Raw genomic sequence first — 56,106 nt, 5'->3', positions numbered from 1 at the left:
CCCTGCGGGGTCTGCACCCGCCGCAGGGACTCGCGATCGACCCCACCCTGTAATTCATCGCCCACACTGGTGCGCAGCGTGTCGACCACGGGCAGAACCGGCACCACCGCGGTGGCACCCGCGGCCAGGGCGGCGGCGACCCGGCCGAAGACCTCGGGACCGGCCGCCGGGCGCGCGGCGTCGTGAACGAACACGCAGGGCGCATCGCCGCAGTACTCCAAAGCCGCGCGCACCGAGGCCCAGCGCTCCCGACCGCCGGCGATCACCGTGGTCTGCGGAACGGGTCCCGTCATGGTGCGGCTTTCCACCACGGCATCGACCTGGGACCGCGCCGCGTCCAGCCAGCCGACGGGGGCTGCGACGATGACATGGGAGAACAGGCCACTGCGCAGGGCCCCTCCCACCGCGTGCGCCAGCAGGGACTGCCCGGCCGATTCGACGAAGGCCTTGGGCCGGCTCGCGCCCAAACGCGAACCAGAGCCGGCGGCGGGGATGATGAGGGCGAAGCCCATGAACCGACCTCCTGGGACGGGGCGCGGCGCACAGCGCCGGCGGGTCAGACGAATCCGCCCCGGTCACCACGTGAAACGTGGAACCGGGGCGGATCGATGTCAAACGGGCCACGGGCCCAGCGGCTCAGCCGGCGAGGACCTCGTCGAGGATCTTCTCCGCTTCGTCCTCTTCCTTCTTCTCCGCCAGGGCGAGTTCGGAGACCAGCACCTGCCGGGCCTTGGCCAGCATCCGCTTCTCACCGGTGGACAGTCCGCGGTCGTGCTCACGGCGCCACAGATCGCGGACCACTTCCGCGACCTTGATGACATCGCCGGACTGGAACTTCTCCAGGTTCGCCTTGTAGCGACGCGACCAGTTGGAGGGCTCCTCCGTGATGTCCGCACGCAATACTTCGAAGACCTGCTCCAGGCCCTCTTCGCCGACGACGTCGCGGACGCCGACCAGATCGCAGTTCTCGGCGGGGACCTCGATGGTCAGGTCGCCGTGGGACACCTCCAACTTCAAATAAAGCTTCTCTTCGCCCTTGATGACGCGCTTCTTGACTTCTTGAACGGTAGCCGCACCATGGTGCGGATACACGACGGTGTCGCCGACCTGAAAACTCATACTGGTTATGTCCCCTTTCGTACCACCAGTTTAGCATGCACAATCGTTCAGAATAAGGGCGGGGAAGGATTATGAAGGTCACCCTTCGTTCTACAAAGCGTCAAAAAGTGGGTAGAATTTCGGGAGAATATCTGTGTTGTCTCTGCAAGGAGCTTGAGAACGTGAACCGGCTTACCCGCTTCGGCATCGCCGCCGCCGCAATCGCCCTGGTCGTCCCCGCTAGCGGGTGCGCCGCCCTGATTTCACCGCAGCAGACCCACACGTACCAGTACGCCGCGGGCGACGGTGCGCAGCAGACGAAGATCGACGACGTCGCGGTCCGCAATATCCTGCTCATCGCCAATGACGATGCCCAGGCGCAGCTGGTGTATGCGGTCGTCAACGGTTCCGACAAGGACGCCCGGGTCACCCTGACCGTTGCGGGCAAGACCGTCGAGGAGTCCGTCCCCGCGGGCAAGGCCGTCTACCACAACCCGGCCAACACCCAGAACGCGCCCAGCGAGAACGGCTCGATCAACCGCAAGGCCGTCATCATCAAGAACCTCGAGGACAAGCCCGGCACCCTGACCGACGTCCAGATGACCATCAACGGGAAGTCGACCAAGGCCACCGCCCAGGTGCTCACCGGCGGTGACCTCAAGGACGGCGGCCTGTGGTACTACCAGGACCTGGTGCCGACCCAGGGCGCCACGGCCTCGGCCACGGAGGACGCGACCCCTTCGGCCACCGCAGACGCCGAGGAGACCGCGGCCGAGCACTGAGCCCGGCCCGCCGACTCACCCGGCAGGGGCCCTGTCCGATGATCGTTCATCGGACAGGGCCCCTGCCGTTTTCGCGTGCCGTTTTCGCGCCCCGCACCGACCGGGCGTGCGCCGGGCCGGTCGGTGCGGGCGCTCGCCGGACCGACCGGGCAGCCGGGGAGATCAGACGAATTTATAGCCCAGTCCGCGCACCGTCACCAGCAGGCCGGGGTCTGTCGGATCGGGCTCGACCTTGTTGCGCAGCCGCTTGATGTGGACGTCCAGGGTCTTCGTGTCCCCCACGTAGTCCTGGCCCCACACCCGGTCGATCAGCTGTCCGCGCGTCATCACCCGGCCGGCGTTGCGGACCAGGATCTCCAACAGTTCGAATTCCTTGAGCGGCAGACCCATCTCCTGTCCCCGGATGGTCACCACGTGTCGGTCGACATCGATGCGCACCCCGTTGGCCTCGAGCACCGATTCCTCGACCGGCTGGTCCGGCTCGCTGCGCCGGCGCAGCACCGCACGGATCCGGGCCAGCAGCTCCCTGGACGAATAGGGTTTGGTCACATAGTCGTCGGCGCCCAGCTCCAGGCCCACCACCTTGTCGATCTCATCGTCCTTGGCGGTGAGCATGATGATGGGGACGTTCGACTTCGCCCGCAGTGCCCGACACACCTCGGTGCCCGAGGCCCCAGGCAGCATCAGATCGAGCAGGACCAGGTCGGCGCCGGTGGCCTCGAAGCTGGCGATTGCCTCCAGACCGTCATCGGCGATCGTCACCTCATAGCCTTCCTTGCCCAACAGGAACGACAGCGGGTCGGAGAAGGATTCCTCATCTTCGACGAGCAGAATGTGTGTCACTGTGTATTCTTCCTACTTTCCTGATTCCGCCCCCGCCACGCCGGTGGGCGGGGCCTCGGGATGAACGTCTAAAACCGTGCCCGCGTGCCGCGCGCGCTGCAACTCCCGCTGCGAACCCGATGTCGACCTGTGGCCCGCCAGGGGCAACACGATCGTGAAGGTCGATCCACCGCCCAGGCGGCTCCACACCCTGACCTCGCCGGAATGGGTGGCCACGATGTGCTTGACCAGGCTCAGGCCCAGCCCGGTCCCCCCGGTATTGCGCGAGCGCGCCGGATCCACCCGGTAGAAGCGCTCGAACACCCGGTCCAGATCCGCCTCGGACAGCCCGATGCCCTGATCCGTCACGGCCACGAGGACCTGGCCGGATCTGGCCTCGTAGCCGATGCCCACCCGGGTACCACCGTTGGAGTAGTTCACCGCGTTGTCCAGCAGATTGCGCAGCGCGTTGACCAGTAGATCGAAGTCGCCCTCGACCTCGATGTCCTCGCCGGCCAGTTCGGAACCCGCCGCGACCTCGACCACGATGTCGATGTCCTTGCTGCTCGCGGCGGTCTGTGCCCGATCCACCGCGTCCGCGATGATATCGGCCACCCGGATCCGGTCCTGGCTGACTGGCCCGCTGTGGTCCTGCACGCGGGAGAGGTCGATGATCTCCTTGACCAACTGGGACAGGCGCGCGGACTCCTGCTGGATCTTGCTGCCGAAGCGCTGGACCGCGTCGGGGTCGTCGCTGTAGTCCGTCACCGCCTCCGCCAACAGACTCATCGCGCCGATCGGTGTCTTGAGCTCGTGCGAGACATTGGCGACGAAGTCCCGCCGGACCTCGTCGACCCGCCTGGCCTCCGTCAGGTCCTCGGCCAGCACCAGGACATAGGCCTCCCCCAGGGGCGCGACGCGCGCGTGCAGCAGGCGGGGACTGCCGATGCCGCCGGGCCGGCGGCTCTCGAAGTCGAGCTCCTCGATCAGGCCACGGGCGCGGACCCGGGCCACGGCCTCGAGCAGGTCCGAGTTCTCCAGGCCCCTGCCCTTGACCAGGCCCAGGGTGTAGGCGGCCGGCGATGACTTGACGACGTCGTCGCCGGCGTCGATGACGATCGCGGCCTGTGAGAGCACCGCCAGGACCTCGGCGATACCGGACGGGAGCTCGTCGTCGGAGTGCATATCGGCAGTGGAACGGGACAGTTCGGAGGCTCGGAAGGCCAGAATGCCCCCGATGCCCAGGGCCAGGCCGACGGCCCCGCAGAGAAATCCGAACAGGAGAAGATCCACCCCTTTAGAATACGTGGCGGCGGGCCCCGAACCGACCACCGCGGGGGGCTCGAGTGAGACGTCATCGGGAATTCACCCCCGCGCAAGTTCTCATTCACCGCCCGGCCCGCCACACCTGCCAGGCTGAGGGCGATGTGCCCCGGACCGGGCACGAGCAGCAGGACGAGGAGGAGCCCGTACATGCGCGAAGTCTTCAATCAGGAGCTGGACACCATTGCCGATCGGCTGGTGGAGATGTCCCGCCTGGTAACCGAGCAGATCTCCCGGGCCACCCGCGCCCTGGAGACGAATGATCTGGAACTCGCCGAACAGGTGATCTCCGCCGATGCCAGGATCGACGCAGGGCAGGCCGACCTGGATCGGCTGTCCGTCCAGGTGCTGGCCCTGCAGGCCCCGGTGGCCCAGGACCTGCGCGTGGTCGTCTCGGCCCTGAAGATGAGCGTGGCGATCGAACGGATGGGCGATCTGGCCCGGCACATCGCCGCGCAGGTGCGCATCCGCTATCCACAGTCGGCGGTGCCGGAGCCCTTCCGGGAGGTCTTCAGCAGAATGGGCGAGGCGGCTGTGCGGATCGGTACCGCCCAGATCCAGCTGCTCGACAATCCGGGGCTGGCCGCGGTGCCCATGATCGCCACCATCGACGAACAGCTCGATGCCCTGCACCTGCAGGTATTCACGATCATCGGGGAGCTGTCCTCCGGCGACCTCACGCCCTCGCAGATCGCCGACGCCACCCTGGTCTCGCGCTACTTCGAGCGCTTCGGCGATCAGGCGGTCAATGTCTCCCACAAGGTCGAGTATCTGCTCACCGGCAGTTGGGAGCCCGACCTCTCCGCCCCCTGAACACCCCCTTCCCAACCCCGGCGGGTGGCTCCACAAATGCACATGTGGCTCGATAGAGCGTGAGTTTACGAGCCACGTATGCCAGTGTGGAGCCACCCGCCGGATATGTGGACCAGAGGTCACAAGTGACCTCGACTGTGGGTCACAGCGGCCGAGGCGCCAGGTGGGTTTTCCACACGAGGCCGGTGAGGGCTTCCCCTTCCCCGTTTCAGGCAGCAGCCTGGCGGCATGAGCACATACAACGTCTTCACCATCGCCGAGGTAATCGCGGCCGGCATCGATCCCCGCAGTGTCCAGAATGCAGTCGGGTGTTGCATCGAGCGCCTCTCCCAGGGCGTCTACGTCCTGCGCCGCCGCTGCAGTGTCGCGCGCCACTGCAGGCTCCGTGCGTTTATCACCGAACGTGTCCTTGTCCTTCCGCCGTTGCCGGCCGGCGGACCCAGCCCCGGCCTCCCGCCTGGTGCGGCTCAGGGGCAGCCCGATCCGCTCTCCGAGCTGCCCTGGTGGCAGCGTGAGAAAATGGAACACATCGGCAGGATCGCCGCGTATCCGTTTGTGGAAAATGACGTGTTGAGTCACCATTCCGCAGCGGTGGTGTGGGGGCTGCCCCTATTCCACAGCTCGCTTGACCGGGTTGAGATGAGCAATCCGCGTTTCAAACGAACAGGCAAGTCCTATCGACGTCGGCAGCGGCAGGTTCCCAACTCCCTCGTCCTCGACGGAGCCGGGTTCGACAGCCGCTTCGGCCCTCGGTGGCCGGGGGCGATCACCCCCGGGGACCTCGGCATCGCGATGACGGATGTGGAACGCACCGTCCTCGACATCACGCGGGACTGCACGCTGTCCGAGGCGGCTATGGTGCTCGAGGCATACCTCAGCGGCGTACTGGCGCCGATCACGAACGATCACGGGGCACCCGAAGCCGACCGGCGGACGCCGGTCCTGGGATTGGACGGGCGAATGTCCACATTTCCCCTGTCACAGTCAGAACGGGAAGCACGCCGGGCACGGCTACTGGCTACGGCGACGGCCACGGATCTGGGGCGTAGGGTTCCGCGGCTGACGCGTCTCCTGGCGATCAGCACAGGTCTGTCCGAGTCTCCTGCTGAAGCCCTTGCGAATCTGGGATTCCATACTCTGGGGCTGGGGGTCGAACAGCAGGCCCAGATCTGCGACTCCACCGGACGGATCATCGCCGTCGCCGACTTCCTGATCCGAGGCACCCGGTGCCTATTGGAAGTCGACGGGCGAAAGAAATACATAGATGCAACCGGTGCGGCGGACATGGCTCGTTTGGAACGGGAGAAACAACGTACCGACCGAATCTATGCCGAGGGGTACCACCTGCTGCGGTGCGGTTGGCACGAGGTGACGAACCCCGATATCTTCGGCCCACTCATCTGGCGGGGACTGCGGGCTGCGCGAGGCCTGGGCCGGGCCTGATGCGGCCGTGGCCGGAGGCACAGGTCGCCAACCAGCGCACCCCATCAGCGCGGTGGCTCCACACCTGCCCGCGTGGCTCGAAAACTCACGATTTATCGAGCCACGCGTGCATGTGTGGAGCCACCGCCAGTGAGTGGGGTGGGTCAGCGGCCCTGGTTGGCCACGGCTGCGACGGCCGAGGCCGCGGCCTCGGGATCGAGGTAGGTACCACCGGCCACCAGCGGGACCAGGTTCTCGTCGAGTTCGTAGTGCAGCGGAATGCCGGTGGGAATGTTCAGCCCGGAGATGTCCTCATCGGAGATCCCGTCGAGGTGCTTGACCAGTGCGCGCAGCGAATTGCCGTGCGCGGTGACCAGCACGGTCTTGCCCAGCTGGAGGTCCGGCACGATCTGGTCGTACCAGTACGGCAGCAGGCGCACGATGACATCGGCGAGGCATTCGGTGCGGGGGACGGCCGCGCCCAGATTCGCATAGCGGGGGTCGGCGGCCTGAGACCATTCGCTGGCGTCGTCGAGCTCCGGCGGCGGGGTGGAGAACGAACGGCGCCAGGTCATGAACTGCTCCTCGCCGTATTCGTCCCTGATCTCCTTCTTGTTCTTGCCCTGCAGGGCGCCGTAGTGGCGCTCGTTGAGGCGCCAGGAGCGCTTGACGTCGATCCAGTTGAGATCCGCGGCCTCCAGGGCCAGGTTCGCGGTGATGATGGCGCGCTTCAGCCGCGAGGTGTGGAGCACCTGCGGCACCAGACCCGCCTGGGTCAACAGTTCGCCGGCGCGGGCGGCTTCACTGCGGCCCTGCTGGGTGAGGGGGACGTCCACCCAACCGGTGAATAGGTTCTTCTGATTCCATTCGCTCTCGCCGTGGCGCAGCAGCACGAGGTTATAGGTCATGCCGTCATTCTCCCACACCCGCGCTTACCGCCTGGGAAACGTCTCAGAACGAACGTCTCAACACGAATTCCTCAGAACGTCCCGAGGAACTCGTTGTCCTCCCCGTCCAACAGGTGCGCGAAGGCCGCCAGGTTCCGGGTGGACTCGCCCCTGGCCACCCGCCATGCCCATTCGCGCTTCATCGAGGTCAGGAAGCCCAATACCAGCAGCTCGTCGAAGGACTCGTCGGCGGCGCTGAGCACCTGGCCCATGAGCGCGTCGATCCACTCCTGGCTCCAAGCGGCGGCCGGCACATGGGCGCGCAGATACACGTCGCCCAGGGAGTCGACGAAGAAGGAGCAGGCCTGCAGGCGGCCGTTGCGGTGCAGCAGCCAGCTGTGGAACTTCGCCTCGTTCTCATCCGGATGGCGGATCACGAATGCCTGGACGTCGGCACCGCGCTCGCTCAGCTTCACCGACACGGTGGTCTTGAGTTTGTGCGTGCCCGGCAGGGTGACGGCCCAGTGATAGGGCCCGGCGGCCTCGGCCTCGACGCCCACCCCCGCAGCCCAGTCCAACAGCACTTTCTGTGCTTCCTCCAGGTTCAACACATCCCGGCTCATCGCAGGCTCCTCTCGTTTCGCGCCGCATCCGAGGCCATGGCCTCCAACCGCACCACCGGACCGACCTCCGTGACAGTCCCGGCGGTTTCCGCGGCCTCGGCCAGTGCGTCGAGCACCATGTCGACACAGCAGTTCCAATCGAACAGCCCCGCCCGGTCGGCCGCGGCCCGACCCAGCCGCGTGCGCAGCTCGGGGTCGAGCAACAGGGCCTCGAGCGCGCCCGCCCAGTCCTCCGGCTCGTGTCCGCGCACCAGCACCCCCGTGCTCCCGTCTGCAACCACCCGGGCCAGCCCACCGACCGCGGCGCCGAGCACCGGCACCGCACAGGCCGCGGCCTCGGCCGCGACGAAGCCGAAGGACTCGCTGCGACTGGGCACGATGACGACGTCCGCGGCGCGATACCACTGGGCCAGCCGCTCGGCCGGCACCGGCGGATGCAGGTACAGGTTCTGCTCCACCCCCATGGCCGCGGCCAGCTCCGCGAAGGCCTCGACCGTCGGCCCGCCGGATCCTGCGCCGACCATCGCCAGAGTCGTGCGCGCGGCCAGCTCCGGGTTCGTCTCGCGCAGCCGGCCAAGGGCGTCGATCGCCACGTCGGTGCCCTTGATGTACTGCATCCGCCCGACGTAGAGGACCACCAGGTCCGCCGCCTGCAGGCCGACCGCACGGCGCGCGGCCACCCGGGTTCCGGGGGTGAAGGCAGCGTGGTCGATCCCGGGTGGGGCGACGACGGTCTGGGCGGCGGGGTGCAGCAGCTGGGCGATGTCATTGGCCTCGGCCGAGGTGTTGGCCACCAACACATCGGCCCGCTCGGCGATGCGCGCCTCTGCCGTCCGCCGCGCCGCGGGCTCACCCGCGTGTCCCGAATCGCGGTCCTTCACCGCTGCGATGGTGTGGAAGGTCACGGCCAGTGGTGGCCGGGTGGTCCCGGTGGTCCCGCCGGCGGTCCGACCGGCAGCGGCGCGCCCGGCAGGACGTACACCGGTACCCGCCAGGTCCAGGGCCGCCAGCCCGGCCAGAGCCGAGATCCAATAGTGCGCCCAGACCGCCTCGGCAGCCACGAAGTCGGGGTGGGCCGCCAGCCGGCGCGCCAGTTCGGGGATGCGCCCGGCCAGGTCGTCCTTGTCGACCGCTGCGGTCTCCAGCTGGTGGATGGCCACTCCGTGGGGCATCGGCACGGTGTCCGCCGGTGCCCGGCCGGCCGCTGCGGGGTCCGCGGTGAAGATGTCGACGGTATGGCCCAGGGCCGCCAGCCGGCCCGCGGTGGCGCGCACATAGACGTTGAGACCACCGGCGTCGCCGCGTCCGGGGAGCGCGGCCGGGGATGTGTGGAGCGACAGGACAGCGATTCTCACGGTTCCCCATTCTACGGCCGACCCGGCCCCGGCGCGTAGGATTCTGAACCGTGCACCCCGATCACCGCCATCTCAAGGGCCCCCAGGGAACCGTCACCCGGGGCACGACGAACCCCAACCGACTGCGCCGGATCGACCGGTATGCCGCCTTCCTCCTGGAGTCCCCGCTGCGCCACGATTCTGACCGCTTGGTGGTGGATCTGGGCTTCGGTGCAGCCGCCACGACACCGGCGGAGATGCACGCGCGGCTGCGGCGCACAGCGCCGCGTGTGCGCACCCTGGGCCTGGAGATCGAGCCGGCACGGGTCGCCGTGGCGGCGGCGCACGCCGGCGCCGGCCTCGACTTCGCACTCGGCGGTTTCGAGGTTCCCACTCCCGGCGGCGAGCGCCCCGTGCTGATCCGCGCCTACAACGTGCTGCGGCAGTATCCCGAGGCCGAGGTCCCCGGTGCCTGGGCGCTGATGGCGGCCCGGCTGGCCGCCGACGGCCTGCTCATCGAGGGCACCTGCGATGAGATCGGGCGCACGGCGGTGTTCCTGACGATTCCCGCGGCGAATGCGGCGGCTTCTGTCCGCCCCGCGACGCTGACGATCAGCGTCAAAACCGATTTCATCGACCACCCGGCCCAGGTCGCCGACCGGCTGCCCAAGGCACTGATCCACCACAACGTGCCGGGCCAGCCGGTGCACGAGTGGCTGCTGGCCCTGGACCGCGCCTGGTATACGGCGGCACCCCTGGCGACGTTCTCGCCGCGGCAGCGTTGGATCGCCATGTGCCGGGCCCTGAAACAGGCGGGGGAACCCGTGCTCCACGGCCCTGCCCGGTGGCGCCTGGGCGAGGTCACCGTGCCCTGGGAGCGCGTCGCGCCCCTGGAGCGCTGAGCCCGGGCGGCGGGCTCAGTCGTTGAAGAAGTCGATGAGGATCTCTCGCACCCGCGAGCGCCCCAGCCACAGGATCGAGCCGGGCGGCAGCACCTCGAGGCGCGCGCCGAAGGCCTGCGCGTACTGCTGCGCGATCTCCACCGGATGCGAGGGGTCTTCCTCATGGGTGAGCACCAGCACCTCGCCGGGGAATCCGGCGGCGGCTTCGGGATGGTCCACCGCGATCCGGCGGGCCAGGTCGATTCCATCGCGCATATCGGTATCGAAGATCGCGTCGACCTTGGCCCTGGTCCAGGCGTGGGCCGGTTCGAGCCGCCGAACCTGTTCGGGTTCGCGTGCCAGCAGGGCCGTGGTCAGCCCCTCCCGGTCCCCCGTGTCCAGGTAGGTGCGCAACAGCTCGCTGTAGCGGGCTGTCCGGGCCGCCAGTTCCCGGGTGAAGTGGTCCCAGCTGGCAGGCAGCACGAAGGCGATCTTCTCCAGCCCGCAGGCGGCCGGGTCGCCCTCGGTCACCAGCCGTGCCAGGCCGCCGGCGCTCATCGACACGCCCAGTGCCCTGGTGGCCCCGGTAGTGTGCAGCGCCGCGGACAGCTGTGCGGCGATGGTCCGGTAGGTCCAGTCCGGCCCCGGCGAGGGCCGACCGCCGTGGCCGCCCAGGTTCACCAGTGCGCGCGTTCCGGCCACGCCCAGGGAGAACGGGCGGGTATCGCGGATGGATCCGGAGAAGCCGTGGGCGAACAGGGTGACGGGATCGCCGGTGCCGAAGGTGGACGTGTAGCCGGTGTCCGGTCCGGGGAAGTTCCGGTCCCGGCTCATCGACGGTTCCGGTAACGGGGGTCGACTGCGCGCAGGGCCCGGCGCACGTCGAGCATGTAGACCGCGGCGGCGACGAAGCCCAGGATCGTCAGCATGCCGAAGCCGCCGCGGCTCATCGGCGGCAGCGCCGTGAAGCCCAGGGCCAGGGCGATGCCCAGGATGATGCACCAGCCGGTCTTGTTCCACTTGCCCGCGGCGCGGTAGACCTCGTCCTTGAAGCGCAGGGAGTCGATGAAGGCCACGAGTTCGATGATGAAGGCGGCCAGGGACAAAAGGACCATCACGGCCTGTTGGAAACTGGCGAAAAGGCTGAGCACGGACATGCCCCAAGCCTACCGTGCGACGGGCTCACACCGCTCAGCCCAGGCCGAAGATGCGCAGCACGGCGGTCACCGCCATCGCCACCAGCACGGCCACCAGCATGGGTGCGCGCAGCAGGGCGATTCCCACCCCCACCAGCACACCGCACAGCCGTGCGGAACCTGCGAACTCGGTCCCCTGGTAGAAGGTGTTGGCCACGGCCAGACCCAGGATGAGGACGACCACGGCACGTTCGAACCAGACGGTCACAGGACTGGGGCCGGTCATGAAATCGGCTTTGTCGGCCTGCCGCTGACCAATCCGCACACCCAGCAGGCGCACCCCGTAGGTGCCGGCGATCATGATGCCCAGGGCGATGACGAACTCCCAGGTGTTCACGGCCTCGGTCCCTTTCCACGGGACCGCCACATCGTCCAGGCGGCGACGGGGAGCAGGGCCAGCAGGGCGCTGATCGGTCCCAGCCCGGCCGGCAGGTGCGGAATCAGCAGGAAGGCCACGAGCATTCCGATGAGGCCGGCGGCCAGGGCGGGACGATCCCGCAGGGAGCCCAGGACCAGGCAGACCAGGATGACGGGGAAGGCCGCATCGAGTCCCAGGGCGTCCGCGTCGATGACGGAGCCCAGCCACTGTCCGGCCATGGAGCTGATGAGCCAGAACACCAGGTCGAGCACGCCCAGCAGCCAGAAGGCGTTCGCCCTGGCCCTGCGCCGTTCGGGCCCCGGCGGCACGTCGAGGGAGACGGCCGCGGCGAAGGCCGAGGGCTCGTCGTGTAGGAAATGGGCGCCCAGATAGGAGGCGGCGCCACGTTTGAGCGCAGGTCCGGTGGCCAGTCCGAAGGCGAGGTTGCGGGTATTGACCAGCACCGCGCCCAGGGCGCCGGCCACCGGGGACCCGCCGGAGGCGATGACCCCGGTGAACGTCAGCTCCGAGGCCCCGCCGAAGACGAGGCCGGCCATCAACAGGGTCTGCCAGGGGGCCAGTCCCGCGGTGGCTGCGAGCGCCCCATAGGACAGTCCGACGGTGCCGACGGTGATGGCGATGACGCACGCCTCACGGACCCGGGCCGGCGAGACCCCGGCGATCATGCCGCTCACTCCTCGTCGACCCGGAACGCCGGCAGTTGTTCGTTCGCGCTCTTATCGGTCATCCCCGAGGCCTGCAGCAGATCGACGACCAAGAGGCGCATGAGGATGACCAGCGTCTCGTCGTGGATGTCCACGAAGTGCTCGGCCTTCGGATCCAGGCGGGCCGCGACCTGCGAGAGATAGGCCTCGGCGCCGACCCGCGGGGTGCCGCGGCGCAGCGCTGCGCACAGCTTGTCAGCACCCGCGCCCAGATCGACCATCAGATCCCCCACTTCGGGGCGGGGGTGCTCCGGATTGGCCACGGTCACGGCCCGGCGCGCGATGATCCGCGTGGTCCGAATCGCCCGGTCGGCGTACTCGCAGGCGCGCGCCAGCCGGTTGACCTCGGCGGCGTGCCGCCTGGCGCGGGCGTTGATCCGCGTGGCCTCCTGGGAGATCCGCAGAGACGAGCGCCAGTCGTCGATCAGGCTCTGCGTGTCCCTGGCGCGGGCCAGCACCTTGCGCTCGGCGCTCTTGTCCCCGGTGCGCAGCGCGGAGCCGCAGTCGGTCAGCAGCTGGGCGATCTCCTCGAGCATGGTGGCGGCGCGATAGCGGGGGATCTTGCGCGCATCGCCGGGCACCACGAGCGCCATCAGCAGGGCCAGTCCCGCGCCGACCACGGCGTCGAGTGTGCGGTCGAAGGGGTGCGCGCCGATCTCCGGTGGCACCGTGACGACGTAGATCGACTGAATGCCCACCTGGGTGACGAAGATGCCGCCGGAGTTGATGAGCGTGCCGATCGTCAGTCCGATTGTCATGACGATGGCCAGCTGCCATACGCCCGAACCGAAGATGTTGACCATCGCCTCGCCCACCAGCACGCCGGCGGTGGCACCGCACAGATATTCCAGGGCGCGGCGGACCCTGCGGTCGGCGATCACCCCGGTCCCCACGGCGGCGCCCACCGCGGCCAGGAACGGGTAGGTGTGCCCCAGCACGTAATAGCAGAAGGCATAGGCGATGGCAGCGCCGGCGACCACCTGGGCCAGCTGCAGCCAGTTGTTGCCCAGGCGCCGGCCGCCCATCCGCGCACGGGTCTCGAAGTACTCACCGCCGCGGTGCAGCCCGTGGCCGACCCGCCGGACGATCCCTGCGGCGCCGGTGCCGCGTCCGTGTCCGTTCAGTCCGATCACCCCTTTTCAGACATCATATGCGGCGGCAATGGACACCCGGACCAGTGGCGGGTAGGTTGGCAAGGTGGCGGTGCGCCCTGCGCCGCGGCACAGGGACACGGCAAGATCGGAAAGGCGAATTCCTCAAGCGATGACGACGAATCTCACTCGTGCCGAGGCACAGGCCCGGGCAGCGCTGCTGACGGTTCACACGTACACGGTCGAGCTGGACCTGGCGAATATCAGGGACCGCAGTGCGATGACCTTCGGTTCCACCACAACTGTCACGTTCACCGCGCGCGACGCGGGCACCACCTTCATCGACTTCATCGCCGATTCCGTCGAGCGCGTGCGCATCGGCGAGACGGAACTCGATCCGGCCGAGGCCTTCGACGGGGCGCGCATCGCCTTCCCGGTGGTGCCCGGCGGCAATACGCTGATAGTCGAGGGCCGGGCCCGGTATTCGCGTTCCGGCGAGGGACTGCACAGGTTCTTCGACCCGGCAGACGGCCTGGTCTACACGTACACCCAGTTCGAACCGACGGATGCCCGTCGCGTCTTCGCGAACTTCGACCAGCCGGATCTCAAGGCCACCTTCGACTTCCGCATCAGCGCCCCAGACGATCTGGTGGCCCTGTCCAACGGTACCGTGGTGCCCGCGTCGGACGCCGGGGCCGAGGCCCCCGCCGGAGACCAGTCGGCACGGATCGTGCGCCATGTCTTCGCCACGACGAAGCGCCAGTCCAGCTACATCACCTGCGTGGCCGTGGGCGACTACGCGGCCGCCCACGACGTCTACACCCATCCGGCCACCGGTCAGCGAATCGAGCTGGGTGTCTTCGCCCGCGCCTCGCTGGCCGACCACATGGACGCAGCCGAGATCTTCGCGATCACGAAGTCCGGCCTGGACTTCTACCACGATTTCTTCGACTACCCCTACCCGTGGGGCAAGTACGATCAGATCTTCGTACCCGAGTACAACCTCGGCGCGATGGAGAATCCCGGCCTGGTGACCTTCACCGATTCCTACCTGTACCGTGACGCCGTCACCCGGACCCAGTACGAATCGCGGGCGAACACGATCCTGCACGAGATGACGCATATGTGGTTCGGCGATCTGGTCACGATGCGCTGGTGGGACGATCTGTGGCTCAAGGAGTCCTTCGCCGATTACATGGGCGGCCTGGCCCTGGCCGAGGCGACCGAGTACACCGACGGCTGGGTGTCCTTTGCGCTGCGGCGCAAGGACTGGGCGTACCGACAGGACCAGTACCCCACGACCCACCCGATCGTCGCCGACATCCCCGATGTCGAGGCCGCGAAGCTGAACTTCGACGGAATCACCTACGCCAAGGGCGCCGCGGTTCTCAAACAGCTGGTCGCCTATGTCGGCCGGGATGCCTTCCGCGCCGGGGCCAGGGCCTACTTCCGGGCCCACGAGTTCTCCAACACCACGCTCGAGGACTTCCTGACCGCGCTGCAGGCCGCGGCGCCACAGCGCGATGTGCGGGCCTGGGCCGCCGCCTGGCTGCAGACCACGGGGATGTCCGAGATGTCCTTGGACGTCCGGCTGGCCTCCGAGGTCCCCGCCTCCGCCGGGGCCGGCGCCCGTCTGGCCGGCTCCGCCCGGGCCCGCGGTTCCGCCACCGCGCCGACCATCGCACAGGCCACCGTAACCCAGCGCAACTCCGATGGAACACAGGTGGTGCGCCCGCACACGCTCCAGCTGGCCGGGTTCAACCGCAGTCGCAGGCGCCTCGAGGCCGCCGGCACCTGGCGCCTCGACATGGCCGGGGCCCAGCAGTCGGTGCCGGAACTGGCCGGTATCGCGCGGCCCGATCTGCTGCTGCTCAACCACGGAGACGACGACTTCGTCAAGGTCCGCCTGGACCAGCAGTCGACGCAGACCGCACTGGCCGCGGTCTCCGGCCTGGCGGACCCGCTGGACCGCGCACTGATCTGGTCGGCGCTGTCGAACGCCACCCGTGACGGACTGTTGCCGGCGACCGACTTCCTCGCCGCCTACGCCGCCGGGCTGGGCCGTGAACACCACGCCGGCATCTTCGCCGGACTGCGCACCCAGGCGCTGACCGCCTTCGACAGGTGGACCCCGGCCGATGCGCAGTCCACCGCGCTCGAGGACATGCTGGGATCGGCCCTGGACGCGCTGCGCCTGAGCACACAGGACTCCGATACCCAGTTGGGCCTGGCGGAACTCGTCCTGGCGCTGGTCCGCCGCTCGGTGGTGACCGCGGAGCCCGGTCCCGCGGTGGCGGCCGGGCGCGCCTTCGCCTCGCAGCTGCTCAGCGTCCCGGTGGGCAGCCGGATGGGCGAGGCCACCGCTGGCCTGCGGGTCGACCACCACCTGCGGTGGACCGCGCTGATCGCGCTGGTGGCCCTGGGCTGGGCCGACTACGACGACATCGACGCCGAGGAGGCCGGCGATCGGACCGGTTCCGGGGTGCTCAGCGGCATCACCGCCCGTGCTGCCAGGCCACTGCCGATCGTCAAAATGCGCGCTTTCACGCAGGCCACGAGCGACCCGACGCTGTCCAACGACGAACTGTCAGCCCTGATCCGCGGCTTCTCCGTCCCCGCGGCCCTGCCGCTGACCGAGAGTTTCGTCGAGGAGTACTTCACCCGACTCGACACCTTCTGGGTGGGTCCTGAGCGCTCGATCGAGATCGGCAAGCGACTGCTGCTGGGGCTCTACCCCAGCTGGTCGAGCCGCCCCGCACGGGTCGTCGAACTGACCACCGACTGGCTTGCAGACCATCCCACGGCCCCCGCCGCGCAGCGTCGGCTGGTGGTGGAACTGCTCGACGATATGCAGCGGGCCCTGAGCCTGAGCACCCAGCCGGCCCCCGGCGCCTCCCGCGGCCGGCACTGAGCCGCACCGCGGGGACGGTTCCGGGAGTAGCGCCGGGCCGGGCGGCGGATCCGGTCAGAGCAGCCGCTGCGCCAGCAGTTCGAGGGTGCGCACCCGGGCGGGGGTGCGATCGAGCGGCTCGTCCGCCCGGGAGCCCGCCACCGGATGGATCATCACCTCGTCGACCTTGAAATCCTCGGCCAGCTGCCGGATCCTGGCGGCCGAGTCATCCGCGTCCCCGACGACCCAGGACTGCAGCATCGTGTCCATCACCTGCCGGTGCTCATCCGTGATCAGCCCACGGACCTCCTGGCCCGCGCTCGGCAGGGTGCGCAGCGGAGCGCCGACGCGCAGATTCGCCATCGTGTACATATAGGGTTCGGCCAGTTCGGCGGCCTCGGCCGCGGTGTCTGCGGTCACCACATTGACGGTCAGGAAGGTCCGGGGCACGGGCGTGGGGTCCTGTCCGGCGCCGGTTGCGGTGGCGCTGAAGCCATCGCGGTAGAGTTTCAGCGCCGAGGCCGTGCCGTGTCCGGAGAAGTGGTGGGCGAACACATAGGGCAGCCCCAGAGCCGCCGCCAGCTGTGCCGAATAGCCGCTGGAGCCCAGCAGCCAGACCTGGGCGAAGGAGTCCGCGTGCGGGGTCGCGCGCAGCGGCTGGACCCGGCCGCCGTAGAGCTCGACCTGTGCGCCGTCCGGGCCGAGCAGGGCCAGCATGTCCATGATGTGCTGGGGGAAGGCCTGCACCGGATCGACCACGTGCCCGTCGCCGTCGACCAGCTGGGCCTGGCCCAGGTGCCCGCGCATCGCCGCGGAGGTGACCGGGTCGGTGCCCGGGGCCCGGCCGAGCCCCAGATCGATGCGGTCGCCGTAGACCGCATTGAGCAGGGAGAACTGTTCGGCGATCGCCAGGGGTGCGTGATTGGGCAGCATCACTCCCCCGGAGCCCAGGCGGATCCGGTCCGTGCCCTGGCCCAGGTACATGAGCTCGACACCCGGAGTGGTCGAGGCGACCGATGGCATGTTGTGGTGTTCGGCTGTCCAATAGCGCGTATAGCCCAGGGCATCGGCCCGCAGCACCAGCTCGTGGCTGGCCGCCAGGGCCTGCCCCGTGGTCTGCTCCCCGCGCACGGGGATGAGGTCGAGGACTGAGAGTTCGAGGTTTTGCGTCATACCAGAGACAAGGAGCCCCCGCACCGGAGTATTCCCGTGCGAGGGAAGGAGTGCGGTGCGGGGGCTCCCGGTGGTCCGCCGGACTCAGCGGACCGGTCGGATCACTTACCCAGGATCTCGTCGAGGCCGGCCTCGAGCACATCGAAGGCGTCGTTGATGAGCGCATCCGAGATCGACAGCGGCGGCAGGAAGCGGATGACCGAGTGGAAGGTGCCGGTGACCAGCACCAGGACTCCGCGTTCGGCGGCGTAGGCCGCCAGCTTGTCGGCCAGTTCGGCGTTCGGCTCCATGGTGCCGGCCTTGACGAACTCGACTGCCTGCATGGCCCCGCGGCCGCGCAGTTCGCCCAGTTCGGGGTGGCTCGCCTGCATCTTCTCCAGGCGCTTCACGATGAGTTCGCCGAGCTCCAGGGCGCGGTCGGCCAGGCCGTCCTGCTCATAGGATTCGATCGCGCCAAGTGCTGCGGCGCAGGCCGTCGGGTTGCCACCGTAGGTCCCGCCCAGGCCGCCGCCGGGCACGGCGTCCATGATCTCGGCGCGCCCGGTCACCGCCGACAGCGGCAGGCCGCCGGCGATGCCCTTGGCGGTGGTGATGAGGTCGGGGACGATGCCCTCCCATTCGCAGGCGAACATCTTGCCGGTGCGGGCGAAGCCGGCCTGGACCTCGTCGGCGACGAACACGATGCCGTTGGCGTGCGCGTATTCGACCAGTGCCAGCAGGAAGCCCTCGGCCGGGACGATGAAACCGCCCTCGCCCTGGATGGGCTCGATGACGATCGCCGCGACGTTCTCCCCGCCGATCTGGTTGTCGATCATCGCGATGACGCGCGCGGCGGCCTCTTCACCGGAGACCTTGGTATTGGCCGCGAAGTTGTCGCGGAAGGGGTACGACATGGGTGCGCGGTAGACCTCGCCGGCGAAGGGGCCGAAACCGGTCTTGTAGGGCTTGGCCTTGGCGGTCATCGCCATCGTCAGGTTGGTGCGCCCGTGGTAGGCGTGGTCGAAGACCACGACGGCGTCGCGCTTGGTGTAGGAGCGCGCGATCTTCACCGCGTTCTCCACCGCCTCCGCGCCCGAGTTCAGCAGCACCGAGCGCTTGTCGTGATCGCCGGGGGTCAGGCGGTTGAGCGCCTCGGCGACCTCGATGTAGCTCTCATAGGGGTTGACCATGGCGCAGGTGTGGGTGAAGGCGTCCAGCTGGTCCTTGGCCCGCTGCACAACACGGGGATTCGAATTGCCCACGGTGGTCACGGCGATGCCGGAGCCCAGATCGATGATCTGGTTGCCGTCGATGTCCTTGATGATGCCACCGCCGGCTGCGACGACGTAGGCGGGGAAGGAGGCTCCGACGCCGGCCGGCACGGCCTTGCCGCGGCGGGCCTCCAACTCCAGGGACTTGGGTCCGGGGATCGAGGTGACTACTTTACGTTCCTGGGGCAGGGCGGGGCCGCCCTTTTCGAGTGTGCTCATACTCTCAAGGATAGCCGGACCCCGTGGCCTCCGCCTCACCGGCTCCTGGCGTCGACGTCGCGGTTCAATCGCGGCACGCCTGTCCTGTTGTCCCTGCCGGGTGCCACGATCGTGGTCTGTGCCGCGGTGACGATTTCCTCGTCCCGGCCCGCCACCTGCAGGGGCGCCTCGGGCGCCAGCGTGCGCTTGACCAGGGCCAGGGCGATCGGTCCCAGCTCGTGGTGCAGCGCCACCGAGGTCACATGTCCCACCGGCCGCCTGGCACCGCGCACCTCGGCGGTCACCTCGGCTCCGGGATCGGGCAGACTGTGGCCCGATCCGTCCAAGTGCAGGAACACCAGGCGGCGCGGCACCTGTCCCAGATTGTGCACGCGCGCCACCGCCTCCTGTCCGCGGTAGCAGCCCTTGGCCAGGTGCACCGCGGTGCGCAGCGCGTCGATCTCGCCGACGAGCACCCGGTGGTCGACTTCGGCCGGCCCCGGCCGCCAGGCCTCGATGCGCAGTGCGTCCCAGGCCTCGCGGCCGGCCACTTCGAGTCCTGCGGCAGCCGGATCGAAATCGCGCAGCCCCTCGACCGGAACGAGCTGGATCCGGAAGTCGGTTTCCCACCCCGGGTGCTCGTCGGCGGTGGGACCGGCCGCATCGACCGCGGCATAGGAGGCCCCGCCTGGCAGGACGCGTGGCCACGGGTCGTTCCATTCGACTGCGGCGTCCAATCCGGCGGGGGCCGGGCCCACGGTACCGACTGCCTGATAGTCCGCGGATACATCGGTCAGTTCCACGCGCAGCATGAACTTCATGGATTCGAGCCAGGCGGTCGCCCCGTCCGTGTCCATCTCGGAGAGCAGCCACAGCCGGTCCTCGGCCGCATAGACCCGCAGCCAGTGCTCGATGTGCCCGGTGGGGCTCAGGACCAGGGTCTCCGTCGACGTCCCGGGGGCCAGGTCGTCGAGCTTCTGGGAGGTGATCGAGTTCAGCCACGTCAGTCTGTCGGGCCCGGTCAGCGTCAGGATCCGGATCGCGGACAGGTCCGCGATCGCGCGTCCGGCCGCCAGCAGGCGCTGCTCGCGCAGCGGAATGCCGAAGTGGGCGACCTCGTCGGCAGCGGCTCCGATGCCGTAGACGGCCGCGGTGCGGTTGAAGCGCAGGGCGTTCATGTTCCTCCAAATGTCGGTTGGACTCAGCCGGGCAGATGCCGCAGCAGGGGCGCCAGGGTGGTCACCGCGGTGCGCGCACCCGAGATGTCCTCGGCCGCGGACTCGAGTCCCCCGCGCATCGTATCGACGCCGTCTCGCACCGGCGGCAACAGGCCGGTCGTGTCGATCCGGCCGAGTTCGGCACGCGCCGCGTCGAATGTCTCCAGGGCGTCTGGCAGGTTCTTCAACACCCGCACCGAGGTCCCCAGCCGCTCGGGGATCTGCGCGGGGGAATCGACCCCGCGGACCCGACCGGTCGAGAAATCGATGACCTGGGCCGCCTGCGTCAGGGTGGGCCCGGCATCGTCGGCCAGGTGGGTGAGTTGATCGATCAGCGTGCCGATCGCCGTGATGTTACCGCCCAGGCCCGGAACCCACCGCGTCTGGGGGAAGGGGACCTGGTCGATGTCCGAGCGAGCCGCGGTGAGCTCCCGGTTCGCCGTGTCCAGGTGTCCCTGGGCCGCGTCCGGGTCCTCGCGCAGGGCTGTGAAATACGCGCCGGCGGCATCGCCCGCCCGCTGCAGGTCCTCGCTCAGCCGACCGATCCGCACGGCGGCCAACGCAGTGACGGCGGCGCCGAGCAGCACCACGACGACAAGGGCCAGGCACAGCGGAAGCACCCAGTGCCTCCGCGGTACCCGGCCCCGTGTCGTGGGTCCGGTGCTCAGTCGCGCCACCTCATGCGACCCGCTTGAGGCGGGCCGATGCGTGGGAGCCCAGTTCACGACCCAGTGCCGCCATATCCCAGGCCCACAGGAGGTCGCCCTCGACCAGGCCGTACATCCGCGTCGAGGCGCGGTAGTCCTTGCTGGTCTTGGTGCGGGCGACGATATCGGTGCTCAGGTCGATGCGCGGCCCGTCGACGCGACCGGTGTAGAGCTCCACGATGCCGTGGGGTTGCACGATCGAGACCTCCAACCCGAAGTCGCCCGATTCCCTCCGCATGGATTCCACGGCTTCGGCCGTGGTGAAGGGCGAGGCGGCGGTGGGCGCGAGCAGGCCGGGGCCGGCATCGTGGTCGGCCCGCGGACGGACCAGCTGCCAGATCCCCGTCTCCAGGCTCAGAGTGTCCCCGATCTGCCCGGATTCGTCGAGCAGCCAGGACTGCGCCGTGTAGTGCAGGTAGGGCGCGCCGGCGGGGTCGACGAAGTCGATCCGCTGACCGAACTGGGTATTCGGGGCATCGCCGTAGCCGACCACGCCCACGCCCTCCCACGACCCGATGAGCCAGGACAGTGGGACGAGTTCGGGATTGAGATCCGCGTCGAGGGTGAATGCCATGGGGATTAGCGCTTGGCCTTGAACAGGCTGGTGACGACCTTGACGGCCACACCCAGGGCGCCCAGACCGGCGATGGCGACGAGTGCTTCGAAGATGATTTCCAGAGTCTGCATGGCCCTAAGTGTACGCGTCCGCACGGTCCCGCTCATCTTCGCAGGACCTAAGCCGCGGGGCTCAGATGATGCCGGGGATCCGCTCGACGATGTACACGGCGATTCCGCCCACCGCGATCGGCGTGGCGCCCAGCGCCAACTGCACGCCCCACTGCCTGGCCTTCTGGCGCTTCTGGGACTTGTGCAGGGAGCCGGCCTGATAGGGCGCTTCGGAGATCTTGCCGAGCATCCGGTCGACGACGATGACGACCAGGCCCATCAACAGGCCCAGCAGGTTGGCCGCGCCCCAGTGCTCGATGGTGGAGCCGTCGAGCCAGTAGATGGCGTTGGCGCCCACGATTCCCAGCACCACGGCCAGGGGGCCGGCGAACTTGCCGGGCCATGGCATAGCGGTCGCGCACTGGGCCAGCATGATGGCCACCAGGCCCATGATCACGGCATTGCGCTCACCGGCCAACCTGATCGCCGCGGCCCAACTGCAGGTGGACAGGACGATGACGACGCCGGCGACGTGCGCGGACACATTCGCCACCGCATTGTCCGCATCGATCCCGCGCGAGAGGTTCTGTACGAACGACCACAGCAGGCCCAGGGCCGCCAGGATCGGCAACCATTCAAGGTACGGCGGGTGATCGGCCAGCCAGGTGGCGGCCATTCCTGCCAGGCCGAACAGGCCGAGCATGAGCGAGGTGATGTGCGGCTGTGGGGTGTCGGTCAGCCGGGGCCAACCGAAGGCGATGAACACGACGACCAGGGCAGAGCCCATCACCACGGGCACGTATCCGAAGACGCTCGTCACGCCCAGGGTCACGGCCAGTAACAACGCGACGACGACGCGGATCCAGTTCATCACGCCTACCATTTTGGCCCATCATGGCCCACGGGCCTAACCGGACGGTGATAACCCGCCTGCCGCTGTGGGGTCGTTATACTTCTTTCAGAGGTGGCCCATCACATATGAGGAGGGAGTCGTAGTTTGCGGATTCTGCACATCATCCCGACTCAGGCGCCGGTGAGTGCCGCGGCCGGCCCGGGCAATCCCGCCGCCCTGACCTTCCTCCCCCACACCGTGTACAGGTCCAGCCTGGACGGGGGCTCGCTGCTGCGCGCGCCGCACAGCGATGTCGTCATCTTCGACGCGACCACCGATCTGAGTCGGACCGCCACCGTCGTGGATTATCTGCGCACCATGTCGATCACCGCACCCGTCATCATCGTGCTCAGCGAGGGCGGGCTGGCCGCCGCGAATCCCGCATGGGGTGCCGCTGACATCATCCTGGCCGGCGCGGGCCCCGCAGAAATCGACGCCCGCCTCAAACTGGCCGCAGGGCACGCCCAGGCACCCGCTGCACCGGAGTCCAACCAGCCCACGGTCGTGGGTTCGCTGGAGATCGACGAGGACTCGTACACCGCCACCGCCGGCGGGAAGAACCTCGACCTGACCTTCAAGGAGTTCGAACTGCTGAAGTACCTGGCCCAGCACCCGGGCCGGGCCTTCACCCGGGCCCAGCTGCTGCAGGATGTGTGGGGCTACGACTACTACGGCGGCACGCGGACCGTGGACGTGCACGTGCGCCGACTGCGCGCCAAGCTGGGACCCGAACTCGATTCGACCATCCTGACGGTGCGCAATGTGGGCTACCGTTTCAGTCCAGAACAGGCCGATGACGCGAAGGAGGACCAGGATGCGGATTGAGGAAACCGGACTGACCGAGGAGGTCGGCTCCCTGCTGAGCACCGCCGCCGCGGCCGATGGGATCGCGCCGATCTCCGACGGTCTGCTGAGTGCCGCCGCAGCACCGGAATCCGTCACACTGGGACTGCGCGATGACGCCGGATCACTGATCGGCTGGGCCGTGGCCGCGCCCCAGGGCGAGCGCGGCGCCGCCGAACTCGTCATCGCCCCCGCGGCACGCGGCGCCGGCGCCGGAACCCGACTCGTCGCCGCTTTGCTGGAGCACTTGGCGGCCGTTCCCGACGCCGTCGATTCCACCTGGTTCTGGTCCCACGGCGACCATCCGGGAGCCCGCCGGCTGGCGGCGACCCGCGGCTACCGGCGCGAACGGGAACTGCTGCAACTGCACACCGGGGACCTGGCCGAGCTGGAGATCCCGGCCCCGCAGATTCCCACGGGTGTGGAGATCCGCACTTTCCGACCCGGCGACGAGGCCGACTGGCGCGCGGTGAACAACCGGGCCTTCGACTGGCACCCCGAACAGGGCCGGCAGTCGGCTGAGTCCTACGCCGCACGGGTCGCCGAACCGGACTTCGATCCGGCCGATGTGTTCTTCGCCGTGGCGAGCGCCGGCGAGCGGGCAGGGCGGATCATCGGATTCCACGAGACCAAACTGCACACCGACTCCCCGCTGGCCGAGCGCGTCGGCGAGGTCTACGTCATCGGGGTCGATCCGGACGCCGGCGCCCACGGGGTTGGCAGGGCGCTGACCCTGGCAGGGATGGCGCATCTGCGGGACCGCGGGGCCGACCTGATCGAGCTGTACGTCGAGTCCGACAACGACAGGGCGCTGCGACTCTACGAGTCCTTGGGCTTCGGCCACCGCATCGTCCACGCCAGCTACGCCCCGCCCGCTGCACCGACCGCACCGACCATGTGAGGACATGCCATGTACAACGCCCAGCAGGCCGTCACCGCCTTCAACCTGCCGGAGCCGAAGGACCGGTTCTTCGATCGGGAACTGTCCTGGCTGGCCTTCAATGAGCGGGTCCTGACCCTGGCCGCCGACGAATCGATCCCGCTGTTGGAGAGATTGAATTTCCTGGCGATCTTCGCCTCGAACCTCGACGAGTTCTTCATGGTCCGCGTCGCCGGCCTCAAGCGCCGGATCCAGACAGGCCTGGCGGTGCCCACCCTGACCGGCGAGACGCCCCTGACCGTCATGGCGAAGATCAGCCGGCGGGCCAGGGAACTGATGGAGCGACAGGTCGAACTGTTCCGCGCCGATATCCGGCCCCGGCTGGCCGACGAGGGCATCCACTTCGTGACGATGGACCAGCTCGACGGGGACGAGCGGGCGATGGCCGATGATTTCTTCACCAGCCAGGTCTTCCCCGTGCTCACCCCGCTGGCGGTCGACCCCTCGCATCCCTTCCCGTATATCTCCGGGTTGTCACTGAACCTGGGGGTGCTGCTGCGCAATCCCACCACCGGGGCGGAACTGTTCGCCCGGGTCAAGGTCCCACAGACCCTGCCGCGGTTCATCAATGTCTCCGCCCACCGGGGCGTGCGCCAGGTCGGTCCCGACACCCCGGCCCGCTTCCTCAAACTCGAAGACCTCATCGCCGCGCACTTGACGCGGCTGTTCACCGGGATGGAGATCCTCAACTGCTCCGTCTTCCGCGTCACCCGCAATGAGGATCTGGAAGTCGAGGAGGACGACACCGAGAACCTGCTCAAGGCGCTGGAGAAGGAACTGCTGCGCCGCCGCTTCGGTCCCGCCGTGCGCCTGGAGGCCACCGGGGACCTGCACCCGCGGGTCCGCGAGATCCTCATCGACGAGCTCGAACTCGACGAGCGCGAGGTCTTCACGCTGGACGACCCGCTGGACATGCGGGGCCTGGGGATCGTCGTCGATATCGAACGCGACGATCTGCACTTCCCCCGGGCCGTGCCCAAGACCAACCGCGACCTGGCCCCGGTGGAGTCCTCCGACCAAGTCGACGTGTTCGAGGCGATGCGCGAACACGAGGTGCTGCTGCACCACCCGTATGATTCCTTCTCCACCTCCGTGCAGGCCTTCCTGGAACAGGCGGCCACCGACCCGCAGGTACTGGCGATCAAGCAGACGCTCTACCGGACCTCGGGCGACTCCCCCATCGTCAACGCCCTGGTCGACGCCGCGCAGGCAGGCAAGCAGGTGCTGGCGGTGGTGGAGATCAAGGCCCGGTTCGACGAGGAGGCCAATATCATCTGGGCCCGCAAGCTCGAACGCGCCGGCGTCCACGTGGTCTACGGGGTGGTGGGGCTGAAAACCCATGCGAAGCTGTCCCTGGTGGTCAGGCGGGAGGCCGACGGGCTGCGCCGTTACTGCCATGTGGGCACGGGCAACTACAATCCCAAGACCGCCCGCGGCTATGAGGACCTGGGCCTGCTGTCGACCGATCCCGTGCTGGCCGATGACCTGAGCAAGTTGTTCAACCGGCTCTCCGGCTATTCCCCGCTGGCCGATTTCTCCCGCCTGCTGGTCTCCCCACAGCGGGTTCGCGAGGGCCTGCTGGAGCTCATCGGTCAACAGACCGAACTGGCCGCAGCCGGCAGACCCGCGCGGATCAGGATCAAGGTCAACTCGATCGTCGACGAGGCCCTGGTCGATGCGCTCTACCTGGCCTCCCGCGCCGGGGTGAAAGTGCAGCTGTTCGTCCGCGGCATCTGCTCGCTGCGCCCCGGAGTGCCGGGCCTGTCGGAGAACATCGAGGTCAGGTCCGTACTGGGACGCTATCTGGAGCATTCGCGCATCTTCGTCTTCGGCTCCGGTGCGGAATCCACCGCCTACATCGGCTCGGCCGACCTCATGCACCGCAATCTGGACCGCAGGGTCGAGGCCCTGGTCCGGTTGGAGACGCCGGCCCACCGCGGGGCGGTGGAGGACCTGTTCGATCTTGCCTTCTCGAATCGCACGGCGAGCTTCCGGCTCGACGCCGACGGCGCCTGGACCCGGCACTCCCGCAGCGAATCCGGAGCGGTGCTGCGCGACTACCAGTTCACCCTGATCGAGCGCGGCAGGCGGGACCATGCGAGTAGTTCGAGCGGCGCGCGGGCCCGGCACGTCACGGATTCGACCATCGGTCAGCTCACCTCGGCTCCGACGACCGCCGCGACCACGGCACAGGAGGAGGACGAACTGCAGTCCCAGCCCGGCGCGCCGGTGCCCACCGCAGCGCCCGGGCGTCCGGGCCCGACCGCCCGGCCCACTCCGCTGACCATGGCACGGGGCCGCCGATGAGCCAGGCCGTGTCGAATGCAGGGGAATCCGCCGGAGTGCGTGCGGACGTCTACGCCGCCGGCGCCGTGTGCTGGCGCGAACGCGGCGGAGTGCTCGAGGTCCTGCTGGTCCACCGGCCCAAGTACAACGACTGGTCGTGGCCCAAGGGCAAGGTGGAGCCGGGCGAGACCCTGCCCGAGACCGCGGTACGCGAGGTCGCCGAGGAAACCGGGTACCGTATCCACTTGGGCATTCCGCTGCCGGCTGCCCGCTACACGGTCGGCAAGCGGCTGGACAAGCACGTGTCCTACTGGGCCGCGCAGGTGAAATCCGATGTGCTTCCCGCGCCGGAGAATCCCAAGGAGATCGACGAGGCCGCCTGGTGCCCTGCGCAGACCGCCCTGAGCAGGCTCAGCGCCCACGCCGACCGGGAACAGCTGACCCGGCTGATGCAGGCCCATGCGACCGGCAGCCTGTTCACCTGGCCCTTCATCCTGGTGCGCCACGGCAAGGCGTTCCCGCGGGCCAAATGGCATGAGACGGAGTCGGTCCGCCCCCTGCTGGGTCTGGGGACCGTGCAGGCCATGGCACTGACCGGGCTGTTGAGCGCTTGGAAGATCAAACGGGTCTACTCATCACCGTGGAAACGCTGTGTGGCGACCGTCAAGCCGATCGCGGCGGCGCTGGGCAAGAACGTCAGGCTATTGGCCCCGCTGTCGGAGAAGGCGCACACCCTGGCGCCGCAGAAGACCGTCAAGACGATCGAGAAGCTATTGCTCAAGGAACAGCCGGCCGTGGTGTGTACCCACAGGCCGGTGCTGCCGAGCATCCTGCACGTCCTGGGCGAGCACGCGCCGGCCGGGGTCCGCGCCGAACTGCCGCAGGAGGATCCCTACCTGCACCCCGGCGAGGTCCTCATCGCCCATGTGCGCCGAGGCCCCGTGCCGCGCATCGTCGCGCTGGAGCGGTTCCGCCCGATCGACGGCTGACTGTGCGTTCGCCGGTTCGGCAGTCAAACCCCGCCGGATGACCGTTCCACCGCTGTTCACTCACCGTTCACCCGCTATGGGCCTTCGGGCAAACTGCCGCTTCTACCGTGAAGGCGAAGCGGGCGTTCGGCCCGAAGAACCCTGGTGTGAAAGGTACATCATAGTGAAACTCAAGCGCGTCATCCCCGCCGCCGCCATCGTCTCGATCGGCGCTCTCACGCTGTCCGCCTGTGGCGGTTCGGCCACGGGGGAAACCGGGACCGGTTCCCAGGCGTCGGATTCCGCAAGTGTTTCCGGCACCCTGGTGGGCATCGGGTCCTCGGCGCAGAAGTCCGCTGTGCAGGCCTGGTCCACCGACTTCAAGTCGGCGAATTCGGGAGCCCAGGTGAACTACTCGCCCGATGGTTCGGGTGCCGGCGTCAAGCAGTTCCTGGCCGGCACCGCGGACTTCGCAGGTTCCGACGCCTACCTCGAGGACGATCAGGTCGAAGCCGCCAAGAAGGTCTGCGGGCCCGATGGCGCCATCGAGTTCCCCGTCTACATCTCCCCCATTTCGGTGGCCTTCAACCTCGAGGGGGTGAGCGAACTCAATATGTCCCCATCCCTCATCGCACAGATCTTCTCCGGCAAGATCACCACGTGGAACGATCCGGCGATCAAGGCGGAGAACGCCGATGCCAACCTGCCGGACTCCCCCATCACCGCCGTGCACCGCAAGGACGAATCGGGCACCACGGAGAACTTCACGGACTACCTGAACAAGACCGCCTCCAAGGACTGGCCCGATGAGGGCTCCAAGGAGTTCCCCGGCGCCTACAAGGGCGAATCCGCGCAGGGCACCGACGGCGTCGTCTCCACGGTGACGAAGACCAAGGGGGCGATCGGCTACGTCGACTCCTCCGCCGTCACCGACGATATGGGAACCGCGAAGATCAAGGTCGGCGACACCTATGTGGCCCATTCGGCCGAGGCCGCCGCCAAGGCCGTCGAGGCCTCCGATCAGGTGTCCGGCCGCGGCGAGAACGACATCGCCATCGACATCAAGCGCGATTCCACCGAGGCGGACACCTACCCGCTGGTCCTGGTGTCCTATCACATCGTCTGCTCGGCCTATGCCGACCAGGCCAAGGCCGATCTGGTCAAGTCCTGGGAGAAGTACGTGCTCAGCGATGAGGGGCAGCAGTCGGGTGCGGAGAACGCCAAATCCGCGCCGCTGTCCCCGGCCGTAGCCGAAAAGGCCGCCAAGGCAGTCGACACGATTAAGGTCAAGGGTTGAGCGACACAGTAATCGAGCGCCCGGCCGCATCACGGACACGCGCCGTGGTGCGGCCGGGCGACCGCATTTTCTCCCTCCTGTCGCTGGCGGCTGGCATCCTGATCCTGGCCATCCTGGCCGGTGTGGCGCTGTTCCTGTTGTTGCAGTCGACCGATGTCATCAGGGCCTCGGCCTCGGAGCCCGGTTCGATCTCCGGCGGGCACGGGTTCATTGCCTATGTGCTGCCGCTGATCGCGGGCACCCTCATCAGCGCGCTCATCGCGCTGCTGGTCGCCACTCCCTTCGCCCTGGGCATCGCACTGTTCACCACGCACATCGCACCACGCCGTTTCGCCTCCAGCCTGGGCTATGTCATCGACCTGCTGGCGGCCATTCCCTCGGTGGTCTACGGACTGTGGGGCCTGTCCATCTCCGGACACCTCACGGGCCTCTACGCCTGGCTGGCGACCTGGCTGGGCTGGATCCCGATCTTCGCCCCCGATGCGGGCGGCGGAGTGTCCCAGACCGGCAATACCATCCTCACCGCCTCCCTGGTGCTGTCCATCATGGTGCTGCCGATCATCACCTCCCTGTCGCGCGAGGTCTTCCTGCAGACGCCCCGGCTGCAAGAGGAGGCGGCCCTGGCCCTGGGCGCGACCCGCTGGGAGATGATCCGCATGGCCGTGCTGCCCTTCGGCACCTCGGGCATCGTCTCGGCCATCATGCTGGGACTGGGCCGGGCCCTGGGCGAGACCATGGCGGTTGCCATGGTCCTGTCCTCGGGCGGACTGACCCTGTCCCTACTGGTATCCGGCAACCAGACGATCGCCGCGGAGATCGCACAGAACTTCCCAGAGGCCTCGGGACTGCGTCTCTCGGAACTCATCTCCATCGGCTTGGTGCTCTTCGCGATCACCCTGATCGTGAACATGGCGGCCCGCTGGATCGTCACCCGCACGACCATCAAGGAGGGCTGATATGAACCGCCGCAAAGTGACCGACCGGGTCATGACGACACTCATCGTGGCCTCCTTCGTCATCGCCTGCATCCCGCTGCTGGCCCTGCTGTGGATGGCCGTCAGCCGTGGACTGCCCGTGCTGCTGGAGAACTCCACGGTGCTCACCCGGACCATGGACGGGATGAAGGGGGTATTCGACCGCGAATTCGTCGCCGGCGACGGACCCCTGATGGGCGGGTTCTACCATGCGATCGTCGGCACCGTCCTCATCACGTTGGTCGCGGCCATCATCTCGATCCCGATCGGCGTGCTCGCCGCGATCTACCTGGTCGAGTACGCGGGGAAGAACCGGCTGGGCCGGGCGATCACCTTCTTCGTCGACGTGATGACCGGCATTCCGTCGATCGTCGCCGGCCTGTTCGCCTTCGCCCTGTTCTCCACGGTCATCGGCATCGTGGCGCCCTCCCAGCTGACCAATGCCAAATCCGGGCTGGCCGCGGCCGTCGCCCTGTCCGTGCTGATGATCCCTCTGGTCGTGCGCTCGACGGAGGAGATCCTGCGCCTGGTCCCCCACGACCTGCGCGAGGCCACATACGCCCTGGGCGTGCCGAAGTGGAAGACGATCATGAAGATCGTCCTGCCCACCGCGATCAGCGGCATCCTCTCGGGGATCACGATCGCGATCTCCCGGGTGATCGGCGAAACCGCGCCCATCATGGTCACCGCCGGGTTCGCCGCCGGAATGAACTGGAACGTGTTCTCCGGCTGGATGACCACCCTGCCGACCTTCATCTACGATGCGCAGATGCGCCCCACCGCGCCCGGGTCCGACGCCATCGCCAGCTATGATCGCGCCTGGGCAGCGGCCCTGGTGCTCATCGTGCTGGTCATGGTGCTCAACCTGGCCGCCCGAATCATCGCCCACCGGCTGGCCCCCAAGGCCTCCCGCTAGGCACACGAAAGGCACAACGCATGTCCAAACAGATCGACATCGACGACTTGAACATCTTCTACGGCGATTTCCGTGCCGTCGAGGGCGTGTCGATGAGCATCCGCCCGCGCACCGTCACGGCCTTCATCGGCCCTTCGGGCTGTGGCAAGTCCACTGTGCTGCGCACGCTGAACCGGATGCACGAGGTGATCCCCGGAGCCCGAGTCGAGGGCCGCGTCAGGATGGACGGCCAGGACATCTACGCCGGCGGGGTCGACCCCGTCGACGTGCGCCGCGAGGTGGGGATGGTGTTCCAGCGCGCCAACCCCTTCCCCACCATGTCCATCAAGGAGAACGTGCTGGCCGGGGTGCGACTGAATAACTCGAAGATCAGCCGGGCCGACGCCGACGAGCTGGCCGAATCGGCCCTGCGCGGGGCGAATCTGTGGGGTGAGGTCAAGGACCGCCTCGACCTGCCAGGGTCCGGCCTGTCCGGTGGGCAGCAGCAGCGTCTGTGCATCGCCAGGGCGATCGCGGTGCGCCCCTCGGTGCTGCTGATGGACGAGCCGTGTTCGGCCCTGGACCCGATCTCCACCCTGGCGATCGAGGACCTGATCAACGAGCTCAAAGAGGACTTCACCGTCGTCATCGTCACGCACAATATGCAGCAGGCGGCGCGGGTGTCGCAGAAGACCGCGTTCTTCAACATCGCTGGCACCGGCAAGCCCGGCCACCTCATCGAGTTCAACGACACCGAGACGATCTTCTCCAACCCGGAGCGGGAGGAGACGCAGAACTACATCTCCGGCCGGTTCGGCTGAGCCCCGCTCCCGCTCTCCGCAGGACTCAGACCAGGCCGGACAGCGGCCAGGCCAGCAGGCAGCCCAGGCCGGCCGCGACCACCAGGGTCAACAGCCAGGTGCTCCCCACCTTCAGGGCCAGCTCCAGGTGGACGCGGTTGGGCCGGGCCCCGATCTGGGTGCCCAGATTGGCCCCGACCACCGACCAGGCGGTGGAGAACGGGGCCCGGAAGACGAAGGTCGACACGTAGAGCACGGCGGAGGCGACCAGCCCGGCCACCGCACCGCGCACCGGTTCCAGCGAAACCATCCGCATACTCACCGTGCGCGCCACCCGCCAGCCGCCGGTGGCGGTGCCCAGGCCCAGTGCACAGGCCACGGCCAGCAGCAGCCACAGCGGCCGCTGGGCTCCGAGCCCGGCACCGCCGGGCAGGGCGTGGACCGCGCCCCAGGCGAAGAACAGCACCGCGCCGATCTTCTGCGCATCCTGCACCCCGTGGACCAGGGACAGCAGGGCCACCCCAACGCTCGAGGCCATGCAGAACACGCGCAGCAGGGGTTTGGCCGGCCGCGCCCGGACCACCTGCAGTACCACCCGGGTGACAAGCAGGGAACACAGCCAGGCGATGACGGGCGCCAGCAGCAGGGGCAGCCCGACCGCCAGAAGGGATGCGCGGTCGGGCCCGGTGAATCCGAAGATCACGGCCGCGCCGGCCAGCCCGCCGAACAGGCAATGGGTGGAACTCACCGGCACCGCCATCAGGTACGTTGCGACGTTGATCAGCAGCGCCGCCGACAGGCCCGCCAGCATCGTCAGCAGGATCGTGCGCGGGTCCTCGCTGAAGTGCAGCAGGGCATCGGTCACGGCATCGGCGATCCCCTGGCCCAACAGGGCGCCCACCACGGTGAAACCGGTGGCCAGGGTGACTGCGGGGCCGGGTCGCAGAGCACGGGTGGCCACGGCGTTGCCGACCACCACTCCCATATCGTGGAAACCGTTGGCGAAGGCGAAGACCAGGCCCAGAACGAGGACCCCGGTGAGAAGTTCGATCACGGGTCGGCGCCTAGGATTCGCGGATGGCGATCTCGGCGACCACCCGGGCGATCGCCTTGCAGCCGCTGGACGCCTGGATGAACGCGTTCGACAGCGACATCGCGGCCGCCAGATAGGTCAGGCCCAGGCGTGCCGCCGGCACCGCGTCTGACACCTGCTGTTGCAGGGCGATCGCACGGTTGTGCAGGCTGTTCATCCGGTCGACGTAGTCCCATTGATCGACCTTCGCACCCAGCCGCTGGGCCATCCTGATGGTCTGGTCGGCCTGTTGGGAGAGCAGTGAGAGCATCTCCAGCACTCCCACGGGCAGATCGTCGAACGCCGAGGACGTCATGGCGAAACCGACCGCGTCCAGGCGGTGGTTGACGTCGCGGATCGTATCGGAGAGGGCATAGAGTTCCCTCCGGTCCAATGGCGGCAGATAGTTCTCCCGCAGCAGGCGCAACATGGCACCGGCGGATTCATCGGCCCGGTCGCTGATCGAGTGCATCCGTTTGACCGCCTGCCGGCGTTCGGCTGCGGGGATCCCGGAGAGTTCGGCCAACACCAGGTTCGCATCGCGCAGATGTTCGGTCTGGGTGACCAGGAGGGAGAAGAACGCCGAATCGTGGGCAGAGCGACGAAGTGGCACGGTTCCTCTTTCCGTGATGATAGGGATGCCGGACTGAGAGCGCCTCTCGGCGGTAGGCCGCTCGAAGCGGCGATTTTTGGAGCCCGGGGCTTCAGCAGCCCGACATCCGCGTCCAGCGTATCAGTTCAGGCTTCCGGCCCGGTAATCCCGGGCGGCGCAGGCCAGGTCCTCGGCCAGCCGGACGAAATTGCCGAGGCCGGGATCCGGTGTATCCGCCGTTGTGCCGGGGTCCGCTGCGCGCCCGGTCGCGGCCACGGACACGAAGGCCGAGGCACGGGCCAGCGCATCGGCGAAATCGCCCAGGAAGGCCCCGGTGAGGATTTCGTCGGCGGTCCGCGCGACCTCGGCGGGTCCCGGTGGTTCCTGCACTCCGGCGACGACCTGGGCCGCGGTCAACCGCCTGGCACCGGGTTCAGCGGTATGCCCCAGACCGTTCGTATACCACTGGGCGGCCTGTCTCCCGTGGCCCTGGATCCAGGCGCGCAGTGCGTACAGACGGAACAGCGCGCCGGGCAGGCTGACCGGCGGACACGAGGCCCACATCCGGGTGACGGTGTCCATTCCGAATTCCTCTGCCAGGGTAACGAAACGACGGGCGGATGCGGCATTGCGCGGCAGGTCCGGGCCCGTCACCAGGAGGGATGCGAGCTCATGGGCGAGTTCCGCGCGGGCCGCGGGGTCCAGACCGGTGTCCGGCCCGTCCAAGTCGGCACGTTTGACGGGCCGGTGATAGGCCCGGCCCTGGTTCCGGTTCGGGGTTTCACTCACCCGCACATCGTACCCGGCTCCCATCATCCTTTCGGCCGGCGATGACAGGATGGGGCTCTGCACCATCCGCCAGCGAAAGGAATCTCACGTGGCGAATTCGATGAAGGCCCTCCCTCGGGCGGCGCGCCTGCCATTGGCGTCGCGCATCCTGGGCAAGGCGGTATCGGTCCAGCGGCCGGTCGTCCTGGCCTATCTGCGCGCAGTCCGCAGGGCCCACCCGGATGTCGGACCGGACCGGATCGCCCGGATCGTGACAAATCATTACCTGTGGGCGACCACGGGCAGCGGTGCAGCTGTGGGTGCGGGCGCTGTGGTCCCGGGCATCGGCACTGCCGTCGGCCTGGGCCTGGCGACCGCGGAGACCGGCGCCTTCCTCGAACTCACGGCGCTCTACGCGCAGTCCCTGGCGGAGCTCTCCGGGGTCGAGGTCGCCGACGAGCAGCGGGCCAATGCGCTGGTGCTGGGTGTGGTGTTGGGCTCCTCGGGGCAGAAGGTGATCCGGCAGTTCGCCCAGCGCGCCGCGGGCGCCAGAGGCGCGTCCAGGGCCAGGGGCGCCGGCGCCTCCGGTGCGGGTGCGCGCCCGAGCGCTGCACAGAACGCCCTGGACATGATGGAGCGCGATCAGAACGACAGCTGGATGTCGTTGGTCGCCGGAACCCTGCCGCAGACCGCGGTCAATGCACTGGCGAAGAAGCTCAAGCAGATGCTGGTGAAGAAGTACGCTGCCGGCACCGTCGGTTCGGTGCTGGGCACCGCTCTGCCCTTCGGCGTCGGCGCCCTGGTCGGCGGGTCCGTCAATCACTCGATGGCCCGCCGGGTCGCGTCGAACGCACGGATCACCTTCGGCACCTTCCCGGAGGACTTCACCCCCGGGACCGACCCGCGCAGATCATCGCAGAAGGCGGATGCGGACCTGTTGGGCGGGCTGCGCCGGGCCCTGGGCGCCGGCCGGGCCAAGCGCGGGGCCGAAGCCCCTGCTCCCGATGCGCACACCCCGGAGATCGCCGAGGTCGTCGTCGAGGACGAACCCGACGACGGCCGGCCGCGCACGCACCGGAGCCCGGGCGGCAGGCGCGAGCGCCGGCGGCCGGATATCCGGCTATGAGCCGGTGCTGCCCGGGCGGTCTCAGGCCTGGTATGCGCTGACGTCGCCGACCAACTTGGTGTGATCGGCGGGGACGGGTTCGACGGCGGCCGCGGCGACCTCGGCGGCGAATTCCGACACGGTGTACAGACGGCCGGCCTGCTTGCGGCTGGCCTCGATCGCACCCGGATTGGACCGTTCCAGCAGGGTTGCCGTGATCGTGCCCTCGATCATGTCCCCGGAGACCACGGTGAAGCCGATGCCCTTGGCGTCCAGTTCGCCGATCAGGCCGCGCAGTGCCTGCTCGCCGGCGTTCTTCGACCGCGCCACCGGGGCGTAGTCGGCCATCTGCGGGGCGGTTTCGACGAAATGGGCCTGGTGGCTGGTCACGAAGACCACGCGGGCGCCGCTGGGCAGCAGCGGCAGCGCGGTGCGCAGCGCATTGACCTGGGCATCGCGGTTGAGCTTCAGGGCATAGTCCTCTGCCATCCCCGACTCCATCCCGCCCGAGGCGTTCAGGACCAGGATGTCGAGCTTGCCGAAGTGTTCGCGGATCTGCTCGAACATCGCGGTGACGGATTCCGGATCCGTCAGGTCGGCGCCGATGGTAGGCGCCTGGACCCCGTATGCCTCCTGCAGCTTGGTCGCCAGGCGCTGCGCGCGCGGGGCCTTGTTGCGGTAGTTGATGACGACATCGGCGCCGGCCGCGGCCAGATAGCCTGCGGTGTCAGCGCCGATTCCGCGCGAGGATCCGGTCACCAGGGCGACCTTGCCGGTCAGGCTACCTGCCGGGATGGGGGTTTCAGGGGCGTTCTCTTCGCTTACAGTCTCAGACACAGCGAATCAGGCTATCAGACGGGGTGGGGCGTCGGTCTGGCGGCCTGTTGCGCCTGCCGCCCATGCTCTGACTCGCGCCCCCGGCTCACTTCGTCACGGAGCCGACTGTCAGCCATTCGACGTCGGAGCCGCAGGCCCTCATATCCGCTTGCCGGAGGAACACGGACTTCTTCGAATCCGGCGGGTAGATCCTCCACCCGGCCGCGGATTCGACCTTGCAGCGTCCGGCCAGCGGGCCGCCATCGTCGCCGATGTTGACCGCCTTGAGCGTGGCATGTGCGGAATCGCCCGGCGCCAGGGTGACCCGGCCGGGGTCCGGCGCGCCATGTGCTGCCGCCTTTCCGAGTTGTTCGCCCTTATCGCCGGCGACGGCAGAAACGCCCGGATGACCGTTGAGGTGGCAGCTCGTCTCCCCTTGGTTCTTGAAGGTGATCGTGAAGTAGCGGGAGCCAGCTGCGGCGTCCTCCGGGGTCATCGTGACGTGCAGAGCCGCCGTCGTGCAGAGCCCGTCCGTCTTCGACGGGTCCTGCCCCGGTTCGGTCCCTGCTGTGGACGCCGGGGCCTGGGCGGAGCCGTCATCGGGGGCCGTCGGCGCTGCGGGGGCACCCGGTTGTGTGACCTGCTCGGTTGGGGCGGGGGCGCCGGTCGTTTGGGATGCACCCGAGCACGCGGCAAGGGGTACCGCGATTCCGATGGCCAGGGCGAGCGCCGCGCCGGGCCGGACTATGCGATACATGGGAAGGCCTCCTGTACATCGATGTGCTTCGCGTACCCTCCACGCTACTCCGGGAAGACGATTGTGGCGGCTCGCAGAGTGCTGCGGAACACAGACATCGATTATTCGGGCATGTTCTCATCCAAGCCGTCCACCGGGCGGCTCCACCACTGGACCTCACGGGAAGGCTTGGGAACAATGATGTTTCAGGCACTACCTGCACTGCACTCCCCCGCGGTAACCCTCCTGGCCGAGGGCGATTCCGCCGCAACCGCAACCGCCGTCGGCTCCGAACCCCGGCTGTTGGCAGCGACCATCATCGGTTTCGCCGTCATCATCGCGCTCATCACCTGGCTCAAGGTCTCGCCGTTCCTGGCCCTGACCGTGGGGGCGCTGGGAGTGGGGATCGGTGCCGGCATGGCCCCGGCGGACGCTCTGACCAGTTTCACCAAGGGATTCGGCGACACCGCCGGCGGCGTGGGCGTGCTCATCGCCCTGGGTGCCATGTTCGGCAAGATGCTGGCCGACTCCGGCGGCGCCGACCGGATCGTCGATACGCTCGTCGACCGGTCCAGCCCGCGCTTCCTACCGTGGACCATGGCAGTGGTCGGCTCGGTGATCGGCCTGCCCATGTTTTTCGAGATCGGCTTGGTGCTGCTCATCCCGATCATCATCCTGGTCACCCGGCGTTCGGGCCTGCCGCTGATGAAGATCGCGATCCCGACCCTGTCCGGACTGTCCACCATGCACGGCCTGGTGCCGCCGCACCCCGGACCCCTCATCGCCATCGACGCCCTCAAGGCCAACCTGGGGTTGACCCTGGCGCTGGGCATTCTGGTGGCCATTCCGACTCTGATCATCGCCGGTCCCCTGTTCTCCGGATTCGCCGCGCGCTGGGCCCCTGTGCCCGTGCCGCCGCTGTTCGGCGTGCCGGACCAGTACCGTACGGGGCCGGGCAACGACCCGCAGGAACAGGAGCGCGTGTCACGGAAGTTCAAGCACGGGGAGCAGGCCGGTGCCCAGACACCCGCAGGCGCCACCGCCGACGAGGACGCGCCTTTCACCCCCACTCGCAGACCCCCGTTCGGCAACGCCCTGGCCTCGATCCTGTTGCCGGTCGTGCTCATGCTGCTCAAGGCGATCGTCGAGGTCTTCGCGCCCGCTAGCTCCGGCTTCCTCTGGCACCTGATCGACTTCCTCGGCACACCCGCCGTGGCCCTGCTGATCACGGTGTTCGTCAGCATCTTCACCCTGGGCCTGCCATCTGGCATGGGGCGCGCACAGGTCGCCAAGACGCTCGAGTCCTCGGTTCCGCCCATCGCTGGGATCATCCTCATCGTGGGCGCCGGCGGTGCCTTCAAGCAGATCCTGGTGGACACCGGCATCGGTACGGTCATCACGGCCGGCGTGCTGGGCACTGGCGTGTCGATCGTCCTGTTGGGCTGGCTGGTGTCGGCCCTGGTGCGTGTGGCCACCGGTTCGGCGACCGTGGCGACGGTGACCGCAGCCGGCCTCATGGCACCCGCGGCCGCAGAATTGCCCACCGCCGAGGTCTCGCTGCTGGTTTTGGCCGTGGGGGCCGGCTCCGTGTTCCTCTCGCACGTCAACGATGCGGGGTTCTGGCTGGTCAAGCAGTACCTGGGCACCAGCGTCACGCAGACCTTCAAGACCTGGACGGTGCTGGAGTCGCTCATCTCGGTGGTGGGCCTGCTGGGTGCGCTGCTCCTGGACGTCTTCATCTAGAGGGCGGCCCTCTGAATGCGACGAAGGCCCCTCACCCGGCGTTTTGCCTGGTGAGGGGCCTTGTCTGCGGTGGACCTTGCTGGGTACTTGTCAAACCCCAGAAAGCCTGTTCTGACGCTGATCAGGCGCGCTCTCAAGGGAAAGAAGCTCTCTGGTGTTCGTCCGGAGCGTCAGCCCGTCCAGGACGAGCGGGGTGAGGTGGTCGCGAAACCGCTCGTGAGTCAAACCCGTTTGAACGCCCAGAGTCGCGCGGAACTACTCGCTGCCTACTCGGAAGGTGCACCGGTGCAGGAGCTGGCGAAGCGGTTCGGGGTGCATCGAGGCACGGTGCACGCGCTGGCACGACGGGCGGGACTGCGGCCTCGAAACGGGCCTGAGCTTCCTAATTCGGTGCGTGAGGAGGCTGCTCGGCTGTATGCCAATGGTCTGACGTTGCTCGACGCGGGACGACAGCTTGGGATCAGCAACGACGCGGTACGAGCCGCTGTGGTCTCGTGCGGGGGCACGATCCGTCCGAAGGGTCGGCGTCCTCGCGTGGCATGACCTTCTTCGCAGACCTGAGCGCCCCCTGATTCCCGGAAATCAGAGGGCGCTCTCGTACCTAGCGGACCTGGTCAGTGCCGTCGCGTCGGGTGCTCTCCACGTTGACCTGGCTCCGCGGCGACGAGCATCAGGAGTCTCTGTTCGAGGCCGGACGGTCCCGGTGCGTGCTGGTCAGCAACCCGCACCGTGACCCCTGCTTCTTCGAGCTGATCGATGATGCGCATGTTCTCGCCTGGTCGGCGGCCGAGTCGTGCCAGATCAGAAACGATGACGGTGGAGATCTCTCCGTTCGCGCCGGCTTCGAGTAGCCGCTCCAACTCGTGTCCCGTGGAACCGATGTCGGTGAACGTGCATCAGACCCCCTCGTCACCCTGCACGAAAGCGACAACGCGGCGCGTGAACACATCACCGCTCACGCCCAGGAGGGTAAGGCGATCACTGTCGCTACGAACGACGAAGCCGCCGCGCTGAACGAGCGCATCCGTACTGGTCGGGTCGAGCGCGGCGAGGTCGACGACATCGTGACAGAGACCGGGAGTGACGGGCTGAGCATCGGTTCCGGTGACCTCATCCAGACGAGGAAGAACAGCAGCGACCTGGGTGTGGCAAACCGGCAGCAGTGGATCGTGCAACACGTCACTGAGGACGGCACCGTCTATGCCCGCGGGGTCGGCAGCGGCCGAAAGCACCGGCGCACGGTCGCGCTCCCGCCCGAGTATGTGGGCGAGCATGCGCACCTGTCCTATGCCGCGACCGCCTACGGCGTCCAAGGCGCGACCGTCGATGCGTCTCACACGGTGCTGTCGGAGGCGACCAGCGCGGCAGGCGTCTACGTCGGCATGACCCGAGGCCGCGAGCAGAACCAACTGCACGTCGTTGCGGAGAACCTGGCCGACGCCAGGGCCCAGTTCATCGAGGCGATGGAACGCGACCCGGCAGACCGCGGCCTCGACTACGCCACCGCCCAAGCCGTCGAAGCCGTGCGTGGACTTGCCGCGGATGGCCCTGTTCGGCTCGTCACCGACGAACTCGCACGCCTTGACGAGGAAGCCGAGCGCGCACACCGGCAGGCGCAACGGTGGGAGAAGGCCGCCGCATACCTCGACGCCCAACGCGCTGCGCACCGGGCCGAGGACGACGAAGACGCCGCGACGCTCCACCGGGTAGAGGACGAGGCCGCGCGTCTCCGTGCCGAGGTCACTGCGCCGCTGACCATGCAGGCCGAGGCGGACGGCGCGGCCTACGTCGCCGTCATCGACACTGAGGCGGCCGCGAGTGCCCGCCTCGCGACCGTGGGACCGTTCGGCAGACGCAAGGCCCGCACCGAACATCGCACCGCAACCGAACAAGTCCGGACTACCCGCGCCCAGCTCCGCGACGCCTGGGATGCCGAGCCGCCCCGCACCCTCGAAGCGCTCCCTGCCTGGATGGCCCAGGCAGCAGCGCGCCGAGCCGAGACCGACCCCCGCGTCGGCGACGCCGACCGTGCCGTCCACGCAGCACACTCCCAGCAGAAAGCAACCCAGCAGCGACACCAGCGTGAGCGCACGGCGTTGCTGGTCAGCGGGTACGGAACTGAACACACCCGCCGAGACCAGTTCGGCATGCGCACGGTCAACCCGCACCGCGACGCCGCCGACGCCCGCACACGGGCCGCCCTAATCCGCGCCGAAGCCCGTGAACTCCGCAACCTCCCGGTGAGCGATGCCGCGCGGCGCATCGAGGCCAACCGCGCTCAGCAGGAGCAGGAACAGGCGAGGCGGCGAGCGGAGCGGCGGGAACGGCAGCTCCACGACCCGTTCGAGCACGAGTCCCGTCGCCCCGGGCCGCATCGAGACGGAGCAGCACGCAGCTTGTGACGGGGCACTCACGTACTACGAGACGCAGCCTGCGTTCATTCACGAGAGAAGGGCGTGATCTTGTTCGTGTAGCAACGGCTTGATACAGCGAGGCCTATCAGATTCTCGGTACAGGTGGTGTCGTGATGGCCGGACCGGCGTTGACGGCGTAATCGTCCACCTGCACAGCCATCTCGGCCACGTTCGGCACATTCTCCAGATGGACATCGGCAGTCTTCCCCACGAGCACTTCCTGGAGTGCCTCACACTGCTGGCCACCGAGGTCGAGCCGTGCATCGACGCCTCCTCGCCAAGGAGGTCTGAGTTCACCCGCTGCCCGTGTCATCTCGTTCGGGCGGCCCTTCGCCGTGCCTCAAGCGGCAGGCGCTCCCGACACGTCGATGACCAGCTTGCCGCGCACCCGGCCTTCCTCGAGCACCTCATACGCGGCAGGCGCCTGCGCCAGGGGGAAGACGCGTTCCAGCACGACGCGCAGCGCACCGGTCTGCAACCAGCTGCCGAGCCGAGCGAGATCGCTCGAATCGACTCTCGTCAGCACGGTGCGGGCCGTGATGCGTGCGAGCGCGCTGCCCACCGCACGTCTCACGATCGGGCCGCCGGGTCCCAGGATCCTGCCTCCGCCCGCCGCCCCGATCGTGACGACGACGCCCTCCGGGGCGAGGATGCGGCGGAGGGTCGAGGCGCGCGCCGTGCAGACGGTGTCGATCACGACGTCGTAGGGCCCGCGCGGTGTCTCACCCACCGTGTAGTCGAAGACGTCGTCCGCTCCGAGACCACGGACCATGTCGATGCTGCGCGCAGAGCACACGGCATCCACCCGGGAGGCCCCCAGCAGACGGGCGATCTGCACGGCGAGGTGGCCGACGCCACCGGCGGCGCCCCACACCAGGACACGTCCGCCGGGTTCGGGGCCGCCGGCGTCCCGAAGCGCCTGCATGGCGGTGAGGCCGGCGAGTGAGCTCGCCGCCGCGGCGGAGGGATCGACGCCCGGCGGCAGAACCGCGAACCACTCGGGATCGACGTCGACGTACTCGGCGATCGAACCGGTCCGCTGCGCCGTCGCGGGGATCGTGCCGAAGACCCGCTCCCCCACTGCGACACCGGTCACACCCGCGCCGACCTCGGCGACGACACCGGCGAAGTCCTCCCCGACGCCCTGCAGCCCCTGCCGCGCCGCGCCGGGTCTGCGCAGACGCATGATCCACGGATCTCCGCGGTAGAGATGCCAGTCGACGGGGTTCACCGACGCCGTGAGCACGCGGACGAGGACCCGATCGGCACCGACCCGTGGCGTCGGCACCTCGGCGACCGCGAGCCCAGCCGCCGAGGTGTACCCGTCGTGCACGAGCGCGCGCATCGGCTCAGGCCTGCTCGGGTGCGACGCGCACGAGCATCTTGCCGGTGTTCGCACCGCGCATCATGTCGAGGAAGGCATCGACGGTGTTCTCGATGCCGTCCACGATGGTCTCGTCGTAAGAGATCCTTCCCTCCGCGAACCAGCCCGTCATCTTCTCCCGGAACTCGGGGGCCAGGTGGAGGTGGGCCGCCAGGGTGAAGCCCCGGAGCGTGAGCGCGCGGGTGATGATGTTCGCCATGTTGTCCGGCCCGGGCAGGCGCGTCGTGGTGTTGTATCCGGCGATCGCCCCGCAGAGCGCCGCGCGACCGCCGTCGTTGAAGGCATCGAGCGCTGCTTCGAGGTGGCCTCCGCCCACATTGTCGAAGAAGACGTCGATGCCGTCCGGTGCGGCCGCGGCGAGCTGGCCGCGCACGTCGCCGTCCTTGTAGTCGAACGCCGCGTCGTACCCGTACTTCTCGGTCAGCAGCGCCACCTTCTCCGGCGATCCGGCCGAGCCCACCACCCGGCCCGCGCCGAGGAGCTTCGCGATCTGCCCGACCGCGGTGCCCACCGCGCCCGCGGCACCGGAGACGAACACCGTGTCGCCCTCCTTCATGCCGGCGATCGCCGTCAGCCCGACATACGCGGTCAGACCGGTCATCCCCAGGATGTGCAACCGCAGAGACGAGGGCACGCCGGGTGTCTCGGGAACGATCTGGAACGTAGATGCGGCATCCTGCGCCGTGTCCGTCCAGCCGTGCTGGTGCAGCACCAGCGACCCCACGGGCATGTCGGCGACCGTCGAGGCCACCACCCGGCCGATCGCCCCGCCCGCGATCGTCTCCCCCAGCGCGTAGGGGGCGACGTACGAGCGCGTGTCGTTCATCCTTCCGCGCATGTACGGGTCGACGGACACGTATTCGTTCCGCACACGCACCTGGCCGGGTTCCAGCGGCCCGTACGGGACCCGCACGACCCGGAAGTCCTCCGGAGCGGGCCAGCCGATCGGGCGTGCCGCGAGCTGGATCTGAGTGCTGACGAAATCAGACATGGAACGGTTTCTTCCTTCTCGATGGGATCCTCGGTGGGATCTGTATGCGCACGCGGCCCCGACGGGGCACGCGTCAGAGTGCGAGGCCGATCGCCAGGGTGATCACGCCGAGCGCCGGGATCACACCCTGCTTGAGGGCGGCTGCGGACTTGTCCGGACTGGACAGCGCCAGCACCAGCGCGGCGGCGGACATCGAACCGGCGGCGCTGAACACCAGCGCCGCCCCGACGGCCGTGCCGCCCAGGGCGACGAAGACGATGCCGACGATCACGACGATCGCCAGGAACAGGTTGTAGAAGCCCTGGTTGAACGCCATCCCCTTCGTCGCCCTCGCCTCTGCCTCATCCGTTCCGAACGTCGCCCACGTGCGCGGGCTCGTCCACGCGACGGACTCCAGGTAGAAGATGTAGACGTGCACCAGCGCGGCGACGCCCGCGAGCACGAGACCTGCGACGATCATGATGTTGCCCCTTTCACGGACTCTCGCCCGTGTTCTGTAACGACTCTTCCAATATATACTGGAAAGAACGTTACGGAAAGAAGGCGGGCGATGTCACGCACGCAGAGCTTCGATCGGGATGCGGTCGTGCACGCCGCGCGGACGCTGTTCTGGCAATGCGGCTACGAGGACGCATCCATCCCCGCGCTCGAACACGCCACCGGACTGAGCCGATCCAGCATCTACAACACTTTCGGATCCAAGCGGGGACTCTTCGACGCGGCGGTGCAGAGCTATCTCGACGACATCGTCCGCCCGCGGCTTCGCCCGCTGCAGACCGATCCCGTCGATCGGGATGCGATCCTCGCGTACCTCACCGGGCTCCGCGACGCGTTCCGGCGAAGGGATTCGATGCCCGCCGCCAACGGCTGCCTGCTCATCAACGCGGCCGGCGCATCCATCGCCCACGACGAGCAGATCGCCCGCACCATCGCCGAGTACCGCACCGAGCTGCACACGGCGATCTCTCGCGGCATCGCCGCACACGAGCCGGAGGGCGATCCCGCGGACCGGGCGCGCCTCGTCGACGCGGTGACAGGACTGGTCGTCGCGGCGTTCGCCCTCGCGCGCATCGACCACGCACAGGCGGCGGACGGGCTCACCACGGCGATCCGGCTCGTCGAGGAGGGCATGCGGCGCTGACGGCTCGAGGATCGGCCGGAGTCCCTCAGGAGACCGGACCGACGCCGACCACGAGCATCGGAACCCGCCGGGCATGTCCGCGGACGCAGGTCAGGTCGGTGCGACGTCCCCATGCTCCGAGGACTCCAGCGGTGCCTCGCCACGCAGGCGCCGGCAGCATCCACCGCCGGGTTTCACGCGGGGAACAGTCTCACCGCTGGCCGTGCTCGTGCCGCTGCGACAGCACGAGGGGGAAGGGTCATTCGAAGGCTCCTGAGAGTGAAGTGATCTGGGCGATGGCGTCTCCGGCATTAGCGGGGATGGGGAAGGCTCGACCGACAAGATCGTCGGGTAGGTCTGCGTGATCGCGGTTGATGCGGATGAGTCTGGCGTTCGGCAGGGCACGAGCGAGCTGTTCACTGGGCCAGCGGATCACGCCGGGCGTGTTGAAACCAGCACCGATTTCCACGATGGCAAGGGAGTCCCCACTCTCCCGTGTTTCGGCGAGCCAGTCGTTGAGGCGGCCGAGACCGGGCTGGAAGTGATCGTTGATGTACCAGGCTCCGGCGTACACGTTGAGGAACACCTGGCCGCCGCAGTTCGGGCAGGTCGAGATCGCCTCGGGAGCGACCTTCCCCGTCCCCGGGTCATAGGCGTCAAGGGCGGCACGGATGATGGGCTCGGATGGCCAGACTTCGCGGGTGCAGGGAGTGAGGCATTGGTACAGTCCGTAGTCGCCTTGCGGGGTGTACATACGATCGGTGTCGAACCCGTTGCGCGAGAAGAGCTGGTCGACATTCGAGGTCATCACGAAGTAGTCGCGGTCGCCAACCATGCCCCGTAGTTGCTGGTATAGCGGTGACGGTGCGGGGTTGAACCGAATGTCGCTCGTGTGCACGGCCCAGAATCCCCAGAGGTACTCGGGCGGCAGGTCGCGGCCGATCATCTCGTAGCGCGCTCGTAGCCCGGCCTGGTGGAGCACGGGGAACAGCTCCGCGAAACGCTCCTGGTCGGTGTAGTCGAACCCGGCTGCAGCGGAGAGTCCCGCGCCGGCGGTGACGAGTACCCGATCAGCGTCGGCAATCCACGAAGCGGCGTCGCGCATGTCCGTCATGTCAGTACCTCCGTGATGGCGTCGAGGTAGACGGCTTCATCTGTGGGCGTGAATGCAGAAACGAGGGGTTCGATGCGGCTCTCCGGGTGGTTGGTGAGCCAGTCGCGGATGGTGCGGATTGCGACGCCTGCCCCGGCGTCCTTCGGGTAGCCGAACACCCCGGTGGAGATGGAGCAGAACCCGACGGTACGAATGCCGCCGTTGCGCCTCCGCGGCGTCGAGGATCGAGCGATAGCAAGACGCCAATGCGGCTTCATCCGCAGCTGTGGGCCGGTGGCTCGGCACGATCGGACCGATAGTGTGGATCAGATACGAGGCCGGCAGGTGATACGCGGCGGTCAGTGTCGCGCTGCCGGTGGGTTCCGCGTGTCCCTGACGTCGCATGTGTTCGGCGCACTCTTCGCGCAACGCCGGACCGGCTGCGGCATGGATCACGTTGTCGATGCAGACATGGCCTGGAACGAAGCATCCCAGCATGCGGTCGTTCGCGGCATTCACGATCGCATCAGCTCGCAGAACGGTCAAGTCACCTCGCCACAGCCGCATCCGCTCCGCGACCGAGTCGGATGAGATTCCCTGCTCGGCCAAGGTGGGAAGCGCTTCGGCCTCTGTTGATCCTCGCCGGCGTCGGGCGGGGCATCGCGACGCTGCTGCAGGCCACGGCGATCACCGACCGGTGGGGGCCGCGCGCCTACGGGCACCTGTCCGCGGTGATGGGCGTCGCGGTGCTGCTGGCCACGGCGATCGCGCCCTGGGCGGGCACGTTCCTGGCCTGGGCGACGGGCAGCTACGCGACCGGATTCGCCGTGCTGGCAGGCCTCGCCGCAGTCGGCACCGTCCTGCTCCTGCTGAGCGCCCGCCCGCACCCTGCCAGGCAACCCGAGGCAACCCGGGCCGAGCCGGCCACGGCCTGAGACGACCCCCTCGCGACCGCGGATCATGGACGGGGCGCGGCGGCGGCATCCTACCGGCTTCCGGGGGCGAGGTGGGTGCGGAGTTCGGTGACCGCGAGTTTCGCGGTGCGTCCGGCGCCGATGAGGGTTGCCGATGCGAATCCGGTCCAGTCGCCGTATCCGAGCAGATGCAGGCCGGGATGATCGACCGAGCGGGTTCCCGCGGTGGCCGGGTGCCCGCCGGTGAGGGTGAGGCCGAGCGGGGCGAGGTGATCGAGGTGCGGGGCAAACCCGGTGCACCAGATGACCGCGTCGCACGCATACTCGCGCCCGCTACTCCACGCCACGCCCGTCGAGGTGAGCCGGTCGAACATCGGGACCGCGTGGAGGACGCCACGGTCGCGGGCCTCGCGCACCGGGGGCACCATGACGATGTCGCCGAGCCCGGCCACCCCGTCATGGCGGACCCCGGCGCACTGGGCGGCGGCGCGGGCGGTGGCGACGTCGAAGAGCACCCGCCCGTCGACGTCGTCGGGCATGAACCGCGGCGGGCGCGCCGTGACCCAGAGGGTGTCGGCGACAGTGGAGACTTCGGCGAGGATCTGCGCGGCGGAGTTCCCTCCGCCGACGACCACGACCCGCTGCCCGGAAAACCGCTCCGGCGTCCGATAGTCAACGGTGTGCAACTGCGGGCCGGTGAACGCGTCCTGCCCCGGATAGGCGGGAACATGGGGGCTCTGCCAGGTACCGGTGGCGCTGATCACCGCCCGCGCCACCCATTCGCCCCGGTCAGTGCCCACCACGAAGGCTCCCGCATCCCAGCGGACCTGGTGGACGCGGACGGGCCGGTGAACGGGGAGCTCGTAGCGTGCTTCGTAGTCGGCGAGGTATTGGGCGACGTGTGCGGCGGTCGGGAACGTCTCCCCGGGCTGGGGTGGCATCGGCCAGCCCGGGAGCGGGCTGTACTGGGCCGGGGAGAACAGCCGCAGGGACTCCCATCCGTGCCGCCACGCCCCGCCCGGCCCGGTCTGGGCGTCGAGGATGACGAAGTCCAGGCCGGACCGCCGCAGGTAGAAGCCCGCGGCGAGCCCGGCCTGACCGCCGCCGATGACGACGACATCGATCACGCAGACGCCACCTGCTCCTCACCCAGCAGCTCGGCGACCAGGGCTCGGATGCGTGCCTTGATGTCGTCGCGGATGGGGCGGACGGCGTCGATGCCCTGGCCTGCGGGGTCGTCGAGCTTCCAGTCCTCGTAGCGCTTGCCGGGGAAGAACGGGCAGGCGTCGCCGCACCCCATGGTGATGACCACGTCGGAGGCCTGCACGGCCTCGGTCGTGAGCACCTTGGGCTGCTCCGCGGTGATGTCGATGCCGTCCTCCCGCATCGCTTCGACGGCGACGGGGTTGATCTGCTCGGCGGGCATCGACCCGGCGGATCGGACTTCGATGCGACCGGTGGCGTAGTGGCGGAGGTAGCCGGCGGCCATTTGGGAGCGGCCCGCGTTGTGCACGCACACGAACAGCACGGAGGGCTTGGGATCAGTCATGGCAGGTCTCTGCTTTCAGTCGGTGAGGAGGGAGTCGATGAGGGTGCGGACGCGGGCGGCGATGTCGTCGCGGATCGCGAGCACCCCGTCCGGGGATGCCAGTGCGGGGTCGGCGACCGGCCAGTCCTCGTAGCGGACGCCGGGCACGACCGGGCAGACGTCGCCGCATCCCATCGTGATCACCACGTCGGCGGCGCGGATCGCGTCGTCGGTGAGCGGCTTCGGGAACGCTTCTTCTGCCTCGGTTCCGGTGCCGGTGATCTCGGTGATGAGGTCCCGCACGTGCGGGTGGATGCCGGCGGCCGGGGTCGACCCGGCCGAGCGGGCCACGACCCGCCCTCCCGAGAGCTGCCGGGTGAGGGCGGCGGCGAGCTGGGAGCGGCCGGCGTTCGCCACGCACACGAACAGCACCTGCGGCGGCGCGGTCGCCCGGTCTCTCGTGAGGTCGGCGAGGCGTTGCTTGGCGAACCGCTCGGTCAGCGGGACGAGGTAGCGGGTGATCTTCGCCGACCTCGCCAGCGCGGTGAAGGAGTCGCGCACGATCCCGGTCACCGTCGCCGCCGGCAGTTCCGGGGTGCGGGCGGCGAGATCCGCGGCGAGATGGGTGATGTGCGCATCCATGTCGGCGAACTCCCCGAAGTCCGCAGACGGAGTCGTCGAGGCGGGGGCGACCACTGCGGGGGCGAAGGCCTCCAGCAGCGCGGTCACCGCCCCGCGCCGATCGACGGGGATGGAGTACCAGACCCAGGTGCCGCGCCGTTCGGAATCGAGCAGCCCCACGGTCTTGAGGACCTTCAGATGGTGGGAGACGGTGGGCTGGGAGACGTCGGCGAGTTCGGCGAGATCGCACACGCAGGACTCGCCGCGCGGATCGGTCGCGATCGCCGAGAGCATCCGCAGCCGCAGCGGATCGGCGAGGGCTTTGAGCGTGCCCGCGAGAGCCTGCGCGATCTCGGCGCCGATGGCCGGTGCGGCGCTGGGCGCGCAAACCTCGTCACCGGCTGCGAGGGTGTCGGTCATGAGCGTGCCTCCACGGCGTAGGGATCGGTGTGGAACCAGCTGCGGGCGGCCCACAGGGAGACGTAGACGAGGCCGACGAGCACGGGCACCTCGATCAGCGGGCCGACGACACCGGCGAGGGCCTGCCCGCTGGTCGCACCGAAGGTGCCGATGGCGACCGCGATCGCGAGCTCGAAGTTGTTGCCCGCTGCGGTGAACGCGAGCGTGGTCGAGCGGGCGTAGTTCAGGCCGATGCCCTTGCCGAGCAGGAGTCCTGCGAACCACATGATCGCGAAGTACGCCAGCAGTGGCAGCGCGATCCGTGCGACATCCCACGGCTGCGACGTGATCGCCTCGCCCTGCAGGGCGAACAGCAGCACGATCGTGAAAAGGAGACCATAGAGCGCGAACGGGCCGATCACGGGGATGAACTTCCCCTCGTACCAGTCGCGCCCCTTCGCCTGCTCGCCGAAGTAGCGGGTGAGGAACCCCGCCAGGAGCGGGACGCCGAGGAAGACGAGCACGTTGAGCGCGATCTGCCCGACCGAGACGTCCAGTCCCTGGGTGTCGAGGCCGAGCCAGCCCGGCAGGATGGTGAGGTAGAACCAGCCGAGCAGCGAGAACGCGATCACCTGGAACACCGAGTTGATGAACACCAGCACGGCGGTCGCTTCGCGGTCGCCGCAGGCGAGGTCGTTCCAGATCACCACCATCGCGATGCAGCGGGCCAGGCCGACGATGATGAGGCCGGTGCGGTACTCGGGCAGATCCGGGAGGAAGACCCACGCGAGCGCGAACATCACGGCCGGGCCGACCAGCCAGTTCAAGATCAGGGAGGAGACGAGGAGCTTCTTATCGCCGGTGACGGCGGCGACCTTGTCGTAGCGGACCTTCGCGAGCACCGGGTACATCATGACGAGCAGGCCGAGCCCGATCGGCACCGAGATGCCGCCGACCTCCATGCGGGCGAGCATCTCGGAGAGTGCCGGGATGAAGCGGCCGAGCAGGAGGCCCGCGACCATGGCGAGGCCGATCCACACAGGCAGCCACCGGTCGAGGGTGGAGAGGCGCGCGGGCTTGACGCGAACAGTAGTTGCGGTACTCATGCGATCAGGCTCTCGATCTTGCCTGCGATGACGGGCTTCGGGTGCGCGCCGATGAGCACGTCCACGCGCTCACCATCCCGGTAGAAGCCGAGCGTCGGGATCGACGTCACCCCCGCCGCCATCACGGCATCGGGGTTCTGGTCGGCGTCGAGCTTGACGATCTTCACCCGGCCGTCGTACTCGCCGGCGAGGTCTTCCAGGATCGGGGCGATCGCCTTGCACGGCCCGCACCAGGCCGCCCAGATATCGACCACCACAGGGAGATCGGACTGGATCACCTCGGCCTCGAACGTGGCATCGGTCACGGTCATGGTCGCGCTCATGCGGACACCTCCAGAAGTTCAGAATCAAGGTCCTCGGCAGGCAGGCCGGCGAGGAAGTGCTGCGCGTCGAGGGCGGCAGCGCACCCGGTCCCCGCGGCGGTGATCGCCTGCCGGTAACGGCGGTCGACGAGATCCCCGGCGGCGAACACGCCCGGCAGGTTCGTCGCGGTCGTGGGGTGCTCGACGAGCACGTAGCCGTCGTCGTCGAGGTCGACCTGGCCGGTCAGCAGCTCCGAGCGCGGGTCGTGTCCGATCGCGACGAACACCCCGGTCACGGGCAGGACGCGCTCCTCGCCGGTGCCGGTGTCGCGCAACCGGAGGCCCTCGACGCGGGTCTCGCCAAGGATGCCCGCGACCTCGCTGTTCCAGGAGACCTCGATCTTCGGATCCGCGAGCACCCGCTCGGCCATGATCTTCGACGCCCGGAACGCCTCACGCCGGTGCACGATCGTCACCTTCGACGCGAAGCGGGTCAGGAACAAGGCTTCCTCCATCGCGGAGTCCCCGCCGCCGATGACGGCGATCTCCTGGTCGCGGAAGAAGAATCCGTCACAGGTCGCGCACCACGACAAGCCGTGCCCCGACAGCCGCTCCTCTTCGGGCAGCCCGAGCTTGCGGTAGGCGGAGCCGGTGGTGAGGATCACACTGCGCGCCTCGAAGGTCTCGCCCGCACCCGTCTCGATCCTCTTGACGGCGCCAGCCAGGTCGATGCGGGTCGCGTCATCGAGGAGGATGCGGGCGCCGAAGCGCTCGGCCTGCGCCCGCATCGACTCCATCAGATCCGGACCCTGCACCCCGTCCGTGAACCCCGGGAAGTTCTCCACCTCGGTCGTCGTCATCAGCGAACCACCCGCCGACACCGACCCCGCGATCACCACCGGCGCAAGCCCCGCCCGAGCCGCGTACACCGCGGCCGTATATCCCGCCGGACCAGACCCGACAATCACTACCTGTTGCATCGACATGCTTCTATATTCACACTCATCGAATCAGCCCGCAAGTGGGATCGTCGCCCGCCGCGAAGTGTTTGCCCGGTGTTCACCTCGCCGCACGCTCGGGCAGATGATCGATCGGGCTGGCCTCAAGAGTGCCTTGATCGGTGACGGTGTAGCGCAGGGCTCCCTCGACGCTGATGCCGAAGAGGTCGCAGATGCGTCGGATGTCGCCGCCGGTCTGCTCGACTTCGTAGAGAATCCGGTCGGTGCGCAGCGCCTGGGCGGTGACACCGGCTTTCTTCCAGGGGAAGTTCCGGCTGGGCGGCGAGAGACGGGGCGCGGTCTGGGTGGTAACGAGCAGGTAGGGGTTCTTCGTCTCAGGCCAGCGTGTAGCGCGTCGATGAAGCCGGGCCTGGCACGGGCGGGCGGGCGCACCTGCGGGTATGAGACCTCTTCCTGATGCCCCCGATCGCTCCTCCGCGGCAGTCGTGCCGGTGTCGGTGCCGCTGCTCGTACTCGACGTCCAGTCCGATGGCACGCTGACCGCGCGGCTCGATGGGCAGGAGCTGGCTCCGCCGGATGGGGTGGAGGCGTGGCGGCGGGGGATGTTCGGGCAGATCGTTGACCTGGCCACGATGGAGCGGGCGTTCCCGGTGCGGGTGACCGTCCACGAGAGCGACGGCACCAGGTTCACCGACATCCTCCCTGCCGCCCATCGCCCGGTCGTGCAGCCCGACCCGGCCCCGGAATCCGCGCGGCCGTCGCGGCGTCGGGGCCGGCCCGCAGCACTGGTTGAGGTCGACGGTGGTGACGGGTTCATCGCCGGAGAAGACGTGGCGGTCGCGCTGATCATCGCCCGCACCGACGCCACCTACGAAGGGCACGTCCGCGCGCTCCTGGATCCCAGGACCATCGCCGCTGTGAAAGCGGACGAGGTGGTGCTGGTCGGGCGAGTCTCGGGTGCGATTGCGATCCGGGGCCTGTCGTGACCGGCCCCCAGACCCGCCCCGGGAGCGGGGCGATGGGAGACGAGCTGACCAACCTCGTCCTCATCGCCATCGGCGGAATCATCGGGGTCGCGTTCGTGCTGCGCGCCGCCGGCAGCGTGGCGGCATTCCTCACCGGCACCGACCAACCGACCGCAGGCGCGACCGGCGGCATTGCCGTGTTCTTCGATCCCGGTGATCCGGGCGGGCAGCTCGGCGCTGACGACCTGAACCCGGTCGTCTACTGGATCGTCACCACCGTCATGCTCGGCGCCCTCGCCGCGGCCGGCATCTGGGCATCGCGACTGTTCCGGAGGATGACGCGGCAGGCCGCCGCCGACCCGCACCGGCAGGCAGGCGTCGCGACCGGGCACGAGGTCGCCCAGACGGCGTCGGCACGGGCGTTGATGCGCCGCGCCAGCACCCTCCGACCCGCGCTTGATGATCCGCGTCCGGTGGATGTCGGGTACCGGTTGGGGCAGTCGCGGCGGTGCGAGGTGTGGGCGAGCGTGGAGGACTCGATCCTGCTGATCGGCCCGCCCCGCTCCGGGAAGGGCCTGCACCTGGTGATCCCCGCGATCCTCGACGCTCCCGGCGCCGTCGTCACCACCAGCACCCGCCCGGACAACCTCACCGCCTGCCTGCGCGCGAGAAAGCGTGTCGGCCCGGTCGCGGTGTTCGACCCGCAGCACCTCGCCGAAGGCCTCCCCGCCGGGCTGCGGTGGTCACCGATCCGGGGCTGCGAGTCCCCGCAGACCGCGATGATCCGCGCCGCCGGCCTCGCCTCCGCCACCGGCCTTTCTTCAGGCGGGGTCGAGGGCGGCGACTTCTGGGAAGGCAAGACCCGGGCAGCACTCCAAGCCCTGCTGCACGCCGCCGCCCTGGATGGCCGGTCGCCGGTCGAGCTGTTCCGGTGGACGCTCGACCCCACGAGCGCGGCGGATGCGGTCGCGATCCTCACCAACCACCCGCAGGCCGCGACCGGGTGGGCGGACTCGCTCGCCTCGATGATCGACTCCGATCCGCGCACCCGAGACTCGATCTGCAAGGCGTCTCCCTCTCCCTGGCTGCCCTCGCAGACCCGCGGGTGCTCGATGCGGTCTCCCCGGCAGAGGGCGAGGAGTTCGACCCAGAAGCCTTCATCCGCGACCGCGGCACGTTGTTCCTCCTCGCGACCGGTGCCGGAGCGGGCAACAGTGCCGCGCTGGTCGCCGCGCTGGTGGAGGATCTGATCGAGACCGCCCGCCGACTCGCCGCCCGCTCCACCGGGGCCAGGCTCGACCCGCCGATGCTGCTGGCCCTGGACGAGATCGGCAACCTCGCCCCGCTGCCGTCGCTGCCGACGTTGATGGCCGAAGGCGGCGGCACCGGGATCACCACCCTCGCGGTGCTCCAGTCCCTCGCCCAAGCCCGGGACAAGTGGAACGAGCACCAGGCCGGCGCGATCTGGGATGCCTCCATCGTGAAAGTCCTCCTCGGCGGCGCCTCCAACAGTCGTGATCTCCAAGACCTGTCCACGCTGATCGGGGAACGCGACGAGCTGACCGACTCCACCACGGTCGGCGACTATGGCTCCCGCTCCAACCAGCGCTCGATCCGCCGGGTGCTGATCCTGCCCCCGGACCGGATCAGGACGCTCCCGTTCGGCACCGCCGTCACGCTGCTCCGATCCGCGCCGCCGATCATCACCGATCTGCGCGGCTGGCCCACCCGCCCCGACGGGACACAGCTCGCTGCGGATCGGGCCGAGGTCGAACAGCTCCTCCACAACGTCCACCAGAGCTGATTCCGTCGCGGAGCTCGCAGGGTCGGGTGAGTGCACCTGCCTGCTGAAGCCGCCCACGTCAGAGGTGCGCGGCCTGAGCAGACCTACGGGAGCACACGATGGACGAGCAGCAGCAGTCTCAGCAGCCGGATCCGGAACTCGGGCAAGCGTTCTACGGGTTCGTCGCCTCGACCCCGAAGCGGACGTACCACGACGGGGTGCCACGCCTGTACTTCAAGGCCGGGCAGGAGCACCACGAGTATGCCCCGGACGGGTCGCGGATCAAGCTGCCGACCACCTTCCACGACGTCGTCGCCTTCCGGGGCGCGGCCGAGGCCGGGTACGCGAAGCTCGCCAAGCAGGACTGGTTCATCGCACACGGCACCCTCAAGCCGAGCACCAACCCGAAGACCGGCGTCGAGTCGAACGAGTTCATCGCGAACCGGCTCGGACATGACGCCTCCCGCATGAACACCGAGGTCGGCACGTCGCGCCGGCTGTCGCAGATGGAGCCCCCGAAGCAGGCCGGGCCCGAACGCGCCGTCGAGTTCAGCGCCCCGGAACCCGAACAGCCCAAGACCGTGCAGCCCGCCCGGGCCCTGTGAGAAGGGGCGGACATCATGAACGACGACACCACGACACCTGCTGATCCGGTGGAGCCGGAGGACTGGGACGACCTGGACGACGCATTCGACCCGGCAGGCGCGGGCGATGACGTGCCTGGGCCGCCGCGGCCGGTGAACTGGAACCTGCTGCTCTCACACGACCTGGAGCAGGAATGGCTCGCCCTGAACCGGTGGGTCGAATGGCTCCGTCACACCTACGCCCTGCCGGCCTCGGTGATCCCGCCGCTGTGGCACCGCCACCCCGAACTGCTCTGGGAGCTGTCCGCGCTGCACCTGCACTGGCTCGCCGCCTACGACCCCGAGCAGAACGCCAGCGCCCCGATCGGCTGGCACCGCGACTTCGCTGCCGCTCGCCAGCGGCTGCGCGACTGGGTCGCCGCATCCGGCACCCGACTGGACCGCGACCGGCCCTCCCGACAGACCGCCTGGCCCGGCGAACCACCCGCCCCGACCGTCGAGGACACCCCGATCGAGGACCGTCGCGCCGACTTCGTGCAGTACGTGATCGAGCAGGTCGCCCGCAGCAAAGCCGTCGAGGACTCCTTCTTCGCCGGGATCGATTATGCGGAAGGAGACGAGCAGTGACCCGCTCCAGCACCCCGCCGCCGCGCATGAAGAACCACCGGGTGCAAGCCGAACCACGACAGAGCCCGGACCTGCACCAGCTCGCGCGGCTGTTCATCGGGATGGCCCAGGCCCGCGCCCGCGACGCCCACACCGCTCATAGCGCCCCAGACCCGGGCAGCACGGCTGCGGAGTCGCCGGGGCTCGCCGACCGGCCGTCCGGTGCCCGTGACGAGTCCGGAGCTCCGAGGTAGAATCGATGTACGTCGCCAGCGGCGGACCGGGTACCGGATCGCCGTGGTACGACCTTCTTGCTGAGCCCTTCGGGGCACTACCTATCACCACCCGCAAGGGTGGTTTCCGGGTCTTGTTGTTTCCTTACTGTCGCACCGCACGAGCAGGTTTCTCCAGCTCGTGTTGGCCCCACCTGTGGGGAAGGAAACACGACCCGTGTCCACTGCGAATACGTTCTCCGGCACGCCCGGAGACACTGACTGCCTGGCCCCGGCGGGGCCGCCATCGTTCGACCTGAGCCAGATCGGCGAGACCACCACGCTCGCCGTGTCCTACCTGCGCGTGTCCACCAAGGAGCAGGCCTCCAAGGGCGGACGGGACGAGGGCTTCTCGATCCCCGCGCAGCGCGAGGCGAACCTCCGCAAGGCCCAAGACCTCGGCGCGGTCGTGATCGAGGAGTTCGTCGATGCGGGCGAGTCCGCCCGCAAGGCCGATCGCCCCGCGCTGATGGAGATGATCGAGTACGTCAAGACCCACCCGGTCGCGTACTGCATCGTCCACAAGGTCGACCGCCTCGCCCGCAACCGTGCCGATGATGTCGCGATCCACCTCGCGCTCAAAGAGGCCGGGGTGCTGCTGGTGTCCGCGACGGAGAACATCGATGAGACCCCGTCGGGGATGCTGCTGCACGGCATCATGTCCACGATCGCGGAGTTCTACTCCCGCAACCTCGCCAACGAGGTCTCCAAGGGCATGACCCAGAAGGCCATCACCGGCGGCACCAACGGCAAGGGGCTCATCCGATTTGGGAGTGTAGTTGGGGTCTGAATCCCCCTGCTTCCAGGAGGCTGCGTGCAACGTAGTTGGTCAGGTTCCGGAAGCCGAGGGCGGAGCCTCGGAGGTGCTCGAGTCTTCCGTTG

General features: G+C 68.7%; 60 protein-coding genes and 1 pseudogene (1 of these 61 only partly in view). 25 read left to right on the top strand and 36 right to left on the bottom strand.

Features of this window, described 5'->3' with window-relative positions:
• On the bottom strand, nt 1-512 hold the 5' end (the start) of the coding sequence (gene ispD, locus NQ036_RS11900) for a 2-C-methyl-D-erythritol 4-phosphate cytidylyltransferase (protein ID WP_257059177.1). The gene continues 685 nt to the left of window position 1, outside the view; only the first 512 of its 1,197 coding nucleotides appear in the window; the start codon lies at nt 510-512; its stop codon lies beyond the left edge, outside the window.
• A 124-nt stretch (nt 513-636) separates the two neighbouring features.
• Nucleotides 637-1,119 (bottom strand): CarD family transcriptional regulator, encoded by a 483-nt coding sequence (locus NQ036_RS11895; RefSeq protein ID WP_257048768.1) that lies wholly within the window; start codon nt 1,117-1,119, stop codon nt 637-639.
• A gap of 161 nt (nt 1,120-1,280) precedes the next feature.
• Here NQ036_RS11895 and NQ036_RS11890 point away from each other — a divergent pair, with 161 nt between their 5' ends.
• Nucleotides 1,281-1,880, top strand: coding sequence for a hypothetical protein (locus NQ036_RS11890; RefSeq protein WP_257048769.1), 600 nt, complete (start codon nt 1,281-1,283; stop codon nt 1,878-1,880).
• A gap of 162 nt (nt 1,881-2,042) precedes the next feature.
• Here NQ036_RS11890 and NQ036_RS11885 read toward each other — a convergent pair whose 3' ends face one another.
• Together NQ036_RS11885 and NQ036_RS11880 are read right to left on the bottom strand one after the other, a co-directional pair.
• Complete coding sequence (locus NQ036_RS11885) at nt 2,043-2,723, bottom strand: response regulator transcription factor (RefSeq protein ID WP_257048770.1); 681 nt, start codon at nt 2,721-2,723, stop codon at nt 2,043-2,045.
• 12 nt (nt 2,724-2,735) lie between these two features.
• The gene (locus tag NQ036_RS11880; RefSeq protein ID WP_257048771.1) at nt 2,736-3,995 is read right to left on the bottom strand and encodes an ATP-binding protein; all 1,260 of its coding nucleotides are present in this window, start codon (nt 3,993-3,995) and stop codon (nt 2,736-2,738) included.
• Between the two features lie 180 nt (nt 3,996-4,175).
• Between NQ036_RS11880 and phoU the strand changes: the two genes are divergently transcribed.
• Complete coding sequence (phoU, locus tag NQ036_RS11875; RefSeq protein ID WP_257059175.1) at nt 4,176-4,838, top strand: phosphate signaling complex protein PhoU; 663 nt, start codon at nt 4,176-4,178, stop codon at nt 4,836-4,838.
• A 570-nt stretch (nt 4,839-5,408) separates the two neighbouring features.
• Entirely contained in the window at nt 5,409-6,281 is an 873-nt protein-coding gene (locus NQ036_RS11870; protein WP_257059174.1) for a hypothetical protein, read from the top strand.
• Nucleotides 6,282-6,424: 143 nt separating this feature from the next.
• Here the strand turns inward: NQ036_RS11870 and NQ036_RS11865 are convergent, their stop codons facing one another.
• The 3 genes from NQ036_RS11865 to NQ036_RS11855 all read right to left on the bottom strand — a co-directional run bounded on the left by NQ036_RS11865 (nt 6,425) and on the right by NQ036_RS11855 (nt 9,125).
• On the bottom strand, nt 6,425-7,168 hold the full coding sequence (locus tag NQ036_RS11865) for a phosphoglyceromutase (protein ID WP_257048775.1): 744 nt from the start codon (nt 7,166-7,168) through the stop codon (nt 6,425-6,427).
• Nucleotides 7,169-7,239: 71 nt separating this feature from the next.
• Nucleotides 7,240-7,770, bottom strand: coding sequence for a YbjN domain-containing protein (locus NQ036_RS11860; RefSeq protein WP_257048776.1), 531 nt, complete (start codon nt 7,768-7,770; stop codon nt 7,240-7,242).
• Complete coding sequence (locus tag NQ036_RS11855) at nt 7,767-9,125, bottom strand: glycosyltransferase (protein WP_257059172.1); 1,359 nt, start codon at nt 9,123-9,125, stop codon at nt 7,767-7,769. Before NQ036_RS11855 ends, NQ036_RS11860 begins: the two co-directional genes overlap by 4 nt.
• A gap of 50 nt (nt 9,126-9,175) precedes the next feature.
• On the opposite strand from NQ036_RS11855, the gene NQ036_RS11850 reads away from it, so the two are divergent.
• Nucleotides 9,176-10,006 (top strand): class I SAM-dependent methyltransferase, encoded by an 831-nt coding sequence (locus tag NQ036_RS11850; RefSeq protein ID WP_257059166.1) that lies wholly within the window; start codon nt 9,176-9,178, stop codon nt 10,004-10,006.
• A 15-nt stretch (nt 10,007-10,021) separates the two neighbouring features.
• On the opposite strand, the gene NQ036_RS11845 is transcribed toward NQ036_RS11850, so the two are convergent.
• From NQ036_RS11845 to NQ036_RS11825, 5 genes are read right to left on the bottom strand one after another with little or no spacing between them, the layout of a single operon-like run.
• A complete protein-coding gene (locus tag NQ036_RS11845; protein WP_257059164.1) occupies nt 10,022-10,819 on the bottom strand; it encodes an alpha/beta fold hydrolase in 798 nt (265 codons plus the stop codon).
• On the bottom strand, nt 10,816-11,142 hold the full coding sequence (locus tag NQ036_RS11840) for a DUF2516 family protein (protein WP_257048784.1): 327 nt from the start codon (nt 11,140-11,142) through the stop codon (nt 10,816-10,818). Before NQ036_RS11840 ends, NQ036_RS11845 begins: the two co-directional genes overlap by 4 nt.
• A 34-nt stretch (nt 11,143-11,176) precedes the next feature.
• Nucleotides 11,177-11,518, bottom strand: a complete 342-nt coding sequence (locus tag NQ036_RS11835; protein ID WP_257048785.1) for an AzlD domain-containing protein — start codon at nt 11,516-11,518, stop codon at nt 11,177-11,179.
• Complete coding sequence (locus NQ036_RS11830; protein ID WP_257048786.1) at nt 11,515-12,225, bottom strand: AzlC family ABC transporter permease; 711 nt, start codon at nt 12,223-12,225, stop codon at nt 11,515-11,517. The genes NQ036_RS11835 and NQ036_RS11830 overlap by 4 nt, the downstream gene beginning before the upstream one ends.
• 5 nt (nt 12,226-12,230) lie before the next feature.
• Nucleotides 12,231-13,397: an FUSC family protein gene (locus NQ036_RS11825; RefSeq protein ID WP_257048788.1), complete on the bottom strand. Its 1,167-nt coding sequence runs from the start codon at nt 13,395-13,397 to the stop codon at nt 12,231-12,233.
• A 130-nt stretch (nt 13,398-13,527) separates the two neighbouring features.
• Between NQ036_RS11825 and pepN the strand changes: the two genes are divergently transcribed.
• Nucleotides 13,528-16,266: an aminopeptidase N gene (pepN, locus tag NQ036_RS11820; protein ID WP_257048789.1), complete on the top strand. Its 2,739-nt coding sequence runs from the start codon at nt 13,528-13,530 to the stop codon at nt 16,264-16,266.
• A gap of 54 nt (nt 16,267-16,320) precedes the next feature.
• Here the strand turns inward: pepN and NQ036_RS11815 are convergent, their stop codons facing one another.
• The 6 genes from NQ036_RS11815 to NQ036_RS11790 all read right to left on the bottom strand — a co-directional run bounded on the left by NQ036_RS11815 (nt 16,321) and on the right by NQ036_RS11790 (nt 22,327).
• On the bottom strand, nt 16,321-17,418 hold the full coding sequence (locus NQ036_RS11815; protein ID WP_257059162.1) for an LLM class flavin-dependent oxidoreductase: 1,098 nt from the start codon (nt 17,416-17,418) through the stop codon (nt 16,321-16,323).
• Between the two features lie 101 nt (nt 17,419-17,519).
• Nucleotides 17,520-18,887, bottom strand: a complete 1,368-nt coding sequence (gene gabT, locus NQ036_RS11810; protein WP_257059160.1) for a 4-aminobutyrate--2-oxoglutarate transaminase — start codon at nt 18,885-18,887, stop codon at nt 17,520-17,522.
• A 35-nt stretch (nt 18,888-18,922) separates the two neighbouring features.
• Entirely contained in the window at nt 18,923-20,044 is a 1,122-nt protein-coding gene (locus NQ036_RS11805; RefSeq protein WP_257059159.1) for a folate-binding protein YgfZ, read from the bottom strand.
• 23 nt (nt 20,045-20,067) lie between these two features.
• Nucleotides 20,068-20,703, bottom strand: a complete 636-nt coding sequence (locus tag NQ036_RS11800) for a hypothetical protein (RefSeq protein WP_257048796.1) — start codon at nt 20,701-20,703, stop codon at nt 20,068-20,070.
• 58 nt (nt 20,704-20,761) lie between these two features.
• On the bottom strand, nt 20,762-21,364 hold the full coding sequence (locus NQ036_RS11795) for an FABP family protein (protein ID WP_257048797.1): 603 nt from the start codon (nt 21,362-21,364) through the stop codon (nt 20,762-20,764).
• A gap of 174 nt (nt 21,365-21,538) precedes the next feature.
• Complete coding sequence (locus NQ036_RS11790) at nt 21,539-22,327, bottom strand: ammonia permease (protein WP_257048878.1); 789 nt, start codon at nt 22,325-22,327, stop codon at nt 21,539-21,541.
• A 126-nt stretch (nt 22,328-22,453) separates the two neighbouring features.
• Between NQ036_RS11790 and NQ036_RS11785 the strand changes: the two genes are divergently transcribed.
• The 8 genes from NQ036_RS11785 to pstB all read left to right on the top strand — a co-directional run bounded on the left by NQ036_RS11785 (nt 22,454) and on the right by pstB (nt 31,372).
• The gene (locus NQ036_RS11785) at nt 22,454-23,173 is read left to right on the top strand and encodes a response regulator transcription factor (protein WP_257048798.1); all 720 of its coding nucleotides are present in this window, start codon (nt 22,454-22,456) and stop codon (nt 23,171-23,173) included.
• Complete coding sequence (gene mshD / locus NQ036_RS11780) at nt 23,163-24,092, top strand: mycothiol synthase (protein WP_257059157.1); 930 nt, start codon at nt 23,163-23,165, stop codon at nt 24,090-24,092. Before NQ036_RS11785 ends, mshD begins: the two co-directional genes overlap by 11 nt.
• A 9-nt stretch (nt 24,093-24,101) precedes the next feature.
• Nucleotides 24,102-26,438: an RNA degradosome polyphosphate kinase gene (locus tag NQ036_RS11775; protein ID WP_257059155.1), complete on the top strand. Its 2,337-nt coding sequence runs from the start codon at nt 24,102-24,104 to the stop codon at nt 26,436-26,438.
• Complete coding sequence (locus NQ036_RS11770) at nt 26,435-27,406, top strand: bifunctional NUDIX hydrolase/histidine phosphatase family protein (RefSeq protein WP_257059153.1); 972 nt, start codon at nt 26,435-26,437, stop codon at nt 27,404-27,406. Before NQ036_RS11775 ends, NQ036_RS11770 begins: the two co-directional genes overlap by 4 nt.
• A gap of 163 nt (nt 27,407-27,569) precedes the next feature.
• Nucleotides 27,570-28,682 (top strand): phosphate ABC transporter substrate-binding protein PstS, encoded by a 1,113-nt coding sequence (gene pstS, locus NQ036_RS11765; RefSeq protein WP_257048807.1) that lies wholly within the window; start codon nt 27,570-27,572, stop codon nt 28,680-28,682.
• 11 nt (nt 28,683-28,693) lie between these two features.
• Complete coding sequence (gene pstC, locus NQ036_RS11760; RefSeq protein WP_257048879.1) at nt 28,694-29,638, top strand: phosphate ABC transporter permease subunit PstC; 945 nt, start codon at nt 28,694-28,696, stop codon at nt 29,636-29,638.
• A 1-nt stretch (nt 29,639) separates the two neighbouring features.
• The gene (pstA, locus tag NQ036_RS11755; protein ID WP_257048808.1) at nt 29,640-30,572 is read left to right on the top strand and encodes a phosphate ABC transporter permease PstA; all 933 of its coding nucleotides are present in this window, start codon (nt 29,640-29,642) and stop codon (nt 30,570-30,572) included.
• Nucleotides 30,573-30,592: 20 nt separating this feature from the next.
• Nucleotides 30,593-31,372, top strand: coding sequence for a phosphate ABC transporter ATP-binding protein PstB (gene pstB / locus NQ036_RS11750; RefSeq protein ID WP_257048809.1), 780 nt, complete (start codon nt 30,593-30,595; stop codon nt 31,370-31,372).
• 25 nt (nt 31,373-31,397) lie between these two features.
• On the opposite strand, the gene NQ036_RS11745 is transcribed toward pstB, so the two are convergent.
• From NQ036_RS11745 to NQ036_RS11735, 3 genes are all read right to left on the bottom strand, one after another.
• Nucleotides 31,398-32,405 carry an inorganic phosphate transporter gene (locus tag NQ036_RS11745; protein WP_257059151.1) on the bottom strand — a complete coding sequence of 336 codons (1,008 nt, stop codon included), beginning with the start codon at nt 32,403-32,405 and terminating at the stop codon, nt 31,398-31,400.
• Between the two features lie 10 nt (nt 32,406-32,415).
• On the bottom strand, nt 32,416-33,036 hold the full coding sequence (locus NQ036_RS11740) for a DUF47 domain-containing protein (RefSeq protein WP_257048811.1): 621 nt from the start codon (nt 33,034-33,036) through the stop codon (nt 32,416-32,418).
• A 120-nt stretch (nt 33,037-33,156) separates the two neighbouring features.
• A complete protein-coding gene (locus NQ036_RS11735) occupies nt 33,157-33,804 on the bottom strand; it encodes a hypothetical protein (RefSeq protein ID WP_257059149.1) in 648 nt (215 codons plus the stop codon).
• A gap of 88 nt (nt 33,805-33,892) precedes the next feature.
• Between NQ036_RS11735 and NQ036_RS11730 the strand changes: the two genes are divergently transcribed.
• Nucleotides 33,893-34,909 carry a hypothetical protein gene (locus tag NQ036_RS11730; RefSeq protein WP_257059147.1) on the top strand — a complete coding sequence of 339 codons (1,017 nt, stop codon included), beginning with the start codon at nt 33,893-33,895 and terminating at the stop codon, nt 34,907-34,909.
• Between the two features lie 21 nt (nt 34,910-34,930).
• Here the strand turns inward: NQ036_RS11730 and NQ036_RS11725 are convergent, their stop codons facing one another.
• Both NQ036_RS11725 and NQ036_RS11720 read right to left on the bottom strand, forming a co-directional pair.
• Nucleotides 34,931-35,725: an SDR family oxidoreductase gene (locus NQ036_RS11725; RefSeq protein ID WP_257059145.1), complete on the bottom strand. Its 795-nt coding sequence runs from the start codon at nt 35,723-35,725 to the stop codon at nt 34,931-34,933.
• Nucleotides 35,726-35,810: 85 nt separating this feature from the next.
• Nucleotides 35,811-36,461, bottom strand: coding sequence for a DUF4232 domain-containing protein (locus NQ036_RS11720; protein WP_257059142.1), 651 nt, complete (start codon nt 36,459-36,461; stop codon nt 35,811-35,813).
• Nucleotides 36,462-36,641: 180 nt separating this feature from the next.
• On the opposite strand from NQ036_RS11720, the gene NQ036_RS11715 reads away from it, so the two are divergent.
• Together NQ036_RS11715 and NQ036_RS15855 are read left to right on the top strand one after the other, a co-directional pair.
• The gene (locus tag NQ036_RS11715) at nt 36,642-38,183 is read left to right on the top strand and encodes a GntP family permease (RefSeq protein ID WP_373456781.1); all 1,542 of its coding nucleotides are present in this window, start codon (nt 36,642-36,644) and stop codon (nt 38,181-38,183) included.
• A gap of 69 nt (nt 38,184-38,252) precedes the next feature.
• Nucleotides 38,253-38,726 carry a helix-turn-helix domain-containing protein gene (locus tag NQ036_RS15855; protein WP_373456780.1) on the top strand — a complete coding sequence of 158 codons (474 nt, stop codon included), beginning with the start codon at nt 38,253-38,255 and terminating at the stop codon, nt 38,724-38,726.
• Between the two features lie 71 nt (nt 38,727-38,797).
• On the opposite strand, the gene NQ036_RS15850 is transcribed toward NQ036_RS15855, so the two are convergent.
• Complete coding sequence (locus NQ036_RS15850; RefSeq protein ID WP_373456772.1) at nt 38,798-39,043, bottom strand: recombinase family protein; 246 nt, start codon at nt 39,041-39,043, stop codon at nt 38,798-38,800.
• 3 nt (nt 39,044-39,046) lie between these two features.
• On the opposite strand from NQ036_RS15850, the gene NQ036_RS11705 reads away from it, so the two are divergent.
• Complete coding sequence (locus NQ036_RS11705) at nt 39,047-40,585, top strand: hypothetical protein (RefSeq protein ID WP_257048819.1); 1,539 nt, start codon at nt 39,047-39,049, stop codon at nt 40,583-40,585.
• Between the two features lie 97 nt (nt 40,586-40,682).
• Here NQ036_RS11705 and NQ036_RS11700 read toward each other — a convergent pair whose 3' ends face one another.
• From NQ036_RS11700 to NQ036_RS11685, 4 genes are all read right to left on the bottom strand, one after another.
• Nucleotides 40,683-40,808, bottom strand: a complete 126-nt coding sequence (locus NQ036_RS11700) for a hypothetical protein (RefSeq protein ID WP_257048820.1) — start codon at nt 40,806-40,808, stop codon at nt 40,683-40,685.
• A 129-nt stretch (nt 40,809-40,937) separates the two neighbouring features.
• Nucleotides 40,938-41,930: an NAD(P)-dependent alcohol dehydrogenase gene (locus tag NQ036_RS11695; RefSeq protein WP_257048821.1), complete on the bottom strand. Its 993-nt coding sequence runs from the start codon at nt 41,928-41,930 to the stop codon at nt 40,938-40,940.
• A 16-nt stretch (nt 41,931-41,946) separates the two neighbouring features.
• On the bottom strand, nt 41,947-42,972 hold the full coding sequence (locus tag NQ036_RS11690; RefSeq protein ID WP_257048823.1) for an NADP-dependent oxidoreductase: 1,026 nt from the start codon (nt 42,970-42,972) through the stop codon (nt 41,947-41,949).
• Between the two features lie 73 nt (nt 42,973-43,045).
• The gene (locus tag NQ036_RS11685) at nt 43,046-43,432 is read right to left on the bottom strand and encodes a DUF1304 domain-containing protein (RefSeq protein ID WP_257048824.1); all 387 of its coding nucleotides are present in this window, start codon (nt 43,430-43,432) and stop codon (nt 43,046-43,048) included.
• 90 nt (nt 43,433-43,522) lie between these two features.
• Here NQ036_RS11685 and NQ036_RS11680 point away from each other — a divergent pair, with 90 nt between their 5' ends.
• Nucleotides 43,523-44,113, top strand: a complete 591-nt coding sequence (locus tag NQ036_RS11680; RefSeq protein WP_257048825.1) for a TetR/AcrR family transcriptional regulator — start codon at nt 43,523-43,525, stop codon at nt 44,111-44,113.
• A gap of 238 nt (nt 44,114-44,351) precedes the next feature.
• Here the strand turns inward: NQ036_RS11680 and NQ036_RS11675 are convergent, their stop codons facing one another.
• Nucleotides 44,352-45,206 (bottom strand): hypothetical protein, encoded by an 855-nt coding sequence (locus NQ036_RS11675; protein WP_257059139.1) that lies wholly within the window; start codon nt 45,204-45,206, stop codon nt 44,352-44,354.
• A 36-nt stretch (nt 45,207-45,242) separates the two neighbouring features.
• Nucleotides 45,243-45,683 carry a macro domain-containing protein gene (locus NQ036_RS15845; protein ID WP_373456779.1) on the bottom strand — a complete coding sequence of 147 codons (441 nt, stop codon included), beginning with the start codon at nt 45,681-45,683 and terminating at the stop codon, nt 45,243-45,245.
• Between the two features lie 89 nt (nt 45,684-45,772).
• Here NQ036_RS15845 and NQ036_RS11665 point away from each other — a divergent pair, with 89 nt between their 5' ends.
• Nucleotides 45,773-46,120 carry an MFS transporter gene (locus NQ036_RS11665; RefSeq protein ID WP_257048828.1) on the top strand — a complete coding sequence of 116 codons (348 nt, stop codon included), beginning with the start codon at nt 45,773-45,775 and terminating at the stop codon, nt 46,118-46,120.
• A 50-nt stretch (nt 46,121-46,170) separates the two neighbouring features.
• On the opposite strand, the gene NQ036_RS11660 is transcribed toward NQ036_RS11665, so the two are convergent.
• The 6 genes from NQ036_RS11660 to trxB are packed head-to-tail and all read right to left on the bottom strand — an operon-like array spanning nt 46,171 to nt 51,041.
• Complete coding sequence (locus NQ036_RS11660; protein WP_257059135.1) at nt 46,171-47,226, bottom strand: ArsO family NAD(P)H-dependent flavin-containing monooxygenase; 1,056 nt, start codon at nt 47,224-47,226, stop codon at nt 46,171-46,173.
• On the bottom strand, nt 47,223-47,648 hold the full coding sequence (locus NQ036_RS11655) for an arsenate reductase ArsC (RefSeq protein WP_257059132.1): 426 nt from the start codon (nt 47,646-47,648) through the stop codon (nt 47,223-47,225). Before NQ036_RS11655 ends, NQ036_RS11660 begins: the two co-directional genes overlap by 4 nt.
• A gap of 15 nt (nt 47,649-47,663) precedes the next feature.
• Nucleotides 47,664-48,668, bottom strand: coding sequence for a metalloregulator ArsR/SmtB family transcription factor (locus tag NQ036_RS11650; protein WP_257048831.1), 1,005 nt, complete (start codon nt 48,666-48,668; stop codon nt 47,664-47,666).
• Nucleotides 48,665-49,753, bottom strand: coding sequence for an ACR3 family arsenite efflux transporter (gene arsB / locus NQ036_RS11645; RefSeq protein WP_257048832.1), 1,089 nt, complete (start codon nt 49,751-49,753; stop codon nt 48,665-48,667). Before arsB ends, NQ036_RS11650 begins: the two co-directional genes overlap by 4 nt.
• Nucleotides 49,750-50,076 carry a thioredoxin gene (gene trxA / locus NQ036_RS11640; protein ID WP_257048833.1) on the bottom strand — a complete coding sequence of 109 codons (327 nt, stop codon included), beginning with the start codon at nt 50,074-50,076 and terminating at the stop codon, nt 49,750-49,752. Before trxA ends, arsB begins: the two co-directional genes overlap by 4 nt.
• Nucleotides 50,073-51,041, bottom strand: a complete 969-nt coding sequence (trxB, locus tag NQ036_RS11635) for a thioredoxin-disulfide reductase (protein ID WP_257048835.1) — start codon at nt 51,039-51,041, stop codon at nt 50,073-50,075. The genes trxA and trxB overlap by 4 nt, the downstream gene beginning before the upstream one ends.
• A gap of 413 nt (nt 51,042-51,454) precedes the next feature.
• On the opposite strand from trxB, the gene NQ036_RS11630 reads away from it, so the two are divergent.
• The 6 genes and pseudogenes from NQ036_RS11630 to NQ036_RS11605 all read left to right on the top strand — a co-directional run bounded on the left by NQ036_RS11630 (nt 51,455) and on the right by NQ036_RS11605 (nt 56,014).
• Nucleotides 51,455-52,000 (top strand): hypothetical protein, encoded by a 546-nt coding sequence (locus NQ036_RS11630; RefSeq protein WP_257059130.1) that lies wholly within the window; start codon nt 51,455-51,457, stop codon nt 51,998-52,000.
• Between the two features lie 32 nt (nt 52,001-52,032).
• A pseudogene (locus NQ036_RS11625) lies at nt 52,033-53,783 on the top strand (type IV secretory system conjugative DNA transfer family protein).
• A 98-nt stretch (nt 53,784-53,881) separates the two neighbouring features.
• The gene (locus tag NQ036_RS11620) at nt 53,882-54,367 is read left to right on the top strand and encodes a hypothetical protein (RefSeq protein WP_257048838.1); all 486 of its coding nucleotides are present in this window, start codon (nt 53,882-53,884) and stop codon (nt 54,365-54,367) included.
• Between the two features lie 15 nt (nt 54,368-54,382).
• A complete protein-coding gene (locus tag NQ036_RS11615; protein WP_257059128.1) occupies nt 54,383-54,973 on the top strand; it encodes a hypothetical protein in 591 nt (196 codons plus the stop codon).
• The gene (locus NQ036_RS11610; RefSeq protein WP_257059126.1) at nt 54,970-55,206 is read left to right on the top strand and encodes a hypothetical protein; all 237 of its coding nucleotides are present in this window, start codon (nt 54,970-54,972) and stop codon (nt 55,204-55,206) included. The genes NQ036_RS11615 and NQ036_RS11610 overlap by 4 nt, the downstream gene beginning before the upstream one ends.
• A 196-nt stretch (nt 55,207-55,402) precedes the next feature.
• A complete protein-coding gene (locus NQ036_RS11605) occupies nt 55,403-56,014 on the top strand; it encodes a recombinase family protein (protein WP_257059123.1) in 612 nt (203 codons plus the stop codon).
• Nucleotides 56,015-56,106: the final 92 nt, after the last annotated feature.

It is taken from the genome of Brevibacterium sp. 91QC2O2 (assembly GCF_024580695.1).
Lineage (GTDB): Bacteria > Actinomycetota > Actinomycetes > Actinomycetales > Brevibacteriaceae > Brevibacterium > Brevibacterium moorei.
The sequence above is the reverse complement of the archived record's forward strand: the minus strand, read 5'-3'. Positions and strand labels throughout refer to the sequence as shown.

Coding starts and splice junctions, on each gene's coding strand:
- pstB (WP_257048809.1), top strand. CDS start 30,593: ATGTCCAAACAGATCGACATCGACGACTTGAACATCTTCTACGGCGAT.
- NQ036_RS11845 (WP_257059164.1), bottom strand. CDS start 10,819: ATGAGCCGGGACCGGAACTTCCCCGGACCGGACACCGGCTACACGTCC.
- NQ036_RS11790 (WP_257048878.1), bottom strand. CDS start 22,327: ATGAACTGGATCCGCGTCGTCGTCGCGTTGTTACTGGCCGTGACCCTG.
- phoU (WP_257059175.1), top strand. CDS start 4,176: ATGCGCGAAGTCTTCAATCAGGAGCTGGACACCATTGCCGATCGGCTG.
- NQ036_RS11805 (WP_257059159.1), bottom strand. CDS start 20,044: ATGAACGCCCTGCGCTTCAACCGCACCGCGGCCGTCTACGGCATCGGA.
- NQ036_RS11720 (WP_257059142.1), bottom strand. CDS start 36,461: ATGTATCGCATAGTCCGGCCCGGCGCGGCGCTCGCCCTGGCCATCGGA.
- NQ036_RS11865 (WP_257048775.1), bottom strand. CDS start 7,168: ATGACCTATAACCTCGTGCTGCTGCGCCACGGCGAGAGCGAATGGAAT.
- NQ036_RS11685 (WP_257048824.1), bottom strand. CDS start 43,432: ATGATCGTCGCAGGTCTCGTGCTCGCGGGCGTCGCCGCGCTGGTGCAC.
- NQ036_RS11715 (WP_373456781.1), top strand. CDS start 36,642: ATGTTTCAGGCACTACCTGCACTGCACTCCCCCGCGGTAACCCTCCTG.
- mshD (WP_257059157.1), top strand. CDS start 23,163: ATGCGGATTGAGGAAACCGGACTGACCGAGGAGGTCGGCTCCCTGCTG.
- NQ036_RS11840 (WP_257048784.1), bottom strand. CDS start 11,142: ATGTCCGTGCTCAGCCTTTTCGCCAGTTTCCAACAGGCCGTGATGGTC.
- NQ036_RS11615 (WP_257059128.1), top strand. CDS start 54,383: ATGAACGACGACACCACGACACCTGCTGATCCGGTGGAGCCGGAGGAC.
- NQ036_RS11830 (WP_257048786.1), bottom strand. CDS start 12,225: ATGATCGCCGGGGTCTCGCCGGCCCGGGTCCGTGAGGCGTGCGTCATC.
- NQ036_RS11815 (WP_257059162.1), bottom strand. CDS start 17,418: ATGACGCAAAACCTCGAACTCTCAGTCCTCGACCTCATCCCCGTGCGC.
- NQ036_RS11775 (WP_257059155.1), top strand. CDS start 24,102: ATGTACAACGCCCAGCAGGCCGTCACCGCCTTCAACCTGCCGGAGCCG.
- pepN (WP_257048789.1), top strand. CDS start 13,528: ATGACGACGAATCTCACTCGTGCCGAGGCACAGGCCCGGGCAGCGCTG.
- trxA (WP_257048833.1), bottom strand. CDS start 50,076: ATGAGCGCGACCATGACCGTGACCGATGCCACGTTCGAGGCCGAGGTG.
- arsB (WP_257048832.1), bottom strand. CDS start 49,753: ATGAGTACCGCAACTACTGTTCGCGTCAAGCCCGCGCGCCTCTCCACC.
- NQ036_RS11655 (WP_257059132.1), bottom strand. CDS start 47,648: ATGACTGATCCCAAGCCCTCCGTGCTGTTCGTGTGCGTGCACAACGCG.
- NQ036_RS11675 (WP_257059139.1), bottom strand. CDS start 45,206: ATGACGGACATGCGCGACGCCGCTTCGTGGATTGCCGACGCTGATCGG.
- NQ036_RS15845 (WP_373456779.1), bottom strand. CDS start 45,683: ATGCTGGGATGCTTCGTTCCAGGCCATGTCTGCATCGACAACGTGATC.
- NQ036_RS11690 (WP_257048823.1), bottom strand. CDS start 42,972: ATGTCTGATTTCGTCAGCACTCAGATCCAGCTCGCGGCACGCCCGATC.
- NQ036_RS11895 (WP_257048768.1), bottom strand. CDS start 1,119: ATGAGTTTTCAGGTCGGCGACACCGTCGTGTATCCGCACCATGGTGCG.
- NQ036_RS11620 (WP_257048838.1), top strand. CDS start 53,882: ATGGACGAGCAGCAGCAGTCTCAGCAGCCGGATCCGGAACTCGGGCAA.
- trxB (WP_257048835.1), bottom strand. CDS start 51,041: ATGTCGATGCAACAGGTAGTGATTGTCGGGTCTGGTCCGGCGGGATAT.
- NQ036_RS11650 (WP_257048831.1), bottom strand. CDS start 48,668: ATGACCGACACCCTCGCAGCCGGTGACGAGGTTTGCGCGCCCAGCGCC.
- NQ036_RS11795 (WP_257048797.1), bottom strand. CDS start 21,364: ATGGCATTCACCCTCGACGCGGATCTCAATCCCGAACTCGTCCCACTG.
- NQ036_RS11770 (WP_257059153.1), top strand. CDS start 26,435: ATGAGCCAGGCCGTGTCGAATGCAGGGGAATCCGCCGGAGTGCGTGCG.
- NQ036_RS11680 (WP_257048825.1), top strand. CDS start 43,523: ATGTCACGCACGCAGAGCTTCGATCGGGATGCGGTCGTGCACGCCGCG.
- NQ036_RS11630 (WP_257059130.1), top strand. CDS start 51,455: ATGAGACCTCTTCCTGATGCCCCCGATCGCTCCTCCGCGGCAGTCGTG.
- pstA (WP_257048808.1), top strand. CDS start 29,640: ATGAACCGCCGCAAAGTGACCGACCGGGTCATGACGACACTCATCGTG.
- NQ036_RS11860 (WP_257048776.1), bottom strand. CDS start 7,770: ATGAGCCGGGATGTGTTGAACCTGGAGGAAGCACAGAAAGTGCTGTTG.
- NQ036_RS11665 (WP_257048828.1), top strand. CDS start 45,773: ATGAGATTCCCTGCTCGGCCAAGGTGGGAAGCGCTTCGGCCTCTGTTG.
- gabT (WP_257059160.1), bottom strand. CDS start 18,887: ATGAGCACACTCGAAAAGGGCGGCCCCGCCCTGCCCCAGGAACGTAAA.